Raw genomic sequence first — 48,844 nt, 5'->3', positions numbered from 1 at the left:
GCCGAGGACATCGGCCGCGGGGCTCAGGACGTCGGCCGTGCCGCGGAGCGCGGAGCCGAAGACGTCGGTCGCGGGGCGGAGGACGTCGGCGAGGCTGGGGAGAGCGGCATGGAGCGCGGCCGACGGAGCGGTGAGGCGTTGACCGGCGGGGACAATGGCGAGACGGACGTGCTCATCATTGAAGAGGAAGGCGAGACCGACGGCTGGGGCCGTGGCGGGGAGACGGGCCAGAGCGCGTCGGGCCGCGGCGGGGCTGAGGGCCAGGGCGAGTACTTCTGGACCCGCCGGCTTTCGCAGTTGATCGGGACGGAGGTCCAGGGCCGCCAGGCTGAGGATCTCGGCGAGATCGAGAACGTAATGATCGACACGAACAGCGGGCACCTGGTGGCCGCGATCATCTCGTACGGCGGCGTCCTTGGCATCGGCGAGGACATGTCGGCGGTGCCGTGGAGTTCGGTGACGATCCGGCCGCGCCAGGAGGTGGCGCGGATCGACGCGGATCAGAAGATGCTCGAGGCCGCCAAGCTGGAGGGCGGTGAGTATCCGGAGTTCGACCGCAGCTACGTGATGAACCTCTACCAGCAGTTCGATCAGGAGCCGTACTGGCAGGTCTACGGGTACGTGCCCGGGCGGGAACAGGCCGGGTCGATCGAGGCGTGGAAGGCCGACAGCCAGTACAACCAGCAGTTCAAGGCCGACGAGGTCCAGACGATGCAGGGGACGATCCAGAGCGTCGGGACGTTCCATCCGGAGTCGGGCTCGACGGCGGGACTGCGTCTGCGGGTCAAAACCCAGGACGGCAAGAGCATGATCGTGCACGCCGGTCCGCGGGCCTACGCGAGCCAGAAGGGCCTGAACTTCCATTACGGCGACGAGGTGACCATCACCGGGTCGCAGGCCAAGATCGACGGTCAGAACGTGGTGCTCGCCTCGCAGCTCAAGAAGGGGGACCAGACGCTGCAGTTGCGCAACGAGCAGGGTCAGCCGCAGTGGGACGCCAACCAGCTCCAGCAGATGGAGCAGCAGCGCATGCAGCGCGGCGGCGAGTTCCGCCAGAGCGCGCAGGAAGGCCAGCCGCAGGGCGCCCAGCAGCGTCAGCAGGACCGCCAGAGACAGCAACAGAAGCAAGGGCAGGGCCGGCCAGGCGGTGCGGTCGATGCCTGGAAGGCTGAGAGCCAGTACAACCAGCAGTTCAAGGCCGACCAGGTCCAGAGCGTCCAGGGCACGGTCCAGCAGGTCGGGATGTTCCAGCCGGAGGCCGGCGCGATGCCGGGGCTGATGCTGCTGGTCCAGGCGCAGGAGGGCCAGACCCAGATGGTCCATCTGGGGCCGGTGGCCTTCGTCCAGCAGAAGGGGCTCTCGTTCAACCAGGGCGATCAGGTCCAGATCCAGGGCGCGACCGCGCAGCATGAGGGCCAGTCCATCATCATGGCCACGCAGGTCCAGAAGGACGACCAGACGCTGCAGTTGCGCGATGAGCAGGGCCAGCCCCAGTGGGATGCCAGCCAGCTCGAGCAGATGCAACAGCAGGGCCAGGGGCAACAGGGCCAGCAGGATCAGGAGAAGCAAAAGGATCAGGACAGACAGCAGAAGCAGGAGCACAAGGAGTAGCCTGGTCCGACGCGTGATCTGGAACTGCTGACAGTGTGGGCAACAGGCCGGCATCACGATGGCCGGCAAGGGGATTGGGCCCGGCGAAGCGAGCGATCGTTTCGTCGGGCCCTCTGTGTTGCGCCGGTTTCGGGCCGGTGCGCCGACGGGTTGAGGCGAGTCAAGGCTTGCGACGCGGCTGGGGGCGGCACCATCAATTTACCGTCAGGCAGGAAAGGTGTTGGGTTCAGCGGGTTGGGACTCCAGCGTTTGTGGCATGGCGCGGCGGCGGATCGGACCGATGCCGCCTGGGTGCGGGTGGCGCGGCATCCGCCGTTTCCCTGATGGGAGATTCATGGCCTGTCCCGATTGTGGGTGGTCGGTGGTGGCTCTATACTTGGGTAGAAACCTAGGGGGTTGATGGAGTTGTCTGCAGTTCCGGGGGCAAGGTGGCGATTGGGTGATCGTCCGCTGCACAGGCAACTCGTCGCCTGAGCCAATAGGAGGTTCAGCTATGGATCGCACACGATGGTTTTGGACAAGTCTATTTCTGGTAGGCGGCGCGCTGTTCACGCTCGTCGCGGTTCCGGTGGTCGGCCAGCAGCAGGCGCAGTCGGATCAGCCGGAGCGACAAGGGGAGTTTCAGCCGCTGCTTCAGAAGGCGTCGCACCTGATCGGCCTGAAGGTGCAGAATCCGGCCGGTGAGGATCTGGGCCGAATTGACGACCTGGTGCTCAGCGCCAACGAGGATCGCGTATCGTACGCGGTGCTGGCCCGCGGCGGGTTCCTCGGGATCGGCGACAAGTACTTCGCCATTCCGTGGTCGGCCCTGACGATGTCGGCGGCCAACGACGCGATGGTGCTGGACGTCGAGAAGGATCGCCTCAAGGCGGCGCCCGGATTTAACAAGGATAACTGGCCGAACATGGGCGATCCGCGGTGGAGCCAAGGCGTGCACCAGTTCTACCAGGAGGAGTCGCAGCAGTACCGCGAGAATCAGCCGACCAACGGCGACGTGAGCGCCGAGGCTGAAACCGCCGACCAGCCGGGTCAGCGGACGACCGTGGCCAAGGACAAGATGGAGTTTCGCCGGTTGAGCAAGGTCATCGGCACGGAGGTCAAGAACCTCGAGGGCGTCTCGCTCGGCGACGTGGAGAACGTGGTGATCGACATGCACGAGGGCCGGTTGGTGTATGCGATCCTCTCGTGGGGCGGCATCCTGGGGATCGGCGAGGAGCTGGCCGCGGCGCCGTGGAGCGCCCTGGAGGCGCGTCCGCGGCTGGACACGTTCCGCCTGGACGTGACCAAGAACTCGCTGAAGTCGATCGCGTACAACGAGGGCGACGCGCCGGACCTGTCGAACCCGGCGTACGCGCGGCGGATCCACAGCCACTTTGACCAGGAGCCGTACTGGCAGGTGTTCGGGTACGTGGAGGGCGACGGGACGCTGAGCAGCGAACCGTGGCTGCCCGGCAGCACGTACAACGAGAACTTCGATCCGGAGCAGATCCAGACGATTCGCGGGACGATCCAGAGCGTCGGGACGTTCCGGCCGGACACCAACGCGCTGCCCGGCCTGCGGCTGCGGGTCAAGACCACCGACGGCGGCACCGTGACGGTGTACGCCGGTCCGGAGGCCTACGCGCACCGCCAGGGGATCGAGTTCTATTACGGCGACCGCGTGACGGTCAAGGGCTCGTCCACGAAGGTCAACGGGCGCTCGGTCCTGATGGCGGGCCAGATTCAGAAGGGCGATCAGACGCTTGAGTTGCGCAGCCCGACGGGCGAACCGAAGTGGACGACCGAGGATCTGCGGGCCGTGCCGGCCAGAGAGCGCCAGGCCCAGCGTGAGGCCCAGAAGCAGCATCCTCAGAAGGATGCCAACAAGTAGCGTGATCGTAATCGGCGGAAGCGCGGCCTGGCCGGCGTTTCGCCGAATGAAGAGTGATGCTGGCCGAGCGAATTGGCATACGAAGACAAGCGTTGCGAACACGGGGCGATCGGACGGCGAAACAAGCAACGGCGTTCGGTCGGAGGATCGCAGAAAGGAGCGGATCATGGGTTTGTTAGGTTGGACCATTTTATTCCTGGTGATCGCGTTGATCGCCGCGGCCCTGGGGTTTACCGGGGTGGCCGGCGCCGCTGCGGGGATCGCCAAGATCCTGTTCTTCATCTTTTTGGTGGTGTTCGTCGTCCTGCTCATTCTTGGGCTGTTCGGCGGGCGCGCCGCGCCGTAGCGAACGGGAACTGGCGATCGGGGCGCGTCGCGCCGGCGGTCGGCGAATTCAGGATCAGAGCCGTCCGGTGAGTCCCGCGTTGAAAGGCACGGGGCGCGCCGGACTTTTTGTTGCGCGCCGCCGGCTGGTTCTCGAGGATTCCGTCGATGCTTGCTCAATTGAAGGCCGGTCACTATAGTTTCCGGCGGTGCGGATGCTGTTGTGCGAGTTATCGAAAGGCTGCTATGGACGTCAAAATCACCCGTGAGATTCCTCTTGAGGAGGTCAACGAGGCGTTCTGCTGGTTTCATCCGCGGGCGGCGGCGATTCCCGGCGCGGGTCGCGACGGGCAACCGCGGGTGGTGATGGTGCTAAGCCGCCACATGGACGCGGACGATCATTACTCCGGCCTGTGGTACATGACCAGCGACGACCTGGGGCGCAGTTGGGCCGGACCGTTCGAGCCGGCGGCCCTGGCGGCGAGCGAGGACGAGCCGGGCATCCATTCGTCGTTTCACGACGTGACGCCCGGCTGGCACGCGGCGGCGCGGACGGTGCTGGCGATCGGGACCAAAACGTCGTACGCGGCGGACGGCTCGCACGCCAACGACAAGCCGGGGCGTATCCGAACGTGCTACGCGGTCTATGACGCGGCGGCCGACGCGTGGAGTCCGATCCACGACCTGGCGCTTCCGAAGGGCGGGATTTTCGACCTGGCGGCCAGCGGAGCGTGCCAGTGGGTGGAGCGCGAGGATGGGACGGTGCTGGCGCCGGTGTACTATCCGGTTCCGGCCGGCCGGCCGGGCAAGGGGTACGGCGTGGTGGTGCTCGAATGCGGGTTCGACGGACGGACGTTGAGCTATCGGCGGTGCGGCAACGAGATCGTCCGCGACGAGGCGGCTGGGTTCACCGAGAGTTCGCTCGTCCGCTATCGCGGCCGGTATTACCTGACGCTGCGCGGCGAGGTGGACGTCAACGGGTACGTGGGCGTCAGCGACGACGGATTGAACTTCGCGAGGATCGCGCCGTGGACGTTCGACGACGGGACGCCCTTGGGCAGCGTCAACACGCAGCAGCACTGGCTGGCCCATCCGGAGGGCCTGTTTCTCTGCTACACGCGAAGCGGGGCGGACAACGACGATATCCCGCGTTCGCGGGCTCCGTTGTTCATGGCGCGGGTGGACGTCGAGCGTCTGTGCGTGATCCGCGCGACGGAGCGCGTGCTGATCCCGAATCGCGGATTGATGCTGGGCAACTTCGGGGCCGGACCGATCAGCCCGTCGGAGTCATGGGTGACGGACGCTGAGTTCCTCTGGCTCCGCGCCGGCTACAAACCCACCGACCGCGGCGGCAACGGCAGCGTCTGGATCGCCCGCGTCGGCTGGCCCACGCCGAACGCGTACGCGCCGGCGTGACGGTCGCCCATTTCTCGTCCTGCATCCGACAGCGGGCGCTTTGGGTTCGCGCGGAGCTAGAATTAGTGTCTGAGGCTCATTGAACCGGAGCGGCCTTTCGGGTAATAGATAGTGGCGATTGGGAGGAGGTATCGAGCGATGACGGAACAAAGCGGTTCGACGCGAAACCTGATGCTGACGGCGCTAACGGTGATCGTGGGCGCAGCGGCGATCCTGCTGGTCGTCCGGTGGTCCGCGCCGACGGCGCAGAGCGTGCTGGGGCCGGGCATGGCCCTCGAGCAGGCGGTCGAACAGGCGTCGGCTGAGGGCAAGCCGATTTACATGGAGTTTTACGCGGACTGGTGCGTGTACTGCACCGAGTTCGAGCGGGAGGTCTTGATCGATCCGGAGGTGCGCCAGGTCCTCCAGCAGGTCGTGGTGGCCCGGATCGACCTGGACGCGAACGCGGAGTTGGCGGAGAACTTCGGCATCCCCGGCCCGCCGTCGGGCGTGCTGGCGGCGGTGCATGACGGCCATCTGCACCCGGTGGCCCGCCACGTGGGCGCGATGGACAAGGAGGACTTCGTGGAATTCATCGGGCGCGGCATGGAGAGGGTCGGGCGGGCGGCCCACGGGCCGACCACCCAGAGCACTACCACACAGGAGCATCGGAGTCACGAATGAACGTTTGGCGGATTGAAGTATCGCGTCTGGGCGGATCGGGCGACCCCCACGCCCAGGGCGTTTTGCACGAGCTGGCCGATTTCGGCATCAGCGGCGTCAGGAACGTCGAGCACCGGCGGGTCTTTCTGATCACTTCCGACGCGCCTCGCGAGCGGATCGAAGGACTGGCGACCCGCCTGCTGGCCGACGCGGTCCACGAGCGGGTGGAGATCTGGTGCGATTCGCCGGGCTTTGCCGGCGAGGCCGACGGCCGGGTGGTGATGGAAGTTAGCCCCAAGCCTGGAGTTATGGACCCGGTGGCCCTTTCGACGCAGCAGGCGATCCGCCAGCTCGGCATCGAGGCCGCCGACGTGCGGACGGCGCGGATGTACTTTTTTGAGGGGAATCTTAACCAGGAGCAGAAGGCCCTGATCGCCTCGCGGATCATCGCCAACGACTGCATCGAGCAGGTCGTCTTCGGTTCGACCGGGGCTCAGCCGGCGGTGGAGGTGCCCGATCACCGTTTCCAGGTCCGCCACGTGCCGATCCGCGACCTGGACGAGAAGGGCCTGATGGAGCTCTCGAAGGCTTCGGACCTGTTCCTGAACCTGACCGAGATGCGGACGATCCAGGAGTACTATCGTCGGATCGGCCGGGAGGCCACCGACGTCGAAATCGAAATGGTCGCCCAGACCTGGTCCGAGCACTGCGGCCACAAGACCTTCCGTAGCGATGTGGACTATCAGGGGCCCGAAGGCCGCCGGAAGATCAAGAATCTGTTGAAATCGACGGTTTTTAGGGCGACCAAGGAGTTGAACCGCCCGTGGTGCATCAGCGTGTTCAAGGACAACGCGGGCATCATCGAGTTCGATGAGACGTACGGCGTGTGCTTCAAGGTCGAGACCCACAACCATCCCTCGGCGATCGAGCCCTACGGCGGGGCGTCGACGGGGATCGGCGGGGTGATCCGCGATCCGCTGGGGGCGGGGCTGGGGGCCAAGCCGGTGGCCAATACGGATGTATTCTGTTTTGCCAGGCCGGATTACGAGCTCAAGGATCTGCCCGCCGGCGTGCTGCACCCGCGGAAGGTGCTCAAGGGCGTGGTCTCGGGCGTCCGCGACTACGGCAACCGGATGGGCATCCCCACCGTCAACGGGGCGATCTGGTTCGACGACCGGTTCCTGGGCAACCCGCTGGTCTACTGCGGCAACATCGGCCTGATCCCCAGGGACAAGTGCTTCAAAGCCGCCAAACCGGGCGACCTGGTGGTCGTGGTGGGCGGACGGACGGGGCGCGACGGCATTCACGGAGCCACGTTCAGCTCGGGCGAGCTGACCGACCGATCGGACCAGGAGTTCTCGCACGCTGTCCAGATCGGCAACGCCATCACGGAAAAGAAGGTGACGGACGTGATCCTCCAGGCCCGCGACTGGCCAAGCGGCACGCTCTATAGCGCCATCACCGACTGCGGCGCCGGCGGCCTCTCGAGCGCGGTGGGCGAGATGGGGGCGGAGATCGGGGCCGAGATCGACCTCGATAAGGTGCCGCTGAAGTACGAGGGGCTCCGGTACGACGAGATCTGGATCAGCGAGGCCCAGGAGCGGATGGTGCTGGCGGTTCCGCCGGCCCAGTGGCCGCAACTCAAGGCGATCTGCGACGCTGAGGACGTCGAGGCGACCGCGATCGGCGAGTTCCGCAGCGACCGGAAGCTGATCCTCCGCTATCAGGGCACAGCGGTCGGCGAGTTGGAGATGGAGTTCCTGCACGAGGGCGATCCCAAGACGGTCAAGCAGGCCCGCTGGCAGCCCAAACAGCACTCCGAGCCCCAGGGCGATTGCCCGGATTGCGGGCGGATGCTCCATAACCTGTTGGGACACCTGAACATCGCGAGTAAGCAGTGGGTGATCCGCCAGTACGACCACGAGGTCCAGGGCGGTTCGGTGGTCAAACCCCTGGTGGGCGTGACCAACGAAGGGCCGGGCGACGCGGCGGTGATCCAGCCGATCCTGTCCTCGTCCAAGGGGTTGGCCATCGGCTGCGGGATCAACCCGAACTACGGCGAGGTCGACCCGTACTGGATGGCGGCGTGCTGCATCGACGAGGCGATCCGCAACGTGGTGGCGGTCGGTGGCGATCCGAGCCGCTGCGCGATTTTGGATAACTTCTGTTGGGGCAGTTGCGAGGATCCGGAGAAGATGGGGTCTTTCGTGAGGACGGCCCAGGGCTGCTATGCGGCGGCCAAGGCGCTGGGAGCGCCGTTCGTCTCGGGCAAGGACTCGCTGAACAACGAGTTCATCACGGAAAGCGGCGAGCGGATCGCCATTCCGGGGACGCTGCTGATCAGTGCGATGGCGCTGGTCAACGACATCCACCGGTGCGTGACGATGGACCTCAAGCGTCCGGGCAATGTGATATATCTCATTGGTCGGACCAAAGCCGAGTTGGGCGGGTCGCACTACTGGTCGATCCTGGGTCACCTGGGCAATTCGGTGCCGAAAGTGGACTTCAAGGAGGCGCGGCTCATCTATAAGAACATGCACCGGCTGATCGAACGGGGCCTGGTGCGAAGCTGCCACGACTGTTCGGAGGGCGGGTTGGCGGTGGCGCTGGCGGAGATGGCGTTTGCCGGCGGATGGGGGCTGGACGTGGCGCTTGCGGAGCTGGCTGAGCGGTCGAAGATCGAGCGGATCGATGAGCTGATCTTCAGCGAGTCGCCGACCCGGCTGGTGGTCGAAGTGGCCCCGGCGCACGAGCGGGAGTTCCTGCGGGTGGCGGCGCGGATTCCGGTCTGTCGGCTGGGGGTGGTGACGGACTCGCCGCAGGTGCGGATGGTGGATGCCAGCGGCCGACAGCTCCTGTGCGAGCCGATCGAGGGCCTAAAAAACAGTTGGCAGGGTGGAATGCGTCTGGGATAATAGGAAAGCCTGTGGGGGGCAACACCCCACAATGAGCGAGGCTACTTCAGTAATTCTGCATGATACTAAGGGAGGCTGGGTCATGAAGCTGAGCAGATCGACTCTGTTGGGATTCGGACTGGGTTTTGCGTTTGCGGTGCTGCTGGTCTTCTACTGGAACCTGGGGCCGCTTTCGGGGTTGGCCCAGGTAGAACAGGGAAGCCCGACCACCCGTCCGGTCCTGGAGATCGCCGAGGAGGATCTGGCGGCGGCGGAGCGGATCAGCCGGGTGTTCAACGCGGTGGCCAAGAAGATCAGCCAGTCGGTGGTGCACATCGAGTCGGTGGCGGCGGCGCAGGAAGAGCCGACGCCGAGCCGCGAGCGTCCGCGGATGTTCCCGGATGAGGATTTCGAGCGGTTCTTCGGGCCGTTTTTCCGCGATCCCGACTCGCCGCGTCGGCGTCCGCGTCAGCGTCCCGGCGGCGGGTTGGGCAGCGGCGTGGTAATCGGCTCGGACGGCTACATCCTGACCAACAACCACGTGGTGCAGGGAGCGGACAAGGTTCGCGTGCTGTTCCCGGACGGCCGGTCGTACGAAGCCCAGTGGGTGCGGACCGACCCGCCGACCGACCTGGCGCTGATCAAGATCAACGCGGAAGGTCTGGCGGCGCTGGAGTTTGCCGATTCGGAACGGTTGCAGGTCGGCGACTGGGTGATGGCGGCGGGCAATCCGTTCGGATTGGACAACACGGTCACGCAGGGGATCATCAGCTACCTGGGTCGCGGCAACGTTCCGCTGAGCATTTATACGAATTACATCCAGACGGACGCGGCGATCAACCCGGGCAACTCGGGCGGTCCGCTGGTGGACATGCGGGGCCGGATCATCGGGGTCAACACAGCGATCATTTCGGGCACACAGTCGTTCGCGGGGATCGGCTTTGCCATCCCGTCGAGCACGGCCCGTTTCGTGGCCGATCAGCTCCGCGACAATGAGGAAGTGACGCGAAGCTACCTGGGCGTGGCGCTTCAGCCGGGCGACCTGACGCTGCCGCTGGCGCGATCGTACGGTTTGGAGAACACGCAGGGCGCGCTGGTGGTCAAGGTCATGCCGGACACCCCGGCCAGCCGGGCGGGGCTGAAGGTGGATGACGTCATTCTTTCCTATAACGGAACGCCGATCTCCAACAATCAGCAGCTCCAGACGCTGGTCAGTCAGACGCCTCCGGGCCAGGAGGTGGCGCTGACGGTCTGGCGCGATGGAGCGAAGGTGGAGTTGAACGTCACGCTGGAGAAGATGCCGGCGGGGTTCTTCCAGCAGGAAGGCGGCATGCCGGGCATGGAGGACCAGGAGTACGGGGAGCGCAGCTTCGATGACCTGGGCGTGACGGTCAGCGAGCTGGACCCGGAGAGCGCCCAGCGCTACGGGTACGAGAACGTCAAGGGCGTGCTGGTGACGCAGGTGGACCCGACCAGCAACGCGGCCCGGCTTGGGTTGAGCGAAGGGAGCCTGATCATGCGGGCCAACGGCCGCCCGGTGACGAATCTCGACGAATTCGCCCAGGCGGTTGAAGCGGCGAGGGAACGAGGGGGGATCCGCCTGTACTTCCTGACCCAGGGTGGAGCGACCCGGAATATCTTTATTGCGCTGGAATAGCCGGCCCGGTCGTGTTATAGTATCAGCCGCCCTTGGGAAACCGGGGTCTGACAAGAGATTGATGGGTGCGGTTTGAGGTTGGAGCAGCAACCGGCGGTCGGGCGGCCGCCGGTTGCATTTTTAATGGGACCGATGGACCAGCGTCTCGGCGGGGGGCCAACGAGTCCGGAGCAAATCGTCGAAGTAGGGGTGGAATTGGATCAGACCCAACTGTATAATAGAGGGTTTCTAACGAGATCGACAGGCGATCTGGCATAGGTGGAAGGAGACGGCGATGCATTATCCGCGTAAGATCAGCAGACGGCACCGGAAGCGCAAGATCGGGTTTCTGGTGCGGATGCGCACGAGCAAGGGCCGCAAGATGTTGAACCGCAAACGTCGGGCGGGCCGGAAGTTGCAGGTGGTTTAGTGGGTAAGGAAGTCAACAACGGGGTGGCGATCGAGAACCCCAGCGCCTACCTGGAGCAATTGCGCTCCCGGGTGGTGGCGCTGAAGGACAGTCTTTGACTTCGCAGGCAAGCAGGCCCGCCTGGCTGAGCTTCACCGGCAGTTGGAGCAGCCGGATTTCTGGTCGGACCAGGAGCGGGCCCAGAAGACGGTGGGGGAACTCAAATCGCTCAAGAGCGTGGTCGAGCCCATGGAGCGCCTCGGCCGTGAGACCGACGATCTGGCCGATCTGCTGGAGCTGGCGGAGCAGGAAGAGGACCGGTCGCTGGTCGCGGAGATGACGGGCCAGTTGCAGTCGATCGGGTCCGAGTTGGACAAGCTGGAGCTTCAGAAGCTCCTGAGCAGGCCGCACGACGAATCGGACTGTTTTTTCAGCATTCAGGCCGGCGCCGGCGGCACGGAGAGTTGCGACTGGGCTGAGATGCTCCTGCGAATGTACCTCAAGTACTTCCAGAACACCGACTATGACGTGGAGGAGGTGTCTCGCCGGGACGGTGAGGAGGCGGGCATCCAGTCGGTGACACTGCACGTAAAGGGCCCCTACGCCTACGGTTATCTCTCGTGCGAGATGGGCGTGCACCGGCTGGTGCGGATCAGCCCGTTCGACTCGCAGCATCGCCGGCACACCAGTTTCGCCTCGGTGGACGTGATGCCGGAACTGGACGATGAGGGGGAGATCGAGATCCGCGACGAGGATCTTCGGATCGATTTTTTCCGGGCGGGCGGAGCGGGCGGCCAGCACGTCAACAAGGTCTCGTCGGCGGTCCGGATCACGCACCTTCCCAGCGGGATCGTGGTGGGCTGCCAGAACGAGCGGTCGCAGCACCAGAATCGGCGGGTGGCGATGCAGATGCTCAAGGCCAAGCTGCTGCGGCTTGAGGAGCAGAAGCGGGACGCCGAACTGGCCAAGATCGTGGGCGAGAAGGGCGAGATCGCGTGGGGCAACCAGATTCGCAGCTACGTGCTTCAGCCGTACCAGATGGTCAAGGATCACCGGACGGACCACCAGACGGGCGATACGGGGGCGGTGCTGGACGGGGATATTCAGGCGTTCATCGAGAGTTACCTTCGGGAGCGGGCCCGGCAGCGGAACCACGGGTAGGGCAAAAAGCCCCAAGATGTGGGGGTAGGTGGACGAGCCACTCCCAGATGTAGGTGGCGAGGGGGCATCTGTGGCGTAAGGCACGGCGGATCAGGAGTTTCCAATCCGGTTGTTGACAGTGGGGCTGGCGTAGTTATAATTACCTGAATACGGCTGAAATAGCCCGTACGGAGATGGTGCGGGCTAGTTCTGTTATTATTGGCCGTGTTCTTTCGCGGCCGGTATGCGGCAATTGAAATTTGGAGTGGTCGATGGCACATGTTCTCTTGAAGGACGTTATGAAGGTTTATCCGGGCGGTGTATTGGCCGTCAAGGACATGAATCTCGAGATTCAGGACGCGGAATTCATCGTCCTGGTCGGTCCGTCGGGGTGCGGCAAGACGACCACGCTGCGGATGATCGCGGGCCTGGAGGAGATCACCGACGGGACGATCTCGATCGGCGAGCGGGTGGTTAACGACGTGCCGCCGAAGGACCGGGACATCGCGATGGTGTTCCAGAACTACGCGTTGTACCCGCACATGACGGTCTACAAGAACATGGCGTTCGGGCTGAAGCTGCGGAAGTACCCGAAGGCGGAGATTCGCCAGCGGGTGATGGAGGCGGCCAAGATACTGGGGATCGAGAAGCTTCTGGACCGCAAGCCGAAGGCCCTTTCGGGCGGCCAGCGCCAGCGGGTGGCGGTGGGCCGGGCGATCGTTCGCCAGCCGAAGGCGTTCCTGTTCGACGAGCCGCTGTCGAACCTGGACGCCAAGCTTCGGGTGGAGACGCGGGCGGAGCTCAAGAAGTTGCACCGGCGGCTCAAGACGACGACGATCTACGTGACGCACGACCAGGAAGAGGCGATGACGCTGGGCGACCGGGTGGTGGTGATGAAGGACGGGCTGGTCCAGCAGTGCGGGGCGCCGCTGACGATTTACGCCCGGCCGGTGAACCGTTTCGTAGCGGGTTTTTTGGGGACGCCGCCGATGAACTTCTTCGACGGTCGGGTGACGTTCGAGAACGGCAGCGTATACTTCCAGGAGGGCGAGGCCAACCGGGTGCGGCTTGACGGGTCGTGGAAGGACCGGCTGGCCCCGTACAAGGACAAGACGATGGTGCTGGGGATTCGTCCGGAGAATCTGTCCCCGAAGGCGGGCGAGCCGGGCGACGAGGGGAGCAGTTTGAAGGTGAAGGTGGACGTGATCGAGCCGCTGGGGGACAAGATGGACGTGTACATGCGGACGGCGGCGCACGACCACATCGTGGCCCGCGTGGATTCGCGGATGGCGGTGAAGGAAGGGGAGGAGATGCGGATGTACGTGGATGCATCTCGCCTGCACGTGTTTGAGCCGGGCGACACCGGCGAGAACGTGACGCTGGAGAAGGGCCGACATGGCTAGGCGGTGCGGCGAGTTCTTCCGGTCGGTTCGGTGCGAGGAGGCCGGCATATGAACTGAGTGCGGTGACAAACCGACCAGGGCCGAGCCAGGTCGAACCGTAAGGTATCGGGCGCCGCGACGGCGGCGAACGGAGCGCGGCGCGGATGCCGCGGGTGACCGGAGGAAAAGTGGGAAGCGCTGCGCACCCACTTTTTTTGTTGAACGGAACGAAGACGTTCAGTGAAAGGAAGACAGAACGGATGAACCAGGACATACTCAGGATCGTGGACGTCATCGCGAAGGAACGGAACATCGACCGGGAGACGGTGTTTTCGGACCTGGAGGCGGCGATGGTGTCGGCGGCGAGGAAATACTTCGGGGCGACGGATGAGGTCACGGTGACGATCGACCGGCACAACGGTCAGATCCAGGCGAGCCACGACGGGCAGTCGATCAGCCTTCGCGACCTGGGGCGGATCGCCGCGCAGACGGCCAAGCAGGTGATGATTCAGAAGATTCGGGAGGCCGAGCGGGGGAGTCTGTACGACGAGTTCCTGGAGCGCAAGGACACGATCGTCACGGGGACGGTGGTGCGTCAGGAAGGTTCGGCGGTGACGGTGAATCTGGGGCGGGTGGAGGCATTTTTGCCGCGGAGCGAGCAGATTCCGGGCGAGACGTACCAGCCGGGCCAGCGGCTTCGGTCGCTGATCCGCGATGTGCGGGAGACGGGGACGCAGCTGAAGATCGTGCTGTCGCGGACGCATCCGGACTTTATCCGCCGGCTGTTCGAGCTGGAGGTTCCGGAGGTGGCCGAAGGGATCATCGAGATCAAGGCGTTGGGCCGGGAGGCGGGATACCGGACGAAGGTGGCGGTGGTGAGCCTGGACAGCAAGGTGGACGCGGTGGGGGCGTGCGTGGGGGTTCGCGGGAGCCGGATCAAGAGCATCGTGGACGAGATCAACGGGGAGAAGATCGACATCGTGCGGTGGAACGAGTCGAGCACGGTGCTGATCGGGAACGCGTTGAAGCCGGCGGAGGTGACGAACATTTACCTGTCGTTCGAGCTGGGCCGTGCGACGGTGCTGGTGGACGACGAGCAGTTGTCGCTGGCGATCGGGAAGCGCGGGCAGAACGTGCGTCTGGCGGCCCGGTTGACCGGCTGGGATATCGACATCATCACGCCGGCGGAGTACAACGCCGGGATCGAGCGTCTGGAGCGTGTGATCCAGTCGGCGGGCGTGGGCGACTCGACGCTGCTGGGCAAGATCGTGGCGTTGGGCATGGTGTCGGTGGGCGACGTGTCGGAGGTGGGCGCCGAGCCGCTGATGAGCGAGCTGTCGATGTCGGAGGAGGAGTCGCAGCGTCTGGTGCAGGCGTGCGCCGGCGAGGCGGAGCGGGCGGCGGTGGAGATGGAAAAAGCGAAGGCCGAAGCGAAGGCCGCGGCGGCCGCGGCGTCGGACGCTGAGTCCGCGGCGCCGGCGCGTTTCTCGGCCCGCGTGGGCGAGGAGACGGAAGGAGAAAAGACCGAGTCCGAGCCGTCGGAAGGTTAGTCAAAGGTCTGGATGACCTTGTGGAGGTGCCTGTTGGCTATCAGGGTACATACGTTAGCGAAAGAGCTGAGCGTCAAGAGCAAAGCGATCCTGGACAAGTGCCAGGCCGAAGGGCTGGACATCAAGAATCACATGTCCATCCTGTCGGCTGGGCTCGAGGCGACCATTCGCGAATGGTTCAGCGAAGGCGATCACGCGACCACGCAGGAGACGGCGGACCGGGTGGACCTGGAGAAGGTGAAGGAAAAGCCCCGTCGCCGCAAGAAGAAACCGGAATCGCCGGAAGACGAATCGGCCGAAGCCGGCGAGGAGCCGGAAGCCGACGTGTTCGAGGAATCGGACGCGGTGACGGTCGAGGCGTCGGCGGCGGAAGAAGCTCCGGCGGCGGAGGTCGAGGCGGCGCCGACGGAGGCGGCGGAAGCCGAGGCGCCGGCCGATCCGGAGGCGGCGGTCGAAGTCGAAGCGGAGGCGGCGCCGGCGGAGGAAGCACCCGCAGCGGAAGCGGAACCGATCGAGGCGTCGGCTGAGGCGGTTGAAGCGGAGGCGCCGGCGGAAGCGGCGCCGGTGGCGGAGGCCGAGCCCGAGAAGCCGCGCGAGCCGGTCAAGCCGGTCGGTCAGGCGCACGTTCCGGCGCCGGCGGTGCTGCAGGGCCCGCGGGTGGTTCGGATGGACAAGCCGGAGGTGGTTCGCCGTCCGGGTCCGGCACGTCAAGGTCCGCCGCGGCCCCCGTCGTCGTCGGGCGGTCCGGTCGAGACGTCGCTGCCGAGCACGGGCCGCGGGCCGCGTCGGCCGGGCCGGGCGGGCGAGGCGCCGGCGGAAGACGAGGCGGCCAAGAAAAAGGCCAAGAGCCGTTTCCATCCTCGCCGCGGTCGGGTTGGCGACGCGGTCGAGCAGATTCGCGAGTGGCGGGACAAGGACCTGCTGGAGCGGAGCCAGCGTCTGGCGGCGGCTGCGGATCATCCGCAGATGGTCCGCAAGACCGAGACCCGCAAGGTGGGCGGCCGTCAGCGGGAAGCGAAACCGACCAAGATTCAGGTAACCGATCCGATGATTCTGAAAGATTTCTGCGCGGCGACGGGTCTTCCGTTCAACCGGCTGTTCCCCAAGCTCATGGAGCTGGGCCTTCCGGCGACGATCAACCAGGCGATCACGGGCGAGCAGGCGGAGATGCTGGCCCTGGCCTTCGAGCTGGAGGTCGAGGTGGTGCGTCAGAAGAGCCGCTACGAGGAGCTGGTCTATCAGTTCGAGCAGCGGGAGCGGACGAATGTGAAGCCGCGTCCTCCGATCGTGACGTTCCTGGGCCACGTGGACCACGGCAAAACGTCGCTGCTGGACCGTCTGCGTCACGCGCGGGTGGCCCAGGGCGAAGCGGGCGGGATCACGCAGCACATCGGCGCGTACCGTTACGAGCACGACGGTCGGGCGGTGGTGTTCCTGGACACCCCGGGCCACGAGGCGTTTACGGCGCTGCGGGCCCGCGGGGCGCAGATGACGGACATCGTGGTGCTGGTGGTGGCGGCGGATGACGGGGTGATGCCGCAGACGGTCGAGGCGATCAGCCACGCGAAGGCGGCCGAGGTGCCGATCGTGGTGGCGCTGAACAAGGTGGACCTGCCGAACGCGGACTTCAACCGGATCTACGGGCAGCTCGCCGAGCACCAGTTGGCCCCGTCGGAATGGGGCGGCGAGACGGACGTGATCAAGACCAGCGCGGTGACCGGCGAAGGGATGGACTCCCTGATCGAGCACCTCTATACGCTATCGGAGCTGCTGGACCTGAAGGCGGATCCGGACGGGCCGGCGGCGGGCGTGGTGATCGAGGCGCGTCAGGACCTGACCCGCGGCCCGGTGGCCGACGTGATGATCCGGGAAGGGACGCTGAAGGTCGGCGACGTGATCGCGGCGGGCCGCGGCTTCGGCCGGGTGCGGGCGATCTTCAACGACCTGGGCAAGTCGATCCAGTCGGCGGGTCCGGCCACTCCGGTCGAGATTCTGGGCCTGGACGAGGTGCCGGACGCCGGCGAGCACTTCTACGGCGTGGCGGACCTGCAGACGGCCAAGGGGATCGCCGAGGAGAAGCGCCAGGAGGATCAGCAGAACACGTGGATGACCCGTCCGAAGGTGACGCTGGAGAACATCTTCCAGCAGGTCGAGGCGGGCCAGGTCAAGCAGCTCAACATCATCGTGCGGGCGGACGCCCAGGGTTCGGTGGACGTGCTGCGGACCAAGCTGGAGGAGCTGAGCACCGACGAGGTGCACGTGCGGATCCTGCACGTGGGCACCGGCGGGATCACCGAGGGCGACGTGCTGCTGGCCGAGGCGTCGGAGGCGATCGTGATCGGTTTCGGCGTGGTGGCCGACGACGCGGCGCGGGGCAAGGCGCACGAGCTGGACGTTCAGATCAAGACGTACACGGTGATCTACCACCTGATCGAGGAGATCTCGCAGGCGATCGAGGGCCTGCTGGAGCCGACGTACCAGCAGACGGTCAAGGGCCGGGCGACGATCAAGGAAGTGTTCAAGGTGTCGCGGGTGGGCACGATCGCGGGCTGTCTGGTCAACGACGGCCAGATCGAGCGGTCGGCGAAGATCCGCGTGATTCGCCAGAACGTGATCGTGCGGGAGGACGCGAGTCTCGAGTCGCTGAAGCGCTTCAAGGACGACGTTCGCGAGGTGCGTCAGGGCCTCGAGTGCGGCATGAAGATCGCCGGGTTCGACGACCTGAAGGAAGGCGACGTGATCGAGGCGTACGAGATGGTCGAGGTGGCGCGGAAGCTGCAGTCGGCCGGTTCGAGCTAGGACGAACAAGGAGACGGCCGTGCCGAGCCTGGTCGTCGGCGTATTGCAGGTGGAGTTGATCGTGCACGACGCGATGACGCTGAAGGACAAGCGTCGGGTGGTCAAGTCGATCAAGGACCGGATCGCCCACGACTTCAACGTCTCGATCGCGGAGATCGACGCGCTGGACCGGCACCGCAAGGCGGTGCTGGGCGTGAGCCTGGTGGGCAACGACGGCGAGTTTGTGCGGTCGAGCCTGGACCGGGTGGTGGAGCGGCTGCGCGGCTTTCGCGGCGCGTCGCTGGTGGACTACCAGATAGATCTGATATAGGTGAGCGAATGTCGAGCATCGGGCTGAAGCGATTGGCCTCGCAGATCCGGCTCGTGGTGAGCGACGCGTTGCAGAACAAGCTGTCGGACCCTCGGTTGGAGCGGTTGGCGAGCGTGACGCGGGTGGAGCTGTCGCCGGATCTGTCGTACGCCGATGTCTACATATCCGTGATGGGAACTGAGGGTCAGCAGAAGGCCTACATGAAGGCGGTGGACCGTGCGCACGGGCATCTGCAGTCGCTGGTGGCGCGGAAGCTTCGGACGCGGACGTGTCCGACCGCGCGGTTTCACCTGGACCAGTCGCTCAAGAAGGGATTCGAGACGATTCAGTTGATCGACAAGACAATGGCCGAGCTTGCGGACCGTCAGGAGCAGGAGGAGTTTCCCGACCAGCCGCCTCCGGAGGACCCGGAGGCCAACCCCCAGGAATCCAGGTAAACGGGAACGGCGCGATGAGAATCCCCAGTCAATTCGCCAAGCGGATGCGGACGTTGTTCAACCGGTTGCGACGGGAGTCGGGCGCTGTGCCGGATGAGGGTCTGACGGACCCGGCGGAGCAGTTGATCCTGAGCATTCTGGCCACCGACGCCAACACGCGCCGGGCCCGCGGCGCCCTGCACGGCCTGCTGGAGGAGATGATCGACTTCAACGAGCTGCGGGTGACGCCGGCGGCCGAACTGGCCGACCTGCTCGAGCCGAACGTCAAGGGTGCGCCGGAGAAGGCGCAGGCGATCGTCGGCTCGTTGAGCTGGCTGTTCAACAAGTTCGACACGATGGACTTAAGCGGCCTGCGGGAGCAGCAGCAGTCGGCCCTGCTGGCGACGTTCGAGACGATTCCGGAGTGCCCGGACCACGCCCGCAAGGCGATGCTGCTGCTGAGTTTCGGCGTGCCGGTGTTTCCGGTGGATCAGCAGATGCTGGACTATCTGAAGGTGGCGGAGGTGCTGCCGGAGGAGGTGGCGGCGGCCGAGGCCCAGCACTACGTGGAGCGGCAGCTCAAGGCGGCGGAAGTCCGCGAGTTCTATCTGCTGGTGAAGGCGGCGTCGGAGAGCGCCGCGCCGCCGGCCAAACCGAAGGCCAAAGCGGTCAAGAAGACGGCCGCCAAGAGCAAGACGGCGAAGACGGCCGCGACGGCCAGGAAGAAAACGACCGCCCCGCGAAGCCGCAAGTGACGGCGCGACGAGGGCGGTTTGAATGCCAGGCGAACACGCATGCTGGAGGGTCAGACAACGACGATGGACGGCAAGGTAGATGAATCGAAGAAGGTGAAGATCGGCCTGCCCAAGGGCAGCCTGCAGGACTCGACGTTCGACCTGTTCCGCCGGGCCGGGTTTAACATTTCGACCGGCTCGCGGAGCTACTTTCCGAGCGTGGACGATCCGGAGCTCGAGTGCATCATGTTCCGCGCCCAGGAGATGTCGCGGTATGTCGAGGACGGCGTGGTGGACGTGGGGATCACGGGCTACGACTGGATCTGCGAGAACGGCTCGAACGTGGTGGAGGTCTGCGAGCTGGAGTATTCGAAGGCGACGCGGCGTCCGGTGCGGTGGGTGCTGGCGGTGCCGCTGGAGTCGGAGGTCACGCGGGTCGAGGATCTGGCCGGCGGGATCATCGCCACGGAGCTGGTGAACACGACGCGCAAGTACTTCGCGGACCGCGGGGTGAACGTGCGGGTGGAGTTTTCGTGGGGCGCGACGGAGGTCAAGGCCCGGCTGCTGGACGGGATCGTGGACGTGACGGAGACCGGTTCGAGCCTGCGGGCCAACAACCTGCGGATCGTGGCCGAACTGCTCCAGTCGACCACGCGGATGATCGCGAACCGCAGCGCGTGGAACGATCCGTGGAAGCGCAGGAAGATCGAGGCGGTGGCCCTGCTGGTCAAGGGCGCGATCGACGCGTCGGAGAAGGTGGGGCTGAAGATGAACGTGCCGCAGGAGTCGCTGGAGCGGGTGCTGGCGCTGCTGCCGGCGGAGAAGTCGCCGACGATCAGCTCGCTGGCGGAGAAGGGCTGGTCGGCGATCGAGGTGATTCTTGAGGAACGAACGGAGCGAGACCTGGTGCCGAAGCTGAAGGAGGCGGGGGCGAGCGGCATCATAACCTATCCGCTGAACAAGGTGATTCCGTGACCATCCACCGGGTGCGTCTGCCGAGGTTCGGGGTGCTGGCGGCGGCCTGCGTGACGCTGGTCGCCGCGGCGGGCTGCCAGATGAAGCCGATGAGCACGCAGCCGTCGGCGGCGCCGGACGGGCCGGGATCGGAGACGATCTCGGTCGAGGAGTTGTTGGGTTCGCCGGTCGCGGCGGCGGCGACGCAGCCGGCGGGCGCCGGGCCGATGGACGGCGAGGCGACGCTGGCCTACATGGAGGCCCGCCGGGCGCTGGTCGGCCGGGAGTTCGAGGAGGCGGTCGAGCACCTGAACCGGGCGCTGGAGCTCAGCGCCAACCACCTTCCCGCGCGTCGGCTGTTGACCGAGACGTACCTGGAGCAGGGGCAGCACACGCTGGCCCGCGAACAGGCTGAGATTCTGCTGCAGCTCGATCCGCGGGACGTGCTGGGTCATTTCGTGATCGGCAGCATGCTGCTTCGGGACAACGAGTTTCTGCCCGCAGCGCGGCATCTGTACCAGGCGGTGGTCTGGGCCCAGGCGAGCGGTGAGGCGCGTTCGACCAACGCGCTGATGGCGCGGTTCCTGCTGGGCCAGGCGCTGGCGAGCCGGAACTATCCGCGGGCGGCGGTGGAGATCTACGAGCCGCTGCTGGTCTATCTGGAGGATTTCGACAGTTCGCCGCCGGAGGATCCGCGTCTGCGGCAGCTTCACCTTCTGTACCGTCCGAGCCTGCACCTGCTGGTGGCGGAGTTTCTCTGCCGGCTCGATCAGCCGGATGAGGCGCGGGAGTTTTATGAGAAGGCGCTGCGGTTTCCGGCGGTGCGGTCGCGGGCGCAGATCGGGCTGGTCCGCTGCGAGCAGCAGGCGGGCCGGATCGACGAGGCGCGGCGGCGGCTGGACGAGCTGGCGACCGAGCAGGTGATCGACGAGAACATCGTCGGCCTCTACCGCGAGCTGTATCCGGACGGCGGCTGGAGCGATCATCTGATGAAGGTCTACCAGGCCACGCCGGAGAATCTGCACGTGGGGCTCAGCCTGGCCCGGCAGATGATCGAGGGCGGGATGTGGACGCAGGCGGCGGGATTGTTGGAAAAGCTGATCGCGGTGGATCCCAGCGACAGCACGGTGCTGCGCCTGGCGGTGCGGTGCTATCGCGAGTTGAACCAGCTTGACCGCTGCGCCGAACTGCTGGTGGCGGCGCTGGCGGCGGGCGGGTACGGCGGGACGGGGCCCGGCGCGCTGACCGAGTGGCTGGCGCCGTCGGAGATCGAGCCGCTGGCGGAGGCGGTGGACCGGCTTGAAGTCGATCCGGATCGTGAATACGCGCGGACGTATTTGCGGGGGATCGTGGCCCAGGTTCAGGGGCGGCGGCTGAAGGCGGCGGAGTTGTATCGCCGATCGTGGAGTCTCGCTCCGCGGTTTGTGCCCGGCTACCTGGCCCACGGTCAGATGCTGCTGCTGGACCGGCGGTGGCGCGAGGCGGCGGAGTTGATCGACCGGGCTTTGGAGGCCAACGAGGCGACGGCTGGGCTGCTGTACATTCGCGGCGTGGCGTTGGCGGAGCTCGACCGGATGGCTGAGGCGCAGGAGGCGCTGGAGCAGGCGGTGGAGTTGAGCCCGCGCTCGGACCAGATCGCATTGGCGCTGGCGGAGCTGTACATCAAGCGTGGACAGGCGACGCCGGCGGTGGCGATCTTCAAGAACGCGCTGGAGGGCAAGTTCCTGGGTCGGGATTCGCTGGCTGAGCTGGTCCAGATCATGCTCCAGAGCAACGATCTGGACACGGCTGAGCAGATCCTCGACCAGTACCGTCAGCGGTTCGGCGACGACGGGTACTGTCAACTGCTGCGGGCCAAGCTCGAGTACCGCCGCAACGAGGACGCGCAGGCCTACCGGACGGCGTTGGGCGAGTTGATCGGCAAGACGGGACGTCCGGGCCTGGCCCGGATCGAGCTGGCGGACCTGACGTACCAGAACGGCGACTACCGCGAGGCGATCCGGATCGCGGACGAGCTGACGGGCCCGTCGACGGCGCTGATGCCGCGGGACTATCAGCGGATTCTCTGGACCAAGGCGCTGGCCCAGCGGCGGCTGATGGAGTACGCCGAGTCGGAGCGGACGTGGATGCAACTGCTGAGCGACTGGCCGAGCCGGACGGCGTTCCGCACCGCGTTGGCCGGGATATACCTGGAGACGCTGGATTTCGATCGGGCGATCGCGATCCTGATGGAGCAATTGGCGCAGGAAGAGGACGACCAGCAGCGGCTGGGCGTCCAGGAGCAGATCGTCACGGCCAAGCTCGGGCAGAACGATTTGGACGGGGCGGCGGCCCTGATCCGCGGCTGGATGGACGGATCGGAGGCCGGCACGCGGCAGGCGCTGCGCCGGCTGCTGGCGGCGGCGTACCTGACCGAGAATCGCTATCCGGAGGCGATCGAGCAGTTCGAGGCCCTCTTGGCCGACGATCCGGGCAATCAGCGGCAGTGGCGGACCGGGCTGATCGCCGCGCTGGTTCGCAGCGGCAGGTTGGCGGAGGCGCTGGCCCGCATCGACGGATGGCTCGACCAGAGCACCGACCCGCAGGAACGCGAACTGATCACCGGGCTCAAGCTCCCGGTGTACGTCACGGCGGAAGAGTTTGAGAAGGCGGCGAACTTGGCGCGGGCGCGATGGAATTCGTCGGGCGGGCTGGAGCGTTTCGCCCGGGCTCTGAGCCTGGTCTACGTGCTGCAGGAGGCCGAGCGTTTCGAGGAGGCTGAGCTTTTCATCCTCGAGCACCTTTCGGAGTATCCCGAGGAGTCGCCGCACCGGATGGATTTCCAGTTCCGCCTGGTGCGGGTGTTGCTGCTGGCTGGGCAGTTCGACCGGGCCGAGCGGTTCGTGCTGGATCAGCTCAAGGCGACCGAGGCCCAGCGGGAGTGGCAGCAGATGTTGGTGCGGGTCTACTTCGCCTCGCGCGAGACGGATAAGGCGATCGAACTGCTGGAAGGAATCATCGCGGCTGAGCCCGATACGCCGTGGGCGAACAACTCGCTGGGCTATACGCTGGTGGACGCCGGCCGCGACCTGGACCGTGGCGAGGAGTTGATCCGCCAGGCCCTGGCGGGCGAGCCGGGCAGCTACGCGTATCTCGATAGTTTGGCTTGGGCGCTGTACCGAAAGGGCGATCTGGAACAGGCCGAGCAGGCGGCGCGGATGGCGCTGGCCAAAATGAAGCAGCCGATGACCGTGCTGCTGGGCTACATCGGCGGCGCCGACTCGCTGCGGCATCTCGACGCGGACCCGGTGATCGTCGAGCATCTGGCCGACATCCTGGCCGCAAGAGGCAAAACCGAGGAGGCCCTCCACTTCTGGCGGCAGGCCCTCGAAACCGCCGCCGACTACGACGAGATCGACCTGGAGCCGCAGTTCATCGAGCGGGTCCGCGAAAAGCTCGAGTACACCCGCCCGCCGATCACCACGACTCTCCCCGCGACGATACCGGCCACAGCCCCAACCACCACCTCAGCCCCGACCACGCAGACCGCCCAGTGAGCCTGTAAAGCGAGTCGCGACCCGTGCCACCGACGGATTGCGTCAGTCTCCCCGTTCGGTCATCGTGTTCCGATCCCACGGCCCTTGGTCGGTGAAGTTGTCCCGCACGAGGGTGGCGGGAGAGAATTCGAAGCCGAGTTCGGCTGGGATGATGTAGTTTCCCGCGATGCGGTTGGTGCCGGTTCCTGTGATCTCCATGGCTGCGTTGATGATTCCCGACGTGATGCCGACGCCGACGCAATCCTCCAAGCGGATTGTCCCGCAGAAGAAACAGCAGTTGCTGACGACCATCCCATTCCGAATTCCCCGCCCAAGCAGGGCGTAGCGGTCGTTGTGGTTGACCAGGCAATCGGCAATCACCCCGTGCGAGCCGTTCTCCTTGTCCTCAATGACGAGTCCGTCGAGGTTGCTCGTGAAATTCGAGCAGGTGATCTTGGCGTTTCCGGCATGCACGATGCACCCGACGACGTTGTTCTGGCAGCTTAACTGGGATGCGTTGATGTACTCCGCCCGAAAGTCGAACCGGACCCCGGCGTAGTTCCCGACGGCGGTGATCCGATGCAGGTTCGAACCGCTGCCCCAACCCTCGCCCGCTCCGCCGATCCGGAGCAGTTGGATTCCCGCCCCGTTGACATTGCGAACCGTCACGCCCACGATCTCGAAATGCGAGCACCCTTCGCACAGAATGCCCGACCGCCCCTCATCCTTTCGCCCCTTCCAGTTGCCGGGGGCTTCGCCGTCGAGGACAAGATCGCGAATGGCCCAGTGGGCGACCTTCTCTTGCCGGAAGATCTGTTTGAATCCGCCGCCTCGTACCACGGTTCCCGGCCCCGATCCCTGCACCGTGACCCCTTCCGGAACCGTCACCTCACCGAACCGGTAAAAGCCCGGACCGATGCGAACGACGCCCGGACCGGCGGACAAAGCTTTGCGCATCGCAGCGGTATCGTCCGCCCGGTCGTCCAAACCGTTTGGGTGTTTCCCGTCGTTGCTGGCAAAGTCGTGCAGAAACCGATCGGCTGGACGGGTGGTGGGTGCGCCACCCGCCGACCCGTCGACGCAGAGGAAGACTCCCACGGACCCGATCGCGAGCGCGAGGCCGGACACCAACATCACCATCGTTGTCTCTCCATTTTACGTGCGGCAGCTTCCGCCGTGTCGTCCGACTGGCCGCTGCCGTTTTTGCGGACACGGCGCGCCGGCTCAGGCGACGTTCGGCGTCGGACCGACGTTGCGGTTGGCGCACCAGATTTCCTTGGCCTCGCGGACGTAGTGCAGGTAGTTGGCCAGGCTCACGTCCGGCGGCACGCGGTGGTCGCACAGCGGGATGTAGCCGCCCTCATCGACGAGTGGCTTGAGGCGGACGATTTCGGCTTCGATCTGGCGCGGGCCCTGGGCCAGGATGTGCTTATCGAATCCGCCGATGATGAGCAGTTCCTTGCCGTACTGCCGGCGGTACTTGATCGGATCGGCGCCCCACGTGCCGATCTCCAGCGGGAACATGCAGTTGAGCCCGGCCCCCAGCCACAGCGGAATCAGGTCGTCGATCTTGCCGTCGCAGTCGGTCCAGATCACGTCGATCCCGTGCGAGCGGCACAGGTCGCAGATCCGCTGATACTGCGGCACCAGGTACTGCTTGAAGTGCGTCGGCGAGATCAGCGGGCCGGCGTTGTAGCACATGTCCTCCCAGCCGCCGGCGAAGTCGAACTTCGCCCCGCCTTCCAGTATCCGCCGGCAGACGGCATAGATGCAATCGCCGATCGTCGCCACCATCTCCTCGAAAAGGGCTGGATCGTCGTACAGCAGCAGCGAGACGTTCTCGGCGCCCATGAAGTTGCGGATCCAGCCGTAACGACTGCCGATGTTCAGGCACAGCGGATCGGAACCCTTTCCATCACGATCCACCGCCTCGATCGTCTCGGCAATGGCCTTTCGCCGCTCCGGCATGTCCGGATCGAACCGCCACTTGAAATGCTCTTCCCACGTCGCCCGGTCCTTGAGCAGCCAGTCGAGGTAGAGCGGAATGCTCCGCGAGGTCCGGCTCTCCTTGAGCAGCACGCCGGTCGAGTCGCGGTAGACCACGTACTCCGCCGTCTCCTCGATGACCTGCGTCTCCATCGCGGGCATCATGCCCACGGGTCCGTAGGTGTTCCAGCCGCCGTCCATGCCCATCCACTTGGTGATGTCCCAGCGGTTGCCGCCGCCCCATTTCGCCAGCTCCGCCGGCAGACCCTGCGCTTCCCACTCAGGGATCGTTTCGTTCCAGAATCCAAAGTCCATCAGCGGAACCCGATCCACCGGCTGATAGTGCATCGTCGCGTTGAAACGCTCCTTGAAGTTCATGCTGGTCGTTCCTTTGTATCCTGGTTGCTGGAATTGCAGGGGATTCTGCGGCGACGGGCCGCGGGAGGCAAGCATATTTCGCCGACCGGCCCAATGCGAAACCGGGGCGGAAGGGTCCGCCCCGGTTGTCGGTGTTCGCGCGTCAAACGGCGGATGCTACGGCGATGCCGGCTGCGTCGCCGGCGCGGTCGCCGTGGTCGGCCGGTTGTCCTCGATCGCCTGATAGGACCCGGTGATCTGCCCGAGCACCCGGCCGTGGATGACCACCGCCTGGGCCTGCACCTCGAGGTCGCCCTCGATAACGGCGTTCGGTTCGATGGTGATCGCCTGGCCGCGGAAGTGCAGATCGCCCTCGATGCGGCCGTGCACTTCGGCCCCTTGGGCGATGATCGCCACGTCGGTCTGGCTGTCGGCGATCAGCTTGACCATCTGCGCGGTGAACAGGGTCTTTTCCGTCACCGGATCGGTCACTTCGATGGTCTGGCCCATCACCTGGCGATAGCCCTGCTCGGCGAACTCGTCGACCCACTCGTTGTAGTAGCTCATGCCGACCTTGTAGAGGACGATCAGAAGCACGACCAGGAGGACGATCATCACCAGGCAGCCGACGCCGCAGCCGATCAGCACTTTCATCGTACCCGAAAGGCCAGGCCTGGCCGGGCCTGGGGTGGAAATGGTCTGGTTGTTCATCGGGTCACTCCCGCAAGTTGTCCGCTACAGCTCGGTCCGGTCCTGGTTTTCCTCGATGTCGGTCAGGCGCGAGGCGTGCGGCTTGGCCGCGGTGCGGTCGGCCATCTCGCCGAGGAACTTGGGCAGATCCACGCCTGCCATCTCGGCCACGTCGTGCAGCGGCGGCAGGCTCCGGATCAGGCTCGAGATGAAGTTCGAGGTTGACGACCCGTCGCCGTTGCCGCCGCCGTCCCAGACGGTGATCTTGTCGATCTTGAGGTTGCTGATCGCTTCGACCTGACGGCTGACGATCTCCTCGATCTTTTCGATCATCAGCAGCGTGGCCGCGGCGCGGGCGTCGCCGTCGCAACTCCTGACCAGCGACTCGTAACCGGCCGCCTTGCTGTCGAGCACCTTGCGGATACCCTCAGCCTCGGCTTCGTACTTCATCAAAATCGCGTCCGCGTTACCCTTGGCCTCGCGGCGGATGCGCTCGGCTTCGGCCTCGGCGGCGATTTCGATCTTGCGCTTTTCGATCTCCTTCTTGACCACCTCTTCCGCGGTCAACCGTTCCTGCTCGGCTTTGTACTGGGCCTTCTGGATCTCGACCTGGGCTTCGCGCTTGGCGACCTCGGCCTGCTGGAGGGCGGCCGCCTGCTTGACCGCCAGCAGCGCTTCGGCGTCGGCGATGTCGGCTTTGGCCTTGTTCTCGCCCGAGACCGCCTCGGCCTCCTGGGCCTGGACGAACACGCGGCGGTCGGCTTCGGCCTTCTTTTTGCCCTTCTCCGACTGGGCCACGTTCTCAGCGACGCGGATTTCCTTTTCCCGGTTGGCCTCGGCCTCGCCGATCGTGGCGGTGGTCTCCTGCTGCTGGACGAACACGCGCCGGTCCGCGTCGGCCTTCTTCTTGCCCTTGTCGGCCTGGGCCAGATTCTCCGCCACCCGGATTTCCTTCTCGCGTACGGCTTCGGCTTCGCCGATCGAGCCGAGCTTCTCCTGCACGGCCACGTCGATCTTGGCCTGGTTGATCGCCTCGGCCGCCGCCTTCTTGCCGATGCTCTCGATATAGTCCGAGCTGTCGGTGATGTCGGTGATGTTGACGTTGATCAGGTACAACCCGATCTTGTTGAGCTCCGGTTCGACGTTCTTGCGGATGGACGTCAGGAAACTCTCGCGGTCCTGGTTGATCTGCTCGATGGTCAGCGAGGCCACGGTCAGACGCAACTGGCCGAAGATGATCTCCTTGGCCATGTCCTCGATCTCGCGCGAGCCGAGCCGCAACAGGCGCTCCGCCGCGTTGGCCATGGTCTCGGCGTCGGTGCTGACGCCGACGGTGAACGTGCTCGGCACGTTGATGCGGATGTTCTGCATCGACAGCGCGTTCTGGAGCGGAATGCCAATGGTCATAGGCGTCAGGCTCATGTACGCGTAATCCTGGATCAGCGGCCAGACGAACGTGCCGCCGCCGTGGATGCACCGCGACGACTGGGCCCCGCCCACCTTGCCGTAGATCACCAGAATCCGGTCCGAGGGGCACCGCTTGTAGCGCGAGGCCAGGAACATTCCCATCGAGAACAGGATAAGCAGGGCGACGCCAATAATGATGGCCCAGGTTCCCATATCCATCGTCTTGCTCCTTATGAATACTAGTTGGTTTTGTCCACTACCAAAATACTGCCGGGCAGGACCCGCACGACGCGGACCTGCTCGCCGGTAGCGATCTGCTCGTGATTCTCCGCAACGGCATTCATGATCCTCAGCCGGCCCTGGACGCGGATCTGGACCTTGCCGGTCTCGCCGGCGGCGATCGAGAGGTACACCGTCCCCTGCTCGCCGACCGCCCGCTGGGGATTGATGGTCCCGCTGGATTGTAACTTCTTGGCCTGCTTGAACATCTGGCTCAACAGCCAGACCATGCCCAGGCCGGCGATCACCGCGCCGACCAGCGACCATCCCTCGCTGACGTGGCTGGCCCGCAACAGGGCCAACCCCACCAGCCCGAACATCAGGAAGAACGCCGTAAGTCCCTGGATCGACAACAGCTTGAAGCTCATGTCGGTGTCGGCGTCGTGCACCTCGAAGCCCCCGTCGCCGGGATCCAGATCCAGATCGCCGACGTCGCCGAACGCCCCGACGAACTGCATCACCAGCCGGATGGCGAAGGCGATGCCTCCGATCAGGGCGGTAAAGGCGTAAATCTTCTCCAGCACGGTCATATCCGACAGATTATCGAACATCGTCCGATCCTCCACTGCCAGGGTTTCTGACCCTTGTTACATTGGTCTAGACGAAACCAATGGCGAATTATTCACCTGAAACGTCGCTTATTCGCGTTGGCCCAGCGTTCGGCTTCGCCGTGCTCAGGCCAGATGTTCCTTCATCCAGGGCAACGCCTGCTGTCCGCACCAGCGATGGGGGCCGGGGAAAACGTGGTGTTTGAGCTGGCGTTGGGCCCCGAGCAGGCGGTAGGCCTTGCGGGCGATGGCCACCTGCGGCTGGACGTTCCGCAGGCCGCCCGCCCCGTTGAGCGGGTCGCTGTCGCCGGTCTCGATCAGCAGCGGGCGCGGGGCGATCAGGGCGGCGATGTCGCCCATATCCACGTATTCGTAGAGGTGCGGCACGTAGTTGCACGAGCACTGGTACATGTCGAGCAACGACTGCTTGTAGCCGTAGAAATAGCCGCTGACCACGGCGCAGCCGATCCGTGGATCGAGGGCGGCGGCCCAGAGCGTCTGAAGCCCGCCACCGGAAAGGCCGGCGCAGCCGATCCGAGTCCCGCGGCAGTCCGGCCGGGTTCGGATGTAATCGACCAGGCGATGCAGGTCCCAGGTCCACATGCCGGTGACGGTCTGGCCGAGCGGGTAGGCCATGCTGTTGAGGTGCCGGCATGAAGAGGCCAGGACGCCTTCGTTGGCGACGGCGGGCTCCTGGCGCTCGCCGAAACCGCGGGCGTCGGGGCAGAAGACGATCAGGCCCTGTCGGACGAACTGCCGGCCGTAGTCGTAGTTGTGCTCGTCGATGGTGCGGGCGACCTCCGGATGCGTGCGGTCGCCGGCGACGGCGGCTTTGCCGCCGCTGGCGTGACCGTGGGTGGCGATGACGGCGGGCCAGGGGGCCGAGCCGGTTTTGGGAACGAGTACGTAGAGGGTCATGACCACGCCGGGTTCGGTGCGGATCTCGACGTGCTGGCGAAAGCAGTCATCGAGTTCGATCTGTTCGGTGATCTGCGGCTGCGGGTCGGTCGGCTGCATGGTTTCGTAGCCGGTGAGCTGCTTGAGCTTTCGCCGCAGGGTCCGCTGCCAGGCCTTGCACTGGTCCGCGCTGCCGGCGGAGAAGGCAGACCGGCGGGCGACCGCGTCGAATCGCCGGCGGAAGTACGGGAGTGCCGAATAGCCGTTGCCGTTCATGGTGGTCTATCCTCTCACTTTTTCCGGCGGATGGCAAGTCCCAGGAGTCCGACGACCACTTCATTGGCCACGGCGCGGACGGTCAGCGACGCCAGCGGCTTGGCCGGATCGAGCGCGATGCGCTGGACGATGGCGTGATTGGTGCGGCTGAAGTAGACGGTCTCGTTTTCCCTCTGGACCGCAGCCACGAGCCAGTCGTCGAAGTTGACCGGGTTGACCAGTGACACTTGCTCGACCGCGTCGTCGGCGTACCGGACGTCGAGGCGGGCGTTCTCGACGTGGGCCTGCATCGGGTTGGTCACGCCGATCAGCAGCACCGCCAGTTCCGTGCCCTTGCCTGACAGCGGGACGGTCAGTTGCTCGGGAAAGTTGTCCCAGATCGAGACGCACGCGGCGTTGGGTCCGTCGGCCGCCGTGAGGAACGGAATGCCGGAGGCGGTGGTGAAGGTTCCGCCGCACCGGCGGAGTGTCGAGTCGTCGATCACTACCTTCTGATAGCCGCCCTGGTTCCAGTCCCAGATGAACCGGCCGTTCCCGCGGGTCATGATCGAGAAGGTCTCCGGGCGCGGGTGGCAATAGTCCAGATCGTGGATCTCAGCCAGGGCGACGTTGAAACAGTCGGCGAGGTCGATCGGCTCGAATCTGCCTATCGGCGATTTTCGGCGGGCTTGGCGCTTGTCGAGGATTTCGAAATCGACGGGCAGCCACGCGTCGTATCGGTCGGCCTGGACGCGGACGAACGCGGTGTGATGGCCGGGACGGCTGGCGGCTGAGGCGTTGACGGCGTCCGCCTCGATCCGCTGGTCGTGCAGGCATCCGGTCGGGTCGAGCAGTTCGGTGGCTCGGCCGCGGGCGACCTTGATGGCCAAGGCGTTGCCGCGCGTCACCTGGCGCGGCGAGGTCAGCGACGGCGAACGCTTGCCGCCGTGGCGGACGGTCAGGGTGAGTTCCTCTGTCGTGTCACTCTCGACGACCAGCAGCGACCGGCCGATGCCCGGCTCGATCCGGTACTCGACGGATGATCCGTTGATTCGCACCGACTCCAGCGCGGTCGCCCGCAGCGGCAGGCGGATGATCCGCCGGGCGGCGAGCGCCGAGCGGACCGTCAGCGTCTCTGTCCGGCCCTGGCGCCGGTAGGTCAGTTCGACGTCCCTAACCTTCAGCCGGGCGTGTTTCCAGTCGTCGGGGAATCCGGGAGCGATCTCGATGCGCCGGCGCAGCAGGTCGCACCGCAGGCCGAAGAGCCCTTCGACGATCGTCCGCAGGTGCAGGCTCATGATCTCGGTGAAATCCTGGGCCGAGTCGGCATAGCCGCTGGGCGTGAGGCAATGGCACGCCATGCCCGGGTTGTCGCCCATGAAATGGGTGTCGGCGACGGCGGCCAGGATCGGCCACGCCTGGGCCGGCTGACCGGCTTGGAAGCACGCCCAGGCCAGGTGCAGATTCTCGGCGGTGTAAAGGCCGCAGCTCGAGTAGTTCTGCGGATACCAGTTGGACGACCAGACGAGCCGCCCGCCGCGCGGGCCTGTCCGCTCGTTGCGCAGGTCGGTGTGCGTGAAGCGCAGCATGGTGTGGGCCTGGAACGGATCGACCAGGCCCGCCTCGATCGCGTGGTAGATCGTGGCCAGTTCGGGCGATGGATGGACCAGGCGGTGGCCGAGCGTATCGACGTACTCGGCGAGGATGCCGCGGTCCGCCTGCCAGAGCTTCTCGAAGACGGCTTCGCAAATCTTCTCGGCGCGTGCGGCGAACGGTGCGGCGTCGCGCCCGAGCATCTCGGCCAGGAGCGCCATCGTGCGGTTGGCCCGGTAGTTGTACGCGCTGGACTGGGCGCAGCCGGCGCCGTTGTACGAATGGGCGTCGGAAATCCACGTGTTGAGCTTGTTCTCGTAGAGCCCGTCGTCGTCCGAGTCCAGAATCCGCTGTTCCCAGTCGAGCACGTCGGCGATCACCGGAAACACCTCGCGGGCCAGGGCCAGGTCGCCGGTGCGCTCCAGGTAGTGCAGGACGTGATCGACGTAGACCTCCTGCATGTTGTAGAAGATGCCGCGCCGGCCGTCCGGGATTTCGGGAATGTAGCCGTGGCTGTTCTCGAGGTGGTTGTAGTCGCCTTCCGTCTGAACCACGTGCTCCGGACCATTGACTTCGTCCGGACGGACCTGAGTGGCGGCGTGCGCGCGGATGGCGGCGGCGACCCGATCGTGCCAGCCGATCGCGGTCGGGCCGTACCAGTTGCGCCAGCCCATGTACGGGCAGTGCCACGCATAGGCCCCGTGACAGAACGTATTCTGATGCCAGCAGGCATCCAGCGCGACCACCGCGGACGGCACGGTCAGGTCGAGCATGCGGTCGGGCGTTTCAATCTTGATGACCTCATGCTTGCGCCAGATCGCGTGCTTGATCTCGACGGCTGGGTCGCTGCTGGACAGGTAGCGATCCAGAACCTGCTCTTCGACGTTCCGCAGGACCACCACAAAGCCGTCGAGCGTCTGGCCCGGCATCAGCGGGCAGCTCATGCGGACCATCGGCGACCGCGGGTCCGGATCGGCGTCCGGGCTCAGGAACGGCCCGACGCCCTCATCCACCAGCTTCGGATCGCCCAGCGAGACCTCGACGGGAAACGACGCCCCAATCCACATCCGCGACTCGATGGCCGCGCCGTCCGGCCCGCAAATCAGCGCCCGGTTTTCGCCAAGCTCCACGCGATTGCCCTCGCAGTCCTTCGGGCCGAAGCAGCGGGCCTTGACGTACGGAAACTCCAAGCGGCCCAGGAAATCCGTGACCCCGCCGAAACCCATCGCCAGGTGCACGTGCTGGTCGGTCGAGACCTTCAGCCGCACGAGAAATCCCGCGTGCTCCTGGAGCGGCAGGACCTCGATCAGCGCCTCGACGCGCGGAAAACACTGAAAAAACGGCCGCACCTGGTGCTCGGTCCAGCCGTTGCGGTAGGTGCTGATCGTGCCCGGCGATTCGTGGAACCACTGGCCGTAGCGGTCGCCGTCGCGCTCGCCCTGATAGTAAAAGACCGGCACGCGGACTCCCGGCGTGGCCGCCACGCCGGCCATGAACGTCCCGCACTTGGCGTCGCTGCAGTCGGGCCGCTTGCGCCAGTCGGTGATCGCGCCCATGACCATCGGCGCATCGCCGGCGAAGGTGAAATAGCGCTCGGGCAGGTCGTCCTGCGCGTGACCGCCGTAGAGGGTGCGATTGAAGATGCTCGTGCTGCCGACGATCCGATAGCCGTCATCGACCGGCTGATAGCGCGTATCCATTGGCGGTTTCGCTTAACGGGTCTCTCTGGCCACCTCGAGCAGGGCCAGCATGTTCTCCACGGGCACGTCGCCCTGGATGGACTGGGCGGGTGAGAAGACGTAGCCGCCGCCCTCAGCCATCAGCTCGCGCACGGCGCGGGCCTCGGCCCGCACCTGGTCGGGCGTGCCGTAGGGCAGGGTCTGCTGCGTGCTGATCCCGCCCCAGAAGGTCAGCTTCTCGCCGTAGCTGCGCTTGAGCCTGGCAAGGTCCATGGCCTCCGGCTGAACGGGGTTGAGCACCTGCACGCCCATCTCGATCAGCGACGGAATGATCGGCTCAATGTTGCCGCAGGAGTGGATCCAGACGTCCTTGCCCCAGGCGTGGATCAGGTCGTACTCCCGCTGTTCGCCCGGCCGGATCATCTCCTGCCAGACGTCCGGCGCCATCAGCAGGCCCATCTGCGAGCCCCAGTCGCTTCCGAGCAGGATCCCGTCGATCTCGGGCAGGCCGATGATATTCTCGATCATCACCATGTTGCGGTCGATGATGCCCTGCAGCAACCGGCGGGCGAATGGCGGGTCGCCCGCCATGTCGGCCAGGAAATTCTCGATGCCGCGCGAAAAGTACGCCTTCTCGAAGTGACTGCCATAAATGCGAACCAGGAAGTACTTGTCGCACTGGTCGGCGGCCCGTTTGATCTCATCGACGAACTGCTCGTAACTGCCGTAGCCGATGACTCTGGCGGGGCTGGTGGGCGTATCGGGACCGGACCAGTCGGACCCCAACTCGTGCCAGTTCCACCAGGGAATAAGAAAGTCGCGCACGTCGTTGTCAATGAACTCCTCCGCTGTGCAGCCGTCCGCCAGAGGGGCCAGGGCCTCCCAGGCGTCGGGACACAGGTCAATCACGTAGGGCACGCGCGGGGTCGGATGGTGGGCGATGGCGGCTTTGACGAGTTCTCGGCGGGTCATTGGGGGCCTCGGTTTCGGATCACGTTGGCGGGGACGGCCGGTCCGTCCGATCGCGTTGGTCATTACTTACCAGCCGGCGGCCGGCTGTCAAGGGTCTCCTGAAACTCGATGAGGTTTTTGCACGCCTTGATCCGCCCGAAATTGGGATGATGCTCGCGGACCAGCAGGACGGCGGCGAACCCAGCCGCCTCAGCCCCCTGCAGGTCGTCCACGTGGTTATCGCCGACGTGGACGATCTGTTCGGGCCGCAGGCTCAGACGCTTGCTGGCCTCGTCGAAGATGCGCCGGTCCGGCTTGACCGCGCCGACCTCGTCCGAGGCGACGACCGCGTCGAAGTAGTCCAGGATGCCCAGCTCCTGGCAGAAGTAGGACAACCCGCGGTGCCAGTTCGAGATGATCGCCATCCGGTAGCCGCGGTCGGCCAGTTCCTCCAGGACGCCCGGCGCCTCCTCATAGAGGGCCAGGCAGGACGAACCGAATATCTCGCGGACGGGCTCGACGTGGCGAAGGAACTCGGAAGGCGTCTGGACCCGGACCCGGCAGGCGGCGAAGAGCCGGCGGGTGAATTCCTTCCAGAAGAACCGCTTCTGGTCGTCGGCCATGCTGGGATGGTAGACGTCGGCGTAGAAGTGGAAGACGCGGTAGAGCATCTCGTCGTGCCACGGGTCGGCGGCGAGCTTGTGGGTGGCCAGGTGCTCCTGCCAGCGGGCGCCGCGGTTCCGGCCGGACCAGTAGTGGGCCAGCGTGTAATAGAAATCGAACGTAATGCCCTTGATCTCGCTCAAAACTCGGTTCCCATGACGGTTTTGTCAATTCTAGGAGGACAGCCGCTCGATTTCCCGGGCGAACCGCCGGCACCGCGGCAGGTACGAGTCGCCGAAGAGCCACACGTGGATCAGCATCGTGTTGAGCCAGTAGACGCGGCAGCGGCGGTCGAAACCCTCGCGAATCGGATGGCGGCGACGGTACTCGCGAAAGAACGTCTCGTCGGCGGTCTGGAACACCAGCAGGTACGCCAGTTCGGACTCGACCTCGCAGAACGCGGCTGTGCCGTCGATAAAGCCCGTGATCGTCGGCTGATCCGGATCGGCGTCGTCGACCATGATGTTGGCCGACCACAGGTCGCCGTGCACGAGCGTCGGAGCGCCGAACTCCGGCAGCCAGCCGTCCAGCTCGCGGATCAGCCGCCCGGCGATTTGCCGCGTGCGGTCGTCCAGACGCGGCGCCGCGCGGTGCAGGTTCCTCTCGATCATCGGGCCGAAACAGTCGAGCCAACTCGTAAAGCCGGGCGCATTGGACAGAGCGCTGCCGTAGGTCGGCTGTTTGTGCCGATGCAGATCGGCCACGTGCCCGGCAAGCTGGAGTTGGACGCGACGCATGCCTTCGGCGCTGAGCCGCGCCTCGCCCAGGTGCCGCCCGGCCAGCGTCTCCATCAGCAGCACCGTGCCGCGGAAATACCGTTCATCCGATACGCAGGCGTACGGTGCGGGAACCGGGAACTGCGTGTTGCGGCGATACCACGCCAGCGCCGCCGCCTCATCGCGAAAGTCCCGATGGTCGGACTCCTCTGTGATCTTGGCCACGAGGCTCGCCGGTTCGCCGTCGGTGAACCACTGCTCGACGCGGTTGATCATGCCGCCGTGCAGCGGGCGGATGTCCACCACGCCAAGCCCGCGATCGACGTGATCGCGAACGATCGCGGTGGCGGTTTCGCGGTCGATATGCGGCGACGGATCGGGCGTCATGATCGGCAACCACCCTGACGAGCGACTTGAACCCTGAACTGCCACGCGTACTGGACGTATCCTACCGACGTCGCGGTGCGGATGGAAGGCTCGTTGTGGTCCGAGGCGGCGTACACGGGAACGCAGCCGGCTTCGAGCAGCGCGGCGGTGAGGGCCGACAGCGCGGTCTTGCCAAAACCTTGGCGGCGGTGGGCGGCTGCGGTGTTAATCCCGATATCCGCGACGCCGTCGGCGGCGCGAACGGCGTCGATGGGATTGGTCGCGGCGACACACGCAACCTCGCCGCCGGACCACGCAGCGAAACAGAAACCGGCGTCGATGGCCTCGGCCAGCGAGTCGTTGTGCAGACCGGCGCGGACCAGTGCGGGCACGTCGCCGGGTCCGACCCGCCGGCATGGGTGGAGCGATTGCGGACGTAGCGACTCGCGCGTGCAGAAAAGGATCGGCCCGCTGACCGCGGTGACGTCCCTGCGACCGACGGCCCGGCAGACCAGTTCGGTCAGCGCGGACCGGCATTCGCGATCGAGAGTCGAACCCACACCGTCATCGCCCAGAATGCGCTTCGCCTCGGCGGCCAGCGGCTGTTGGAGTGAGGCCCCACAGCGTCCGCGGGTCATCAGGATCCAGATCGCGAAGATCGGCCCGTAACCAACCTCAGCGGCAAATCGCCGCGGCGAGGCGACGATACACGTCTCGCCGGATGCAGTGCCGCCAAGATCGCAGCCGAGATATCGGGAGAAGAAGGCATCGAGAATCCCAACCGCGTCGGCCGGCATCGCGCCTCTTCCTCACGGACGCTGCCAGTTGAGCGCTCCGTCAAAAACGACCTTCGCCTCGCGCCGTTCGATCCGACCGATCGGATACGCCGCCAGGTCAAAGCCTTCCAGGTGCCAGCGGATCGACTCGACGGCGTCGGGCGCGACGACCATCGTCATGCCGACGCCGAGGTTGAACGTCCGCCGCATGTCGGCGTCGCTCACCGCGCCGGCTTCGCGAATGACCTTGAACACGTCGAGGATGCGGATCTGTCCCAGGTCGATCCGCGCGCCGAGCCCGTCGGGCATGACGCGGTTGAGATTCCCCTCGATCCCGCCGCCGGTGATGTGGGCGAGGCCGTGCAGGCCGTCGTTGCCGAACAGGCCCCGGAACGGCTGATAGTAGCAGGTGTGCGGCCGCAGGATCGCGTCGAGAAAACTCTCGTCGCCGACCCGCCGCTCGGCCAGGTGATGATCCTTGGCCAGCAGCGCCCGGACCAGCGAATAGCCGTTGGTGTGCAGGCCGTTGGACGCCACGGCCATGACGGTATCGCCCTCGGCGATCTTCGAGCCGTCGATGATTCTAGAGCGATCCACCACGCCCACGATCGCCGCCGCCAGCACATAGAGGCCCGCGTCGATCACGCCCGGCTGCTCCGACGTCTCGCCGCCCACGAGGCTGCAGCCCTGCAACCGGCACGCCTCAGCCATCGCGTCGACCATGTCGGTCACCTGCCGCGGTTCGAGCTTGCCGCAGATGATCGTGTCGAGCACCGCCAGCGGCGCCGCCCCCATCACGATGATATCGTCGATCAGGTGATGGATCAGGTCGTACGCGATCGACCGCACGCGGCCGTGCTGGAACGCGAGCTTCTGCTTCGAGCCCGGCTCCTCCATCTTCAACACGAGCACCGGCTCGCGGCACTCGGGAAAATCCGCTGCGAACAGCGACGCGAACGGTCCGAGCCGATTCAGCACCCGCGGATCGGCCGACTGCATGCTCGCCGCCATCCGCCGCTTCGCCGCATCCGCCGTTTCGATGCTGACCCCGGCCTTTTCGTATGAGAATTGTTCGGTCATGGTTTCACCTGTACGTGGGCACAGCCCACCGTTGTGATTTTGTCTGTTTCGGGCGGCGCGACCGCCCGTCCTACACCGCGGGAGCTTTTCCCCGCAGGTGCCGTTCCATCCATTCTACGGCAAAACGTGTCAGGTGTGGAGCATGAAAGAGATAAGATCGGCCGTGGCCGACCAGTCCGGATCGGCCGTGTCCGACGGTGAGGTAGGCCTCCATGATGGCCGGGAAGTACTGGTCCGAGGAACCGACGATGCCGTTGCAGGTGTCGTACTCCTCCAGTTCAACCCACACGCGGCGGCCGTCGCGAAGAACGGGCGCTCGATACCGGACCACCCGCTTGCCGGGAACGTCGGCCAGGCACTCAGCGTAATGCAGCAACGTGACGTGAACCAGCGGCGAGCCGAGCAGCAGCACCGAACCGCCGGCCTCGCACAGCTTGGCCAGTGGAGAACCAACGCCGTGACCGTACTGCAGCGGATGATCGCGGACGATCCACTCGGCCAGCGGACCGACCGCGGCGTACGAACAGTCGGGATGTCCGCTGCGACGGGCCCCCGGCCACGTGCGCAGATACTCGGTCAGGATGCTCATGTTGCGACACGCCCGCGACCGCGAGGGATCGAACGCAGGGCACTCGTCGTGATAGGCCTGTCGCTTCTCAGCGGGCCACTCATCCATCTCGTAGGTGCTGTCTTCCCAGCCGACCACCATCATCAGCGTGCCCTCGGGACCCAGAACCTCGAACAGGGCCGAAAGGACCACATCAGGGCCGCCGACGACCCAACCGATGGACTTCACTGAAGCGTGGAGCATGACAAGCTGCCCGCGAGCCACGCCCAGCGCGCTCAGGTCCTTAACCAACCGGCTGTGCGTAACCGCGGGCGGTTCGATGTTCCCCGCAGGCTGAGACATGAGCTGTCCTCGTAACGGCGTCGTTCGTACCGGAGGCTACCTGGCGACAAAACAGAGGATCGGATCCTGGCCGTCGTCCGAACGATGCTCGTAGCCGACGTGCAACTCCGCCGACAAACCCGCCTCGGAGAAAAGCCGATGGTAATCCTCGACCAAAAGGATCGGACTCTCGATCGGGCAACGCTCGATCCGCTCCGATCCGTCGGATGCGGTTATTCTATAGTGGAACGCGCCGGATATCCACGTGCCATCCTTTACGAGACGCAACTCGCCCCGCCGCGAGACCAGGCACCCGCTGCGCGGATCGACCGTCGGCTCGCTCCAGCCGAACTCGCGCCGGCCGCCCGGATACAGATGCGCCTGAAACCGCCGTTCGGTCATCAAGAAGATGCCGTCATCGCGAAGGTGCCGCCGCACGCAGCGGAGGCATGCGAGGTGCTGCTCGCGCGTCGCCAGTTCGCGAAACGAATTGTCGGCGACGGTGATCAGGCCGAACTGCCGGCCCAGATCGAACTCAGCCATGTCGCCGCGGATCAGCGTCATTCGCTTCCGCGCGGCCTCGTCCAGTTCGGCTGCGAACCCGCGGGCCAGATCGAGCATCCGCTCCGTGATATCGAGCCCGACCGCCTCGAAACCCGCCTCTGCCAGACGGCACAACAACCGCCCCGTCCCGCACGCCAGCCCCAAAACCGGCCCGCCCGTCCGCTCGGCGTAACCGCGATACCAACCGACCTCCTGATCGCTCAAAGCGTTGACCAGCGGATAGTCCCAGCCGAACAGCTCGTAACGCTTGAGATTCCCATCGGCCATGACAGGCCTCCACGATTGTAGGGTGCGTCGTCCCGACGCACCATTCTGTCGCGAGTAGCGTCCGGATCGTCAGAACACCGATCATTTGATACGCAGTTCATCAACGACGCTTACCAACTCGCTCAAACTCGCGATCGTCCGGGCCGGCTGATCGGTCGCGTATTCGTCGGCGAGCTGCTGGGCCGTCCGGTCCGGCCGGTAGTCGCGGATCACCCCGCTGCGGTCCACGCCGCCGCGCTCGATCCGGATCGGCGCAATCCCCGCCGCCACCGCCCCTTCCACGTCCTCGACGCTGTCGCCGACGTAGACCACCTCGTCCGGCGAAAGCCCCGTCGCGCCAAGCGCCGGAGCGAAAATCCGCGGATCGGGCTTCTTGACGCCCACCTGCCCCGAGATCGTCACGTGCTCGAAGAACCCGTCGAGGCCCATCCGCGCCAAAACCGTCGGGATAAACGGCGGATGATCGAAATTGGTAATCAACGCCAACCGGCGGCGCTCGCCAAGCCGCGAAAGCACCTCGCGCGTATCCTCATCGAGCCGCAACCGATCGTTCCACGCGTTGACCGTGGCCTCAGCCGCGGCCCGCACGTCATCCGGCGCCGGGCGCAGGCCCAGCTCGCCGTACAACGCTGCGATGCGCGACTCGTAGATGGTCAACCCGTCGTTCGCCGCCGGCTCCGGCCGCGTGAACAGACCCTCGCACCGCTGCGCAAGTTCGTCGCGGGATCGGCGGTATCCGCACCGCCGCGCCTGGTCATACAGCCGATCGAGCCACCGTTCCCACCCCTCAGCCGGGTTGTCCATCACCAGCAACGTGCCGTACAAATCAAAAAAAACGCCCTTGATCATCTCGCCTCGCGCAAAAGTCGTCGGTCGATTCAGCCCGTCACGACAACATAACGACCCGTCAGGTTGTTTTCAAGCCCGGCGCTCCGCAGCGAAGGCCTCTCTGAGAGTTTCAACCGTCCGAGCCACCGACGGCGCTTCGGGCGGCAGCGGTTTCCCGCCTTCGCAGCACTCCCGCCACACAAACAGCGTCAGGTCGGCTCCGTCCGGGCTGTCGTCGCCGTCAGCGTCGCGATAGAACTGCTTGAGCATCCGGTATCGCGGGTCTGAATGGTAAAGCCGGATCGTCCAGTCGTAGATGGGAATGATGTGAAAGTGCAGGTTATGGCCGCTCTGATGGCCGAACCGGCCGAGATAGAGGTGTCGGGGCTGCAGCGTGGTCTCGATGACGCGGCTGATCCACGCCAGCAGCGGCCCAAGCTCCGACAGCGCATCCGGCCCCAGGTCCGGCAGACTCCCAGCCCGCGGATCGCGCGGCGCCGCCATCAGGTAGCCGGGATACGCCGTATCCACCCGATGATTCACCCGCCAATGCGCGGTCTCGTAAACGATGTACTGCCGGTCGGGAACGAAGACCATGTTCGATTCCTCAACAAGTCAAACGGCGGGTGAACCTCGCCTCCGGCGAGAACCACCCGCCCTACCCATCGCCGCGCAGGCCGCCGTAAATCGCGTCGCCGCCCGACCGCCAGAAACAGTCGACCGCGCCGAATCCGGACTCGCCAAGCCGTTCGAAATGCCACGAAAGCGGCAGGCCTTCCTCGACGCCGGACCAATCGCCAATAATCTCGCGGTGAAGAGCGTCGGTGTCAAGGCCGAGCGCCTCGCCGACGCGCCGCCAGAATCCCTTCCAGTCGTCGACGTTCGGATCGGCCCGGTCGAGCATCGCGGACCGCCGGTCGCCCCAGAACCGCTGAACGGCTGGGATGACGCTGCCGACGTGATCGGCGTTCAGAAAAATGCCGCCCGGAATAAGCAGCCGGCCGATCCGCCCGTACAACGAAGCCAACTGCGATTCGCTGAGCCAGTGAAGCGAGGTGGCCGAGACCACGGCCCCGCACGGCCCGTCGATCCGGTCAGACCAATGCGGACTCCTCAAATCGGCCTGCAGCAGTGCGACCCGTTGCCCGAACGCCTCCAATCGCTTGCGGGCCAGGCCCAGCAGAGTCGGATCGAAGTCGACGCCGATCACCTGGGTGTCCGGCAGCGCTTCAAGAATCGCGTGCATCAGCGAACCCGGTCCGCACCCCAGATCGACCACCCGCTTCGGCGTCTCCTGCGTCCGGCGGATCAACTCCACCATCAACGTCATCCGCTCGCCGCGAAACGGAATGTACCGCTCCTGCATGCGGTCCCAGCGCTCGATCCAACCGCGCCAGTCGAAGCCGACCGGAGCGTTTACCACGAAGGCTTCTTTCATCGCTCAATTGTCTCCCAATACGAACAGGTTCGGCTGAGCTCGCGCGGCTGGGACGCTCACTTCGCCTGGAACAGCACCGAAATATCCGGCCAGCCGTAGGCCACCTCGGGCAATGCCACACCGCCGATATCGATCGGCTGCTCCGCAACCGGCGTCCCGCCGAGACGCTCGTAAAAGCCGCGCGACGGATTCCGGGCCAACACCCAGATCGCCAGCGAACGACAGCCGCGGGCGGCAAGCCGCTTGGCAAACGCCGCCACCAGCCGCCGGCCCAACCCGCGACGCTGGTGCGACTTGAGAATGTACAACCCGCCGAGCCGCCCGTCGTAACCGGGCACGTCACCCCAGTGGGCCCCGCCCTTGGCGAAACCGACGACCGTCCCGTTATCCTCCGCCACCAGCGTCACGTCATCCGGCTTCATCTCCAGATGCCACTGCCGCCACCGGGCCTCGATCTTCTCCTGCGACTGCTCGTCCAGCACGTGGTCCGGTACGATCCCGACGTAAGTCGTCCGCCACGTGGCGATCCGCACGGCGACCATGCCCGGAATGTCCTCCAGCGTCGCGTCGCGGATGATGATCTCGCCCTCGGCAACCCGCGCGGACAGGTCGATCCAATACAGCGAGACCCGCTTGCCGGAGCGCGGCGAGATGGTCTCGCGGTCGAACACGCCGCCGTTGGCGCGGATGATCTTGCCCGAACCGACGTTGTCGATGTCGCAGGTCACCAGCACGCGGTCCAGGCCGAGCTTGCGGGCCTCCGCCAGGACCAGACGGAGAATGGCCGTCCCGTACCCCTTTCGCCGCTGCGACGGCCGGATGTCGTAGCCGATGTGGCCGTCTTCGATCTTCAGGCTTTCAACCAGCGCGTGCCGCAGCCGCGCCGTGCCCAATAGCGCCCCGTCGCTGACCAGAACGTACGTCGTCTGCGGCACGATGCCTTCGTCGAGAGTCCGCCCAGCGGAGTTGTCCTGCTGCCGCCGGATGTATGCGTCAACGTCCTCCAAAACCCCGCCGTGCCGCGGATCACCCTGGTCGTGATATTCCTTGACCATCGCCAGCAACGCGTCCCGGTGCCTAACCGAAAGCTCGACGAGCTGCAGATTCTCATTGGCCATCGTGCTTCTCCCGCCACTCGGACTCGAGCATCGCATAGAGATACTCGTCGCGCCATTCGCCGCGCACCAGATCGGACTGCCGGAAGTGCCCCTCACGCCGCATGCCGATCTTCTCCATCACCCGCGCCGACGCTCCGTTCCCGGTGTCGCACTTGGCGATGATGCGGTGCAGTCCAAGCTGCTCAAACCCCAAACCCAGCAGCGCCCTGGCCGCCTCGGTGGCGTACCCGCGATTCCAGCAGTCGCGGCGAAGCATGTACCCCATCGACGCCCCCTCCCGCTCGCGCAGATAGATCCCGCAGCCGCCGATCAGCCGGCCGCCTTCCCGCAGCGTCATCGCCAGCCCGTAGTCCGTCCGCGGATCCTGACCCTGCCGTTCGATCTGACGAACCAGAAACTCCCGCGTCTGCTCCTCCGTATTCGGCCCGAACGCCATGAAACGCACGGTCTGCGGGTCCGTAGCGTACGCATGCACCGCCCCGAAATCGCCCTCACGCCACTCGCGAAGCACCAGCCGTTCAGTCCGCAACTCCACCATCGCCTTTCTCCTGTCTTGTCGGCGGCTCCATGTGGGTCCGCCGCCCTCGGCGGACTCTCCATTCATTCCGCATTGGTCTCGCAAGTCTCTATGGAAATCCCTATGCGATCCTGTTGCCGGCCCAAAAACCCGTGTTCCGAGCTCCCAAATTCATGTGGTATCTTTATTGTGCGGGCGAAGCCTCCGCTCCCCCGTGCGTCGACCAGTGACGCTTGACAACTCAATACGCCTCCGATCTTCTGACCCGCTTGACGCTCCGGCGGGAACGAGGCGGGCCGCGACAAATCTTACGATTTGTACAAAACCCGCGCATCCCACGCCGCCGCCGAAGTTTACACCGCAACCGCGGTTTTGTACAAGACCGCGCCAATTGTACAAAACGTACAACCAACCCGCGCCGGCCAACAGGCCTCCACGGTCTCTCCAAAGCCCGCCTCTCCAAACCGCGCTTTCCGCGTGCTCCGCCTGTTCCGTGCCCTCCACAAAGGGAAGTCGCACGATGCCAACTACCGTGTCCAGCCGACCCGCAGCGGCGGGTCGCTACTCCCGCCGTCGACAGAAGTACTCCGCCATGAAGCCACCGTGGTGCTCGACGCTCTCGATCGTCAGCCCCGCCCGTTCGAGTAGGCCTTCCATGATCCACGCCGTCGTGCTGAATTCCTGGCGGGCGTGCACCAGCGCCTGGTCCCGCACCGCCGGCGTATCGGCGAGCCAGCCGTCAAAAAACGCTCGGTATCCAGCCGGGTCGAACGACCAGACCACGTCCTTGACGTACAGCCGCCCGCCGGGCTTCAGCATCGCGGCCAACCGGTTCAAGCCCACCTGCTTCCAGAAGTCCGGCAGGTGGTGCAATGCCGCTGCCGTCACAATCACATCCGCCGGCTCGCCCGCATGCTCGTAGGTCAGGAACCCGCCGCGATGAAACGCGATGTTGCCGACCCCAGCCGCCTTCGCCCGCCCCTGCGCGAACGCCAGCATCGCCTCCGAAACATCCACCGCGTGAATCTTCGCGCAGTGCGGCGCCGCCGCCAGGATGAACAGCCCGGTGCCCGACCCGATATCGATCAGCGTCTCTTGCCCGCTCAATCCGAGCCGCTCGATCAACCGGCGGTTTTCGCCGTCCAGATCGCGAAATCGCCGATGCCGCTCCTCATACGCCGCCACCTCGGCCGGATCGGCATAATCGACCCCAACCTGACTCAACTCATCAAACTGCCACGCGGGTTGCTGTATCATAATCGTTCTCCTTGCTTTGCTTTCTCGTGGCGGGTGAACCTGCGGCGTTGCCGCAGAACCACCCGCCCTACGCCAGACCGAGCATCGGTTCCTCGATCATCTTCGACATGAAACGCAGGTCGTCGCGAAGCGACCAGCCGATGCGCCGCCAGAACGCGCTGCCGGCGCGATTGTCCGCGAACACCATGATGTGGCACTTGCCGATGCCGGTCTCACGCAGGGCGGACAAAGCCGTCTCGACCAGCCCGCGCCCGACGCCGCCCGCCACAGGGCGATCGTCTCGTCGTAGTCGTCGATGGTCATCTCCATAATGTTCATGGCGATATCTCTGTCGCATGACGCCGACGCGCGGACCAAAGCGTCAGCGGGTTCCGTTTGCTTTCTGAGCCGTCACGAGCAGGCCGCTGCCGCCGGGACACGCGATGCCCCGCACGAACGGGCTGGCGTCGTAACGCTCCTCGAACTCCAGGTACTCCTCGTAGAGGTCCGGCTCGTCGAGGATCTCCCGCAGCGTCTCCGGCTCGACCAGGCACGCCAGTGCTCCGGGGGCTGAGGCGCGGACCGGCCGGCAGCCCTCGTCTTCGAGCATCGCAGCCAGCTCGTCCGGCATGAACGCGTGCCAGCTCGGCATGATGCTCGGCTGAAGACGCCGCAACTCTTCGGTGACTTCAAGCGTGCCGGTATCGAAAACCTGATGGACGGTGTTGAGCCGCCGGTAGTGCTTCACGTCGAACGGCACGCCCAGCGGCACGATGGCCAGGCGGCTGAACACGTTGAGTACGAGCGTCGAGCGGCACACGCGGACCAGTTCGCCCAGGGCCTGCTCGTAGCGATCGTGGCAGAACGACAGCGGCGCGTCGAGGCACAGCACCATGTCGAAGGCGTTGTCCTCGAACACGCCCAGACTCGTGATGCTGCCCTGAACGAACCGCATGGTCTGGACGTGGCGGCTGCGCCGTCGGGCCTCGGTGAGCATCTTGCCCGAGATGTCCAGGTGCACCACGTGGTGCCCAGCCTCGGCCAGGCCGATCGAGAACCGCCCGGTCCCGCCGCCGGCATCGAGGATGGTCAGCCGCTCGCGCCCGCCGACGCACCGCCAGATCTCCCGCCACAGCAGGTCGGTGTGGACCCGCTTGCGCGGATCGACCCCTTCGCGCCCGGCTTCGCGATCGGCCCGGCCGTTCCAGTAGTTCTCCAGCACCGAAAGGTGTTGCGTGTCGGTTGTGCGTGTCATGGTCATTCCTTTCCGCCCACGTAGAGCAGATGCTGGGCCGCTCCGTGCAAAGCCGGATCGTGTCCGACGCGGTAGTTCAGCTCGACCCAGGCCTGCCAGACCGCCGGGTCGAGAAGGTTGAACTGGTCGTCCCTTTCGGTCGTCAGTCCCTCGCAACTGAGCAGAGCGACCTGTCTGAAGCCGCCCTCGGCCATCAACGGCTCGATCTGGCTCGGATGGGCGAACCAGGCATCGGGAAAGCCCGTGCCGGGGTTCTTCACCCGGTGTATGCCGGTACTCAGGATCATCTCGGACTCATTGCGATCATCCACGATGTACCGCGGGGTATTGGCAACTGCGTTGATGTGGGCGCGGTACGGACCAAGAAACGCCGCCACGATCACGCCGCCGTGCTTGACGATCCGGTAGGCCTCCCTGACCGCCCGCAGCCGATGGCCCGGGTCGATCAGGTGGTACAGCGGCCCCATCAGCAGCACCGCGTCGAAACTCTCCAACGCAAAGCACGGCATATCGATCGCGTTGGCCTTCACGCAATCCGCCAGTGGCGCGCCGACCTCAATCGCCTTGCGCCGGGCAAAGTCCACAGACGGCTTGGACAGGTCGGCCAGCGTCACCCGGTACCCGCGCCGCGCCAACTCGATCGCGTACCGTCCCGGCCCGCCGCCGATATCGACCACGTCGGCCGGCGCGGCGGGAAGATGCTCCTCCAGCGCCCGCAGCGTCACCGCGTACTCCATCCGCCGGCGCTCCAGACGATTCCATTCCAGTTCAGGGGTGCCGTATGTCTTTTCCACAACTTGTATGCTATCCAACAACATCATTGTGCTCCACGGTTTTCATCAGACCCGTGCCGGTCGCTTGGCCACAGCGATCAGGCCGCACCGCTCGCGAACCCCCGGACCGTCGGGAAGGACCTCATGGTCGTAGCGGTCGCAGAGCTCGATGAACTCAGCCAGCAGAGCTTCGTCGCGCAAGACGCGTTCGATCGTTTCCTTCTCGCACAGATGCGTCAGCGAGCCGAGTCCACCGACTCGCACCACCTCCAAGCCCGCCTGCTCCAGAACCGTCCGCAACTCATCCGGCAGGAACGCCTTGATCGGGGCCATTCGGCCGTGAGTGTTCTTCGTGGTCAGCAGACCGTTCTCGGCGAACTGGTCCTGCCGCCACTCGCCGCGGTCGGCCATCGCGTAGACGGCGGGCAACAGCCGGCCGGTCGCCTGGACGCTGCAGTCAACCCACTGGGCGATCAGCTTGGCCCGGTGGAAGACCGTCGCGATCAGCGTGCCGCCGGTCACGCGGGCACATTCGCCCAAAGCGTTCTGAGCCTCCGGCCCGCAGAACGAGACGGCTCCGTCGGTGGCCAGCACCAGATCGAACGACCGGTCGGCATAGCGCGACAGGTCGGCGGCGTTGCCTTCGACGAACGCGATGTTGCTCAGACCCTCGGCCTTGGTCCGCGCCAAATCGAGCATCGCGGGCGAAAGGTCCAGGTGCGTCACCGCGTACCCGCGCTTGGCCAGCGGGATCGAGAACCGTCCGGTTCCGCCGCCGCCGTCGAGGATCGTCCGGACGCCGTCCAGACGGCGCTCGATCTCACGCCAGCGCAGGGCCCGGTTGATCGGCTCGGCGCCGGTGTCGTTTTCCTCCCGGGACGCCTTGGCGTCCCACCAGGTTTTTTCGCATTCGAAATCGATTGTCATGACGGACTCCACCTTCGCTTGCCTTTTGGCCGTTCAGGAAGCCTTTCTCGCCACCGCGATCAGGCGTTTGGCCTGGTGGTCGTAGGGTTCGCCGCTGATGTGGCCGTAGATGTCCACGCGAGCGAAACCCGCCTGGCGGAGCAGCGTCTCGAGCTCAACGGCTGAGTAAATCCGGTGCGAGAGCTCCTTCTCGAACCACCGCCCGTCCTTGAACAGCATCCAGCGGTTCCACATCCACGACCAGTTCTTCAGGACCTTCCGCTCAGCCAGAAAGATCGTGCCGTCGTCGAGGCGCGACCAGTCGCGCGGCTGAAAGATGCGGGCCACCCACTCCTTGCCCGCCACGTCGAGCAGGAACGCCCCGCCCGGCCGCAGCGAGCGGTGGACGTTTTCCGCCACCCGGCGGTCGTCGTCGGGATCCTCGAAATAGCCGAACGCGGTGAGCATGTTGATCACGGCGTCGAACGCCTCGGGCCGGCGGAAGGTCCGCATGTCGGCCTGGACGAACTCGACGTGCAGACCCTCAGCCTGAGCCTTGTCGCCGGCGGCGGCGAGGTACGATGCGGTCCGGTCGACGCCGGTGGTCGCGTAGCCTCTCCGCGCCAGGGCGATGCTGTGGCGTCCGGGCCCGCAAGCCAGGTCGCAGACCGCGGCGCCCGGCGCGAGGTCCAGGAGTCTGGCGAGGTGATCGACCTCCTCGACCGCCTCCTCCCATTTCCTGGGCGTGAACATCGACGCGGCGAACAAGTCCCAGAACTCATCATCTTCATGCCACACGTTCTCTTGATTCATCACGGTACTCCAATGGTTCGCTGTTGCTACGGATGTGCCCGGGCCTCCACGACGTAGCCGTCCTGGTTCTCGCTATGGTCGCTCTCTACGGCGTCGAATCCGGCGGCGCGGATTCTCGCGATCAGGTCCGCGTACCGAAACGGCCAGTAGACGATCGGATAGCTCCGCTGGGAGACGCGGCCGTCCTGTTCCAGTATGAACACGACCTCGGTCAGGTGCGGGTCGGACCAACTCTCCGGCGTCGTTCGCACGTACAACACGATACAGCGAATCCCGTCACGGACGCGCGGCGAGGAGAAGCTCTCGAACCGCACCCGGTCCTTACGGTACTTCTCCCAGTTTCGCGTGTCCAGGATCAGCATACCGCCCGGCTTGAGGACCGATCGCATGCCGCG

Annotated in this window: 43 protein-coding genes; 17 read left to right on the top strand and 26 right to left on the bottom strand. The window is 65.6% G+C overall.

What is annotated here, in order from left to right:
* The 17 genes from GXY33_02945 to GXY33_02865 form a co-directional block, all read left to right on the top strand.
* On the top strand, positions 1-1,611 hold a 1,611-nt coding region (locus GXY33_02945), incomplete at its 5' end, for a hypothetical protein (GenBank protein ID NLX04083.1).
* 493 nt (positions 1,612-2,104) lie between these two features.
* Positions 2,105-3,481: a PRC-barrel domain containing protein gene (locus GXY33_02940; protein NLX04082.1), complete on the top strand. Its 1,377-nt coding sequence runs from the start codon at positions 2,105-2,107 to the stop codon at positions 3,479-3,481.
* Positions 3,482-3,653: 172 nt separating this feature from the next.
* A complete protein-coding gene (locus tag GXY33_02935; protein NLX04081.1) occupies positions 3,654-3,827 on the top strand; it encodes a DUF1328 domain-containing protein in 174 nt (57 codons plus the stop codon).
* A gap of 224 nt (positions 3,828-4,051) precedes the next feature.
* On the top strand, positions 4,052-5,221 hold the full coding sequence (locus GXY33_02930) for an exo-alpha-sialidase (protein NLX04080.1): 1,170 nt from the start codon (positions 4,052-4,054) through the stop codon (positions 5,219-5,221).
* Between the two features lie 138 nt (positions 5,222-5,359).
* Positions 5,360-5,884 carry a thioredoxin fold domain-containing protein gene (locus tag GXY33_02925; protein NLX04079.1) on the top strand — a complete coding sequence of 175 codons (525 nt, stop codon included), beginning with the start codon at positions 5,360-5,362 and terminating at the stop codon, positions 5,882-5,884.
* A complete protein-coding gene (gene purL / locus GXY33_02920) occupies positions 5,881-8,778 on the top strand; it encodes a phosphoribosylformylglycinamidine synthase subunit PurL (protein NLX04078.1) in 2,898 nt (965 codons plus the stop codon). Before GXY33_02925 ends, purL begins: the two co-directional genes overlap by 4 nt.
* 82 nt (positions 8,779-8,860) lie before the next feature.
* On the top strand, positions 8,861-10,414 hold the full coding sequence (locus GXY33_02915) for a Do family serine endopeptidase (GenBank protein NLX04077.1): 1,554 nt from the start codon (positions 8,861-8,863) through the stop codon (positions 10,412-10,414).
* A gap of 274 nt (positions 10,415-10,688) precedes the next feature.
* Positions 10,689-10,823, top strand: a complete 135-nt coding sequence (locus tag GXY33_02910) for a 50S ribosomal protein L34 (protein NLX04076.1) — start codon at positions 10,689-10,691, stop codon at positions 10,821-10,823.
* Between the two features lie 29 nt (positions 10,824-10,852).
* Positions 10,853-11,963, top strand: a protein-coding gene (locus tag GXY33_02905; protein ID NLX04075.1) for a peptide chain release factor 2 whose coding sequence is annotated in 2 segments (ribosomal slippage) — positions 10,853-10,918 and positions 10,920-11,963 — 1,110 coding nt in all. Because the reading frame shifts where the segments join, the coding sequence is not laid out codon by codon here.
* A gap of 251 nt (positions 11,964-12,214) precedes the next feature.
* Positions 12,215-13,345, top strand: a complete 1,131-nt coding sequence (ugpC, locus tag GXY33_02900; protein ID NLX04074.1) for a sn-glycerol-3-phosphate ABC transporter ATP-binding protein UgpC — start codon at positions 12,215-12,217, stop codon at positions 13,343-13,345.
* Positions 13,346-13,584: 239 nt separating this feature from the next.
* Positions 13,585-14,874, top strand: coding sequence for a transcription termination/antitermination protein NusA (gene nusA, locus GXY33_02895; GenBank protein ID NLX04073.1), 1,290 nt, complete (start codon positions 13,585-13,587; stop codon positions 14,872-14,874).
* A 33-nt stretch (positions 14,875-14,907) separates the two neighbouring features.
* Positions 14,908-17,673 carry a translation initiation factor IF-2 gene (gene infB, locus GXY33_02890; protein NLX04072.1) on the top strand — a complete coding sequence of 922 codons (2,766 nt, stop codon included), beginning with the start codon at positions 14,908-14,910 and terminating at the stop codon, positions 17,671-17,673.
* Positions 17,674-17,692: 19 nt separating this feature from the next.
* Positions 17,693-17,983: a DUF503 domain-containing protein gene (locus tag GXY33_02885; protein ID NLX04071.1), complete on the top strand. Its 291-nt coding sequence runs from the start codon at positions 17,693-17,695 to the stop codon at positions 17,981-17,983.
* 8 nt (positions 17,984-17,991) lie between these two features.
* Positions 17,992-18,420, top strand: a complete 429-nt coding sequence (rbfA, locus tag GXY33_02880; GenBank protein ID NLX04070.1) for a 30S ribosome-binding factor RbfA — start codon at positions 17,992-17,994, stop codon at positions 18,418-18,420.
* A gap of 14 nt (positions 18,421-18,434) precedes the next feature.
* Positions 18,435-19,154, top strand: a complete 720-nt coding sequence (locus tag GXY33_02875) for a hypothetical protein (protein NLX04069.1) — start codon at positions 18,435-18,437, stop codon at positions 19,152-19,154.
* Between the two features lie 63 nt (positions 19,155-19,217).
* Positions 19,218-20,108 (top strand): ATP phosphoribosyltransferase, encoded by an 891-nt coding sequence (locus GXY33_02870; protein ID NLX04068.1) that lies wholly within the window; start codon positions 19,218-19,220, stop codon positions 20,106-20,108.
* The gene (locus GXY33_02865) at positions 20,105-23,623 is read left to right on the top strand and encodes a tetratricopeptide repeat protein (protein NLX04067.1); all 3,519 of its coding nucleotides are present in this window, start codon (positions 20,105-20,107) and stop codon (positions 23,621-23,623) included. The genes GXY33_02870 and GXY33_02865 overlap by 4 nt, the downstream gene beginning before the upstream one ends.
* A 42-nt stretch (positions 23,624-23,665) precedes the next feature.
* On the opposite strand, the gene GXY33_02860 is transcribed toward GXY33_02865, so the two are convergent.
* The 26 genes from GXY33_02860 to GXY33_02735 form a co-directional block, all read right to left on the bottom strand.
* On the bottom strand, positions 23,666-24,742 hold the full coding sequence (locus GXY33_02860) for a hypothetical protein (protein NLX04066.1): 1,077 nt from the start codon (positions 24,740-24,742) through the stop codon (positions 23,666-23,668).
* Between the two features lie 84 nt (positions 24,743-24,826).
* Positions 24,827-25,966 carry a hypothetical protein gene (locus GXY33_02855; GenBank protein ID NLX04065.1) on the bottom strand — a complete coding sequence of 380 codons (1,140 nt, stop codon included), beginning with the start codon at positions 25,964-25,966 and terminating at the stop codon, positions 24,827-24,829.
* A gap of 156 nt (positions 25,967-26,122) precedes the next feature.
* Positions 26,123-26,656 carry a polymer-forming cytoskeletal protein gene (locus GXY33_02850; GenBank protein ID NLX04064.1) on the bottom strand — a complete coding sequence of 178 codons (534 nt, stop codon included), beginning with the start codon at positions 26,654-26,656 and terminating at the stop codon, positions 26,123-26,125.
* A gap of 24 nt (positions 26,657-26,680) precedes the next feature.
* Positions 26,681-28,255, bottom strand: a complete 1,575-nt coding sequence (locus GXY33_02845; protein ID NLX04063.1) for a flotillin family protein — start codon at positions 28,253-28,255, stop codon at positions 26,681-26,683.
* Positions 28,256-28,281: 26 nt separating this feature from the next.
* Positions 28,282-28,872 (bottom strand): hypothetical protein, encoded by a 591-nt coding sequence (locus GXY33_02840; protein ID NLX04062.1) that lies wholly within the window; start codon positions 28,870-28,872, stop codon positions 28,282-28,284.
* Positions 28,873-28,995: 123 nt separating this feature from the next.
* Positions 28,996-30,042, bottom strand: coding sequence for a hypothetical protein (locus GXY33_02835; protein NLX04061.1), 1,047 nt, complete (start codon positions 30,040-30,042; stop codon positions 28,996-28,998).
* A 14-nt stretch (positions 30,043-30,056) separates the two neighbouring features.
* The gene (locus tag GXY33_02830) at positions 30,057-33,314 is read right to left on the bottom strand and encodes a hypothetical protein (protein NLX04060.1); all 3,258 of its coding nucleotides are present in this window, start codon (positions 33,312-33,314) and stop codon (positions 30,057-30,059) included.
* 12 nt (positions 33,315-33,326) lie between these two features.
* Complete coding sequence (locus GXY33_02825; protein NLX04059.1) at positions 33,327-34,265, bottom strand: hypothetical protein; 939 nt, start codon at positions 34,263-34,265, stop codon at positions 33,327-33,329.
* A 62-nt stretch (positions 34,266-34,327) separates the two neighbouring features.
* Positions 34,328-35,050, bottom strand: coding sequence for an HAD family hydrolase (locus tag GXY33_02820; protein NLX04058.1), 723 nt, complete (start codon positions 35,048-35,050; stop codon positions 34,328-34,330).
* 30 nt (positions 35,051-35,080) lie between these two features.
* Positions 35,081-36,010 (bottom strand): phosphotransferase, encoded by a 930-nt coding sequence (locus tag GXY33_02815; protein ID NLX04057.1) that lies wholly within the window; start codon positions 36,008-36,010, stop codon positions 35,081-35,083.
* Positions 36,007-36,786: a GNAT family N-acetyltransferase gene (locus GXY33_02810; GenBank protein ID NLX04056.1), complete on the bottom strand. Its 780-nt coding sequence runs from the start codon at positions 36,784-36,786 to the stop codon at positions 36,007-36,009. The genes GXY33_02815 and GXY33_02810 overlap by 4 nt, the downstream gene beginning before the upstream one ends.
* A 12-nt stretch (positions 36,787-36,798) precedes the next feature.
* Positions 36,799-37,845 (bottom strand): phosphoribosylformylglycinamidine cyclo-ligase, encoded by a 1,047-nt coding sequence (locus tag GXY33_02805; GenBank protein NLX04055.1) that lies wholly within the window; start codon positions 37,843-37,845, stop codon positions 36,799-36,801.
* A 70-nt stretch (positions 37,846-37,915) separates the two neighbouring features.
* The gene (gene aac(3) / locus GXY33_02800; GenBank protein ID NLX04054.1) at positions 37,916-38,755 is read right to left on the bottom strand and encodes an aminoglycoside 3-N-acetyltransferase; all 840 of its coding nucleotides are present in this window, start codon (positions 38,753-38,755) and stop codon (positions 37,916-37,918) included.
* 36 nt (positions 38,756-38,791) lie between these two features.
* Positions 38,792-39,565 carry a class I SAM-dependent methyltransferase gene (locus GXY33_02795; GenBank protein NLX04053.1) on the bottom strand — a complete coding sequence of 258 codons (774 nt, stop codon included), beginning with the start codon at positions 39,563-39,565 and terminating at the stop codon, positions 38,792-38,794.
* A gap of 81 nt (positions 39,566-39,646) precedes the next feature.
* Entirely contained in the window at positions 39,647-40,414 is a 768-nt protein-coding gene (locus tag GXY33_02790; protein NLX04052.1) for an HAD family hydrolase, read from the bottom strand.
* A gap of 69 nt (positions 40,415-40,483) precedes the next feature.
* On the bottom strand, positions 40,484-40,990 hold the full coding sequence (locus GXY33_02785) for an HIT family protein (GenBank protein NLX04051.1): 507 nt from the start codon (positions 40,988-40,990) through the stop codon (positions 40,484-40,486).
* 61 nt (positions 40,991-41,051) lie between these two features.
* Positions 41,052-41,831, bottom strand: a complete 780-nt coding sequence (locus GXY33_02780) for a class I SAM-dependent methyltransferase (protein ID NLX04050.1) — start codon at positions 41,829-41,831, stop codon at positions 41,052-41,054.
* 56 nt (positions 41,832-41,887) lie between these two features.
* Complete coding sequence (locus tag GXY33_02775; GenBank protein NLX04049.1) at positions 41,888-42,949, bottom strand: GNAT family N-acetyltransferase; 1,062 nt, start codon at positions 42,947-42,949, stop codon at positions 41,888-41,890.
* Complete coding sequence (locus GXY33_02770; GenBank protein NLX04048.1) at positions 42,939-43,484, bottom strand: GNAT family N-acetyltransferase; 546 nt, start codon at positions 43,482-43,484, stop codon at positions 42,939-42,941. The genes GXY33_02775 and GXY33_02770 overlap by 11 nt, the downstream gene beginning before the upstream one ends.
* 543 nt (positions 43,485-44,027) lie before the next feature.
* Entirely contained in the window at positions 44,028-44,723 is a 696-nt protein-coding gene (locus GXY33_02765; protein ID NLX04047.1) for a class I SAM-dependent methyltransferase, read from the bottom strand.
* Between the two features lie 67 nt (positions 44,724-44,790).
* Entirely contained in the window at positions 44,791-44,991 is a 201-nt protein-coding gene (locus tag GXY33_02760; GenBank protein NLX04046.1) for a GNAT family N-acetyltransferase, read from the bottom strand.
* A 93-nt stretch (positions 44,992-45,084) separates the two neighbouring features.
* Complete coding sequence (locus GXY33_02755; protein NLX04045.1) at positions 45,085-45,957, bottom strand: class I SAM-dependent methyltransferase; 873 nt, start codon at positions 45,955-45,957, stop codon at positions 45,085-45,087.
* A 2-nt stretch (positions 45,958-45,959) separates the two neighbouring features.
* Complete coding sequence (locus tag GXY33_02750; GenBank protein ID NLX04044.1) at positions 45,960-46,751, bottom strand: class I SAM-dependent methyltransferase; 792 nt, start codon at positions 46,749-46,751, stop codon at positions 45,960-45,962.
* 45 nt (positions 46,752-46,796) lie between these two features.
* On the bottom strand, positions 46,797-47,657 hold the full coding sequence (locus tag GXY33_02745; protein NLX04043.1) for a methyltransferase domain-containing protein: 861 nt from the start codon (positions 47,655-47,657) through the stop codon (positions 46,797-46,799).
* 33 nt (positions 47,658-47,690) lie between these two features.
* Entirely contained in the window at positions 47,691-48,449 is a 759-nt protein-coding gene (locus tag GXY33_02740; GenBank protein NLX04042.1) for a methyltransferase domain-containing protein, read from the bottom strand.
* 26 nt (positions 48,450-48,475) lie between these two features.
* On the bottom strand, positions 48,476-48,844 hold a 369-nt coding region (locus GXY33_02735; GenBank protein NLX04041.1), incomplete at its 5' end, for a hypothetical protein.

The organism is Phycisphaerae bacterium (assembly GCA_012729815.1).
Taxonomy (GTDB): domain Bacteria; phylum Planctomycetota; class Phycisphaerae; order JAAYCJ01; family JAAYCJ01; genus JAAYCJ01.
This window is presented reverse-complemented; position numbering and strand designations above follow the sequence as displayed.

Excerpts from the sequence above, each read along its gene's own strand:
- GXY33_02940 (NLX04082.1), top strand. The coding sequence starts at position 2,105 with ATGGATCGCACACGATGGTTTTGGACAAGTCTATTTCTGGTAGGCGGC.
- GXY33_02930 (NLX04080.1), top strand. The coding sequence starts at position 4,052 with ATGGACGTCAAAATCACCCGTGAGATTCCTCTTGAGGAGGTCAACGAG.
- GXY33_02925 (NLX04079.1), top strand. The coding sequence starts at position 5,360 with ATGACGGAACAAAGCGGTTCGACGCGAAACCTGATGCTGACGGCGCTA.
- purL (NLX04078.1), top strand. The coding sequence starts at position 5,881 with ATGAACGTTTGGCGGATTGAAGTATCGCGTCTGGGCGGATCGGGCGAC.
- GXY33_02915 (NLX04077.1), top strand. The coding sequence starts at position 8,861 with ATGAAGCTGAGCAGATCGACTCTGTTGGGATTCGGACTGGGTTTTGCG.
- GXY33_02910 (NLX04076.1), top strand. The coding sequence starts at position 10,689 with ATGCATTATCCGCGTAAGATCAGCAGACGGCACCGGAAGCGCAAGATC.
- ugpC (NLX04074.1), top strand. The coding sequence starts at position 12,215 with ATGGCACATGTTCTCTTGAAGGACGTTATGAAGGTTTATCCGGGCGGT.
- nusA (NLX04073.1), top strand. The coding sequence starts at position 13,585 with ATGAACCAGGACATACTCAGGATCGTGGACGTCATCGCGAAGGAACGG.
- rbfA (NLX04070.1), top strand. The coding sequence starts at position 17,992 with ATGTCGAGCATCGGGCTGAAGCGATTGGCCTCGCAGATCCGGCTCGTG.
- GXY33_02875 (NLX04069.1), top strand. The coding sequence starts at position 18,435 with ATGAGAATCCCCAGTCAATTCGCCAAGCGGATGCGGACGTTGTTCAAC.
- GXY33_02870 (NLX04068.1), top strand. The coding sequence starts at position 19,218 with ATGGACGGCAAGGTAGATGAATCGAAGAAGGTGAAGATCGGCCTGCCC.
- GXY33_02860 (NLX04066.1), bottom strand. The coding sequence starts at position 24,742 with ATGGTGATGTTGGTGTCCGGCCTCGCGCTCGCGATCGGGTCCGTGGGA.
- GXY33_02855 (NLX04065.1), bottom strand. The coding sequence starts at position 25,966 with ATGAACTTCAAGGAGCGTTTCAACGCGACGATGCACTATCAGCCGGTG.
- GXY33_02850 (NLX04064.1), bottom strand. The coding sequence starts at position 26,656 with ATGAACAACCAGACCATTTCCACCCCAGGCCCGGCCAGGCCTGGCCTT.
- GXY33_02845 (NLX04063.1), bottom strand. The coding sequence starts at position 28,255 with ATGGGAACCTGGGCCATCATTATTGGCGTCGCCCTGCTTATCCTGTTC.
- GXY33_02840 (NLX04062.1), bottom strand. The coding sequence starts at position 28,872 with ATGTTCGATAATCTGTCGGATATGACCGTGCTGGAGAAGATTTACGCC.
- GXY33_02835 (NLX04061.1), bottom strand. The coding sequence starts at position 30,042 with ATGAACGGCAACGGCTATTCGGCACTCCCGTACTTCCGCCGGCGATTC.
- GXY33_02830 (NLX04060.1), bottom strand. The coding sequence starts at position 33,314 with ATGGATACGCGCTATCAGCCGGTCGATGACGGCTATCGGATCGTCGGC.
- GXY33_02825 (NLX04059.1), bottom strand. The coding sequence starts at position 34,265 with ATGACCCGCCGAGAACTCGTCAAAGCCGCCATCGCCCACCATCCGACC.
- GXY33_02815 (NLX04057.1), bottom strand. The coding sequence starts at position 36,010 with ATGACGCCCGATCCGTCGCCGCATATCGACCGCGAAACCGCCACCGCG.
- GXY33_02810 (NLX04056.1), bottom strand. The coding sequence starts at position 36,786 with ATGCCGGCCGACGCGGTTGGGATTCTCGATGCCTTCTTCTCCCGATAT.
- GXY33_02805 (NLX04055.1), bottom strand. The coding sequence starts at position 37,845 with ATGACCGAACAATTCTCATACGAAAAGGCCGGGGTCAGCATCGAAACG.
- GXY33_02795 (NLX04053.1), bottom strand. The coding sequence starts at position 39,565 with ATGGCCGATGGGAATCTCAAGCGTTACGAGCTGTTCGGCTGGGACTAT.
- GXY33_02790 (NLX04052.1), bottom strand. The coding sequence starts at position 40,414 with ATGATCAAGGGCGTTTTTTTTGATTTGTACGGCACGTTGCTGGTGATG.
- GXY33_02785 (NLX04051.1), bottom strand. The coding sequence starts at position 40,990 with ATGGTCTTCGTTCCCGACCGGCAGTACATCGTTTACGAGACCGCGCAT.
- GXY33_02780 (NLX04050.1), bottom strand. The coding sequence starts at position 41,831 with ATGAAAGAAGCCTTCGTGGTAAACGCTCCGGTCGGCTTCGACTGGCGC.
- GXY33_02775 (NLX04049.1), bottom strand. The coding sequence starts at position 42,949 with ATGGCCAATGAGAATCTGCAGCTCGTCGAGCTTTCGGTTAGGCACCGG.
- GXY33_02765 (NLX04047.1), bottom strand. The coding sequence starts at position 44,723 with ATGATACAGCAACCCGCGTGGCAGTTTGATGAGTTGAGTCAGGTTGGG.
- GXY33_02755 (NLX04045.1), bottom strand. The coding sequence starts at position 45,957 with ATGACACGCACAACCGACACGCAACACCTTTCGGTGCTGGAGAACTAC.
- GXY33_02745 (NLX04043.1), bottom strand. The coding sequence starts at position 47,657 with ATGACAATCGATTTCGAATGCGAAAAAACCTGGTGGGACGCCAAGGCG.
- GXY33_02740 (NLX04042.1), bottom strand. The coding sequence starts at position 48,449 with ATGAATCAAGAGAACGTGTGGCATGAAGATGATGAGTTCTGGGACTTG.